Annotated in this window: 58 protein-coding genes (1 of these 58 cut by a window edge); 36 read left to right on the forward strand and 22 right to left on the reverse strand. The window is 67.8% G+C overall.

The window, feature by feature from the left end:
- Positions 1-183: 183 nt before the first annotated feature.
- Together pilU and pilT are read right to left on the reverse strand one after the other, a co-directional pair.
- Positions 184-1,329: a type IV pilus ATPase PilU gene (gene pilU / locus BM060_RS05020; protein ID WP_074977840.1), complete on the reverse strand. Its 1,146-nt coding sequence runs from the start codon at positions 1,327-1,329 to the stop codon at positions 184-186.
- A gap of 104 nt (positions 1,330-1,433) precedes the next feature.
- Entirely contained in the window at positions 1,434-2,468 is a 1,035-nt protein-coding gene (pilT, locus tag BM060_RS05025) for a type IV pilus twitching motility protein PilT (RefSeq protein WP_009615237.1), read from the reverse strand.
- Positions 2,469-2,541: 73 nt separating this feature from the next.
- On the opposite strand from pilT, the gene BM060_RS05030 reads away from it, so the two are divergent.
- From BM060_RS05030 to BM060_RS05090, 13 genes are all read left to right on the forward strand, one after another.
- The gene (locus tag BM060_RS05030) at positions 2,542-3,231 is read left to right on the forward strand and encodes a YggS family pyridoxal phosphate-dependent enzyme (RefSeq protein ID WP_074977842.1); all 690 of its coding nucleotides are present in this window, start codon (positions 2,542-2,544) and stop codon (positions 3,229-3,231) included.
- 16 nt (positions 3,232-3,247) lie between these two features.
- Positions 3,248-4,066, forward strand: coding sequence for a pyrroline-5-carboxylate reductase (proC, locus tag BM060_RS05035; protein WP_074977844.1), 819 nt, complete (start codon positions 3,248-3,250; stop codon positions 4,064-4,066).
- Between the two features lie 10 nt (positions 4,067-4,076).
- Positions 4,077-4,670: a YggT family protein gene (locus tag BM060_RS05040; RefSeq protein ID WP_009615234.1), complete on the forward strand. Its 594-nt coding sequence runs from the start codon at positions 4,077-4,079 to the stop codon at positions 4,668-4,670.
- The gene (locus tag BM060_RS05045) at positions 4,670-4,966 is read left to right on the forward strand and encodes a DUF167 domain-containing protein (protein WP_009615233.1); all 297 of its coding nucleotides are present in this window, start codon (positions 4,670-4,672) and stop codon (positions 4,964-4,966) included. The genes BM060_RS05040 and BM060_RS05045 overlap by 1 nt, the downstream gene beginning before the upstream one ends.
- A 111-nt stretch (positions 4,967-5,077) precedes the next feature.
- Entirely contained in the window at positions 5,078-7,045 is a 1,968-nt protein-coding gene (locus tag BM060_RS05050; RefSeq protein WP_074977848.1) for a dynamin family protein, read from the forward strand.
- An 81-nt stretch (positions 7,046-7,126) separates the two neighbouring features.
- Positions 7,127-8,266, forward strand: a complete 1,140-nt coding sequence (gene metX, locus BM060_RS05055) for a homoserine O-succinyltransferase MetX (protein WP_074977851.1) — start codon at positions 7,127-7,129, stop codon at positions 8,264-8,266.
- A 9-nt stretch (positions 8,267-8,275) separates the two neighbouring features.
- Positions 8,276-8,896 (forward strand): methionine biosynthesis protein MetW, encoded by a 621-nt coding sequence (gene metW, locus BM060_RS05060; protein ID WP_009615228.1) that lies wholly within the window; start codon positions 8,276-8,278, stop codon positions 8,894-8,896.
- Positions 8,897-8,931: 35 nt separating this feature from the next.
- A complete protein-coding gene (locus BM060_RS05065; protein WP_074977854.1) occupies positions 8,932-9,354 on the forward strand; it encodes a DUF4426 domain-containing protein in 423 nt (140 codons plus the stop codon).
- On the forward strand, positions 9,351-9,944 hold the full coding sequence (gene rdgB, locus BM060_RS05070; RefSeq protein WP_074977857.1) for an RdgB/HAM1 family non-canonical purine NTP pyrophosphatase: 594 nt from the start codon (positions 9,351-9,353) through the stop codon (positions 9,942-9,944). Before BM060_RS05065 ends, rdgB begins: the two co-directional genes overlap by 4 nt.
- A gap of 41 nt (positions 9,945-9,985) precedes the next feature.
- On the forward strand, positions 9,986-11,152 hold the full coding sequence (hemW, locus tag BM060_RS05075; RefSeq protein ID WP_074977859.1) for a radical SAM family heme chaperone HemW: 1,167 nt from the start codon (positions 9,986-9,988) through the stop codon (positions 11,150-11,152).
- Between the two features lie 14 nt (positions 11,153-11,166).
- Positions 11,167-12,006, forward strand: coding sequence for a glycosyltransferase (locus BM060_RS05080; RefSeq protein ID WP_074977861.1), 840 nt, complete (start codon positions 11,167-11,169; stop codon positions 12,004-12,006).
- A gap of 60 nt (positions 12,007-12,066) precedes the next feature.
- Positions 12,067-12,390: a DUF3392 domain-containing protein gene (locus BM060_RS05085; RefSeq protein WP_009615221.1), complete on the forward strand. Its 324-nt coding sequence runs from the start codon at positions 12,067-12,069 to the stop codon at positions 12,388-12,390.
- Positions 12,391-12,440: 50 nt separating this feature from the next.
- Entirely contained in the window at positions 12,441-12,695 is a 255-nt protein-coding gene (locus BM060_RS05090; RefSeq protein WP_074977863.1) for a hypothetical protein, read from the forward strand.
- Between the two features lie 423 nt (positions 12,696-13,118).
- On the opposite strand, the gene trmB is transcribed toward BM060_RS05090, so the two are convergent.
- The 4 genes from trmB to BM060_RS05110 all read right to left on the reverse strand — a co-directional run bounded on the left by trmB (position 13,119) and on the right by BM060_RS05110 (position 15,469).
- Entirely contained in the window at positions 13,119-13,790 is a 672-nt protein-coding gene (gene trmB / locus BM060_RS05095; protein ID WP_218022679.1) for a tRNA (guanosine(46)-N7)-methyltransferase TrmB, read from the reverse strand.
- 138 nt (positions 13,791-13,928) lie between these two features.
- Positions 13,929-14,735 carry a thiazole synthase gene (locus BM060_RS05100; RefSeq protein ID WP_009615215.1) on the reverse strand — a complete coding sequence of 269 codons (807 nt, stop codon included), beginning with the start codon at positions 14,733-14,735 and terminating at the stop codon, positions 13,929-13,931.
- A 57-nt stretch (positions 14,736-14,792) separates the two neighbouring features.
- Positions 14,793-14,993, reverse strand: a complete 201-nt coding sequence (gene thiS / locus BM060_RS05105; RefSeq protein WP_074977870.1) for a sulfur carrier protein ThiS — start codon at positions 14,991-14,993, stop codon at positions 14,793-14,795.
- A 101-nt stretch (positions 14,994-15,094) separates the two neighbouring features.
- Positions 15,095-15,469 carry a DUF423 domain-containing protein gene (locus tag BM060_RS05110; RefSeq protein ID WP_074977872.1) on the reverse strand — a complete coding sequence of 125 codons (375 nt, stop codon included), beginning with the start codon at positions 15,467-15,469 and terminating at the stop codon, positions 15,095-15,097.
- 32 nt (positions 15,470-15,501) lie between these two features.
- Here BM060_RS05110 and mtgA point away from each other — a divergent pair, with 32 nt between their 5' ends.
- Positions 15,502-16,227 carry a monofunctional biosynthetic peptidoglycan transglycosylase gene (gene mtgA / locus BM060_RS05115; RefSeq protein ID WP_074977874.1) on the forward strand — a complete coding sequence of 242 codons (726 nt, stop codon included), beginning with the start codon at positions 15,502-15,504 and terminating at the stop codon, positions 16,225-16,227.
- 7 nt (positions 16,228-16,234) lie between these two features.
- Here mtgA and BM060_RS05120 read toward each other — a convergent pair whose 3' ends face one another.
- The 5 genes from BM060_RS05120 to ftsY all read right to left on the reverse strand — a co-directional run bounded on the left by BM060_RS05120 (position 16,235) and on the right by ftsY (position 21,008).
- Complete coding sequence (locus tag BM060_RS05120; RefSeq protein ID WP_043313979.1) at positions 16,235-16,837, reverse strand: hypothetical protein; 603 nt, start codon at positions 16,835-16,837, stop codon at positions 16,235-16,237.
- A gap of 79 nt (positions 16,838-16,916) precedes the next feature.
- A complete protein-coding gene (rpoH, locus tag BM060_RS05125) occupies positions 16,917-17,771 on the reverse strand; it encodes an RNA polymerase sigma factor RpoH (RefSeq protein WP_074977877.1) in 855 nt (284 codons plus the stop codon).
- Positions 17,772-17,884: 113 nt separating this feature from the next.
- Positions 17,885-18,892, reverse strand: a complete 1,008-nt coding sequence (gene ftsX, locus BM060_RS05130) for a permease-like cell division protein FtsX (protein WP_058487700.1) — start codon at positions 18,890-18,892, stop codon at positions 17,885-17,887.
- Positions 18,892-19,563 carry a cell division ATP-binding protein FtsE gene (ftsE, locus tag BM060_RS05135; RefSeq protein ID WP_009615202.1) on the reverse strand — a complete coding sequence of 224 codons (672 nt, stop codon included), beginning with the start codon at positions 19,561-19,563 and terminating at the stop codon, positions 18,892-18,894. Before ftsE ends, ftsX begins: the two co-directional genes overlap by 1 nt.
- Positions 19,560-21,008: a signal recognition particle-docking protein FtsY gene (gene ftsY, locus BM060_RS05140; RefSeq protein WP_074977880.1), complete on the reverse strand. Its 1,449-nt coding sequence runs from the start codon at positions 21,006-21,008 to the stop codon at positions 19,560-19,562. The genes ftsE and ftsY overlap by 4 nt, the downstream gene beginning before the upstream one ends.
- A gap of 150 nt (positions 21,009-21,158) precedes the next feature.
- On the opposite strand from ftsY, the gene BM060_RS05145 reads away from it, so the two are divergent.
- The 6 genes from BM060_RS05145 (at position 21,159) to BM060_RS05170 (ending at position 27,158) form a co-directional block, all read left to right on the forward strand.
- Positions 21,159-22,526 (forward strand): M16 family metallopeptidase, encoded by a 1,368-nt coding sequence (locus BM060_RS05145; protein ID WP_074977882.1) that lies wholly within the window; start codon positions 21,159-21,161, stop codon positions 22,524-22,526.
- Positions 22,523-24,016, forward strand: coding sequence for a M16 family metallopeptidase (locus BM060_RS05150; RefSeq protein WP_074977885.1), 1,494 nt, complete (start codon positions 22,523-22,525; stop codon positions 24,014-24,016). Before BM060_RS05145 ends, BM060_RS05150 begins: the two co-directional genes overlap by 4 nt.
- Entirely contained in the window at positions 24,016-24,627 is a 612-nt protein-coding gene (rsmD, locus tag BM060_RS05155) for a 16S rRNA (guanine(966)-N(2))-methyltransferase RsmD (protein ID WP_074977888.1), read from the forward strand. The genes BM060_RS05150 and rsmD overlap by 1 nt, the downstream gene beginning before the upstream one ends.
- A 29-nt stretch (positions 24,628-24,656) precedes the next feature.
- Positions 24,657-25,661 (forward strand): virulence RhuM family protein/type II toxin-antitoxin system death-on-curing family toxin, encoded by a 1,005-nt coding sequence (locus BM060_RS05160; RefSeq protein WP_074977890.1) that lies wholly within the window; start codon positions 24,657-24,659, stop codon positions 25,659-25,661.
- 11 nt (positions 25,662-25,672) lie between these two features.
- Positions 25,673-26,668 carry a hydrolase gene (locus BM060_RS05165; RefSeq protein WP_074977893.1) on the forward strand — a complete coding sequence of 332 codons (996 nt, stop codon included), beginning with the start codon at positions 25,673-25,675 and terminating at the stop codon, positions 26,666-26,668.
- Positions 26,669-26,747: 79 nt separating this feature from the next.
- Positions 26,748-27,158, forward strand: a complete 411-nt coding sequence (locus BM060_RS05170) for a GNAT family N-acetyltransferase (protein ID WP_074977896.1) — start codon at positions 26,748-26,750, stop codon at positions 27,156-27,158.
- 109 nt (positions 27,159-27,267) lie between these two features.
- On the opposite strand, the gene BM060_RS05175 is transcribed toward BM060_RS05170, so the two are convergent.
- Positions 27,268-27,930, reverse strand: coding sequence for a TetR/AcrR family transcriptional regulator (locus BM060_RS05175; protein WP_074977899.1), 663 nt, complete (start codon positions 27,928-27,930; stop codon positions 27,268-27,270).
- A 242-nt stretch (positions 27,931-28,172) separates the two neighbouring features.
- Here BM060_RS05175 and BM060_RS05180 point away from each other — a divergent pair, with 242 nt between their 5' ends.
- The 6 genes from BM060_RS05180 (at position 28,173) to ggt (ending at position 34,708) form a co-directional block, all read left to right on the forward strand.
- A complete protein-coding gene (locus BM060_RS05180) occupies positions 28,173-29,603 on the forward strand; it encodes a coniferyl aldehyde dehydrogenase (RefSeq protein WP_074977901.1) in 1,431 nt (476 codons plus the stop codon).
- Positions 29,604-29,636: 33 nt separating this feature from the next.
- On the forward strand, positions 29,637-30,182 hold the full coding sequence (locus BM060_RS05185; protein WP_074977903.1) for a twin-arginine translocation pathway signal protein: 546 nt from the start codon (positions 29,637-29,639) through the stop codon (positions 30,180-30,182).
- A 42-nt stretch (positions 30,183-30,224) separates the two neighbouring features.
- Positions 30,225-31,820: a GMC family oxidoreductase gene (locus tag BM060_RS05190; RefSeq protein ID WP_074977906.1), complete on the forward strand. Its 1,596-nt coding sequence runs from the start codon at positions 30,225-30,227 to the stop codon at positions 31,818-31,820.
- 185 nt (positions 31,821-32,005) lie between these two features.
- A complete protein-coding gene (coaD, locus tag BM060_RS05195) occupies positions 32,006-32,485 on the forward strand; it encodes a pantetheine-phosphate adenylyltransferase (protein WP_009615178.1) in 480 nt (159 codons plus the stop codon).
- 123 nt (positions 32,486-32,608) lie between these two features.
- Positions 32,609-32,860: a YfhL family 4Fe-4S dicluster ferredoxin gene (locus tag BM060_RS05200; RefSeq protein WP_009615176.1), complete on the forward strand. Its 252-nt coding sequence runs from the start codon at positions 32,609-32,611 to the stop codon at positions 32,858-32,860.
- Between the two features lie 144 nt (positions 32,861-33,004).
- Positions 33,005-34,708 carry a gamma-glutamyltransferase gene (gene ggt, locus BM060_RS05205; RefSeq protein ID WP_074977909.1) on the forward strand — a complete coding sequence of 568 codons (1,704 nt, stop codon included), beginning with the start codon at positions 33,005-33,007 and terminating at the stop codon, positions 34,706-34,708.
- A 1-nt stretch (position 34,709) separates the two neighbouring features.
- Here ggt and BM060_RS05210 read toward each other — a convergent pair whose 3' ends face one another.
- The 6 genes from BM060_RS05210 to nudE form a co-directional block, all read right to left on the reverse strand.
- Positions 34,710-36,575, reverse strand: coding sequence for a Na/Pi cotransporter family protein (locus tag BM060_RS05210; RefSeq protein WP_074977913.1), 1,866 nt, complete (start codon positions 36,573-36,575; stop codon positions 34,710-34,712).
- A gap of 45 nt (positions 36,576-36,620) precedes the next feature.
- Positions 36,621-36,962 (reverse strand): hypothetical protein, encoded by a 342-nt coding sequence (locus BM060_RS05215; protein WP_043269552.1) that lies wholly within the window; start codon positions 36,960-36,962, stop codon positions 36,621-36,623.
- An 85-nt stretch (positions 36,963-37,047) separates the two neighbouring features.
- A complete protein-coding gene (locus tag BM060_RS05220) occupies positions 37,048-37,626 on the reverse strand; it encodes a lysophospholipid acyltransferase family protein (RefSeq protein ID WP_074977916.1) in 579 nt (192 codons plus the stop codon).
- A 144-nt stretch (positions 37,627-37,770) separates the two neighbouring features.
- Positions 37,771-38,583, reverse strand: coding sequence for a bifunctional DNA-formamidopyrimidine glycosylase/DNA-(apurinic or apyrimidinic site) lyase (mutM, locus tag BM060_RS05225; RefSeq protein WP_043313994.1), 813 nt, complete (start codon positions 38,581-38,583; stop codon positions 37,771-37,773).
- Between the two features lie 463 nt (positions 38,584-39,046).
- Positions 39,047-39,865 (reverse strand): 3'(2'),5'-bisphosphate nucleotidase CysQ, encoded by an 819-nt coding sequence (gene cysQ / locus BM060_RS05230; RefSeq protein WP_074977918.1) that lies wholly within the window; start codon positions 39,863-39,865, stop codon positions 39,047-39,049.
- Positions 39,865-40,431: an ADP compounds hydrolase NudE gene (gene nudE / locus BM060_RS05235; protein ID WP_009615159.1), complete on the reverse strand. Its 567-nt coding sequence runs from the start codon at positions 40,429-40,431 to the stop codon at positions 39,865-39,867. The genes cysQ and nudE overlap by 1 nt, the downstream gene beginning before the upstream one ends.
- A 114-nt stretch (positions 40,432-40,545) precedes the next feature.
- Here nudE and yrfG point away from each other — a divergent pair, with 114 nt between their 5' ends.
- Entirely contained in the window at positions 40,546-41,208 is a 663-nt protein-coding gene (yrfG, locus tag BM060_RS05240) for a GMP/IMP nucleotidase (protein ID WP_074977921.1), read from the forward strand.
- A gap of 187 nt (positions 41,209-41,395) precedes the next feature.
- Here yrfG and lysM read toward each other — a convergent pair whose 3' ends face one another.
- Entirely contained in the window at positions 41,396-41,833 is a 438-nt protein-coding gene (gene lysM / locus BM060_RS05245; protein WP_043269560.1) for a peptidoglycan-binding protein LysM, read from the reverse strand.
- Between the two features lie 242 nt (positions 41,834-42,075).
- Here lysM and fdhD point away from each other — a divergent pair, with 242 nt between their 5' ends.
- From fdhD to BM060_RS05270, 5 genes are all read left to right on the forward strand, one after another.
- Entirely contained in the window at positions 42,076-42,918 is an 843-nt protein-coding gene (gene fdhD / locus BM060_RS05250; protein ID WP_074977923.1) for a formate dehydrogenase accessory sulfurtransferase FdhD, read from the forward strand.
- The gene (locus BM060_RS05255; protein ID WP_074977925.1) at positions 42,915-45,236 is read left to right on the forward strand and encodes an FdhF/YdeP family oxidoreductase; all 2,322 of its coding nucleotides are present in this window, start codon (positions 42,915-42,917) and stop codon (positions 45,234-45,236) included. Before fdhD ends, BM060_RS05255 begins: the two co-directional genes overlap by 4 nt.
- Positions 45,237-45,569: 333 nt before the next feature.
- Positions 45,570-46,058, forward strand: a complete 489-nt coding sequence (locus BM060_RS05260; RefSeq protein WP_074977927.1) for a YMGG-like glycine zipper-containing protein — start codon at positions 45,570-45,572, stop codon at positions 46,056-46,058.
- 111 nt (positions 46,059-46,169) lie between these two features.
- Positions 46,170-46,589: a glycine zipper domain-containing protein gene (locus BM060_RS05265; protein WP_043314000.1), complete on the forward strand. Its 420-nt coding sequence runs from the start codon at positions 46,170-46,172 to the stop codon at positions 46,587-46,589.
- Between the two features lie 208 nt (positions 46,590-46,797).
- Entirely contained in the window at positions 46,798-47,166 is a 369-nt protein-coding gene (locus BM060_RS05270; protein ID WP_245322976.1) for a hypothetical protein, read from the forward strand.
- A 482-nt stretch (positions 47,167-47,648) separates the two neighbouring features.
- On the opposite strand, the gene BM060_RS05275 is transcribed toward BM060_RS05270, so the two are convergent.
- Both BM060_RS05275 and BM060_RS05280 read right to left on the reverse strand, forming a co-directional pair.
- Positions 47,649-48,080, reverse strand: coding sequence for an acyl-CoA thioesterase (locus BM060_RS05275; RefSeq protein WP_074977929.1), 432 nt, complete (start codon positions 48,078-48,080; stop codon positions 47,649-47,651).
- 7 nt (positions 48,081-48,087) lie between these two features.
- Positions 48,088-49,251, reverse strand: coding sequence for an iron-containing alcohol dehydrogenase (locus BM060_RS05280; RefSeq protein WP_074977931.1), 1,164 nt, complete (start codon positions 49,249-49,251; stop codon positions 48,088-48,090).
- 310 nt (positions 49,252-49,561) lie between these two features.
- On the opposite strand from BM060_RS05280, the gene BM060_RS05285 reads away from it, so the two are divergent.
- Positions 49,562-50,383: a class I SAM-dependent methyltransferase gene (locus BM060_RS05285; protein ID WP_083426723.1), complete on the forward strand. Its 822-nt coding sequence runs from the start codon at positions 49,562-49,564 to the stop codon at positions 50,381-50,383.
- Positions 50,384-50,446: 63 nt separating this feature from the next.
- Here the strand turns inward: BM060_RS05285 and BM060_RS05290 are convergent, their stop codons facing one another.
- Positions 50,447-51,241 carry a thymidylate synthase gene (locus BM060_RS05290; RefSeq protein ID WP_074977936.1) on the reverse strand — a complete coding sequence of 265 codons (795 nt, stop codon included), beginning with the start codon at positions 51,239-51,241 and terminating at the stop codon, positions 50,447-50,449.
- 230 nt (positions 51,242-51,471) lie between these two features.
- Between BM060_RS05290 and BM060_RS05295 the strand changes: the two genes are divergently transcribed.
- The 3 genes in view from BM060_RS05295 to BM060_RS05305 are tightly spaced (at most 2 nt apart) and all read left to right on the forward strand, a layout consistent with a single transcriptional unit that may run on beyond the window.
- Positions 51,472-51,972 carry a sugar dehydrogenase complex small subunit gene (locus tag BM060_RS05295; protein WP_074977938.1) on the forward strand — a complete coding sequence of 167 codons (501 nt, stop codon included), beginning with the start codon at positions 51,472-51,474 and terminating at the stop codon, positions 51,970-51,972.
- Positions 51,973-51,974: 2 nt separating this feature from the next.
- Entirely contained in the window at positions 51,975-53,558 is a 1,584-nt protein-coding gene (locus tag BM060_RS05300) for a GMC family oxidoreductase (RefSeq protein ID WP_074977940.1), read from the forward strand.
- Between the two features lie 2 nt (positions 53,559-53,560).
- On the forward strand, positions 53,561-54,019 hold the beginning of the coding sequence (locus tag BM060_RS05305; RefSeq protein WP_074977943.1) for a cytochrome c. It continues 822 nt past the right edge of the window; 459 of the gene's 1,281 nt are visible here — the first part of the coding sequence; it begins with the start codon at positions 53,561-53,563; its stop codon lies off the right edge, out of view.

Raw genomic sequence — 54,019 nt, forward strand, 5'->3', positions numbered from 1 at the left:
GCGGCGCAGAAACACCCAAGCCAAGGCAACTGGGTTATTCCCCTTCGGGCCAGCGCAAGCGCTGTTCGCGATGGAGCCGCGTCCCGCGTTCGCGGGAATGACGAGGGTGGGAGGACGGTGCCTGGCCTACAAGCCACTCAGAACAGCCCCCTCGCCCTCCGAGAGAAAGCTAGGGGGAGCGGCTCAGCGGAAACGACGATTAGGATCGTCGTCACTCAACTCCAGAGTCAGCCCCTGAGTCATGCTCGACAGATGATCCGCATCGGTCTCCGACCCAAGCTTGATCATCAACCGCAGATCGTTGGCCGAATCAGCATAGGCCAGCGCATCCTCATAGGTGATCTCACCCTGGGAATAGAGCTGATACAGCGCCTGGTCGAAGGTCTGCATACCCTGCTCGGTAGAGCGCTTCATCAGCGGCTTCAGCTCATGCACCTCACCCTTGCGGATCAGGTCAGCGGCCAGCGGAGTATTCAGCAGCACCTCGATCACCGCACGGCGGCCCTTGCCGTCCGGGGTCGGCACCAGTTGCTGGGCGACGATGGCCTTGAGGTTCAGCGACAGGTCCATCCAGATCTGCTGGTGCCGGTCGGCCGGGAAGAAGTGGATGATCCGCTCCAGCGCCTGGTTGGCGTTGTTGGCGTGCAGGGTGGCCAGGCACAGGTGGCCGGTCTCGGCGAAGGCCACGGCGTGCTCCATGGTCTCGCGCGAGCGCACCTCGCCGATCATGATCACGTCCGGCGCCTGGCGCAGGGTGTTCTTCAGCGCCACCTCGAAGGTGTCGGTGTCCAGCCCCACTTCGCGCTGGGTGACGATGCAGCCCTGATGCTGGTGGATGTACTCGATCGGGTCCTCGATGGAGATGATGTGCCCGGTGGAGTTCTTGTTGCGGTAGCCGATCATCGCCGCCAGCGAAGTGGACTTGCCGGTGCCGGTGGCGCCGACGAAGATCACCAGCCCACGCTTGGTCATGGCCAGCTTCTTGAGGATCTCCGGCAGCTTGAGGTCCTCGATGGTCGGGATGTTGGTCTCGATGCGGCGCAGCACCATGCCCACCAGGTTGCGCTGGTAGAAGGCGCTGACGCGGAAACGGCCGATGCCGCGGGCGCTGATGGCGAAGTTGCACTCGTGGTGCTCGGCGAAGTCGCGGCGCTGCTGCTCGTTCATCACCGCCAGCACCGTCTCGCGGGTCTGCTCGGGCGACAGCGGGGTCTTGGTCACCGGCAGCACCTTGCCGTTGACCTTCATCGACGGGGGCACGCCAGCGGTGACGAAGAGGTCCGAGGCGCCCTTCTCCACCATCAGCCGCAGAAGCTTCTCGAATTCCATGATCGATCCAACCTGATTCGTTCACGCACTGTGCGATTCGACTGTCATCCAGGCCGCCCGTGCGTGTGCCGTGCCGCCTGGCCGGGCACCAGGCCCGGGGAGAATCAGAAGTTTTCCGGGATCTTCGCCTTTTCCTTGGCCGCGTCGCGGGTCACCAGGCCCTTGGCGACCAGGCCCTTGAGGCACATGTCGAGGGTCTGCATGCCCAGCGCGCCGCCGGTCTGGATGGCCGAGTACATCTGCGCCACCTTGTCCTCGCGGATCAGGTTGCGGATCGCCGGGGTGCCGATCATGATCTCGTGGGCCGCCACCCGGCCGCCGCCGATCTTCTTCAGCAGCGTCTGCGAGATCACCGCCTGCAGCGACTCGGAGAGCATGGAACGGACCATGGCCTTCTCCTCGGCGGGGAACACGTCGACGATACGGTCGATGGTCTTGGCCGCGGAGGTGGTGTGCAGGGTGCCGAACACCAGGTGGCCGGTTTCCGCGGCGGTCAGCGCCAGGCGGATGGTCTCCAGGTCGCGCATCTCGCCGACCAGGATGATGTCCGGGTCCTCACGCAGGGCCGAGCGCAGCGCCTCGTTGAAGCCGAGGGTGTCGCGGTGCACCTCGCGCTGGTTGACCAGGCACTTCTTCGATTCGTGGACGAATTCGATCGGGTCTTCGACGGTGAGGATGTGGCTGTACTTGGTGTTGTTCAGGTAGTCGAGCATCGCCGCAAGCGAGGTGGACTTGCCCGAACCGGTCGGCCCGGTCACCAGCACCAGCCCGCGCGGCACGTCGGAAACCCGCTTGAACACTTCGCCCATGCCCAGGTCCTCCATGGTCAGCACCTTGGAGGGAATGGTCCGGAACACGGCGCCGGCGCCGCGGTTCTGGTTGAAGGCGTTGACGCGGAAACGCGCCACGCCCGGCACTTCGAAGGAGAAGTCGGTTTCCAGGAATTCCTCGAAATCCTTGCGCTGCTTGTCGTTCATGATGTCGTAGATCAGCGCGTGCACCTGCTTGTGCTCCAGCGGCGGCAGGTTGATGCGGCGCACGTCGCCGTCGACGCGGATCATCGGCGGCAGGCCGGCCGAGAGGTGCAGGTCCGAAGCGCCTTGCTTGGCGCTGAAGGCGAGCAACTCGGTAATATCCATGGGACTCCCCAATCCAATGCAAGCAGGTAGAATGCCGCTGAACTTGCAGCAGCCGGGCCTCAGAGCGCAGGTAATGTCCACGATAGCAGAGAATATTGCAAAGGTTCGCGAGCGTATCCGTGAGGCGGAGCAAGCTTGCGGGCGGGCTTCGGGCAGCGTTGCGCTGCTGGCGGTGAGCAAGACCAAGCCCGCCGCCGACATCCGCGAAGCCCATGCCGCCGGCCTCGACGATTTCGGCGAGAACTACCTGCAGGAAGCCCTCGGCAAGCAGGTGGAACTGGCCGATCTGGCGCTCACCTGGCATTTCATCGGCCCCATCCAGTCGAACAAGACGCGGCCCATCGCCGAGCACTTCCACTGGGTGCACTCGGTGGACCGCCTGAAGGTCGCCGAGCGCCTGTCCGCGCAGCGTCCTGCCGACCTGCCGCCACTCAACGTCTGCCTGCAGGTGAACGTCAGCGGCGAGGACAGCAAGTCCGGCTGCGCCCCCGAGGAGCTGCCGGCCCTGGCCCGCGCCGTGGCCGCCCTGCCCAACCTGAAGCTGCGCGGGCTGATGGCCATCCCCGAACCCACCGAGGACATCGCCGCCCAGCGCGCCGCCTTCGCCCGCCTGCGCGAACTCCTGACTGCCCTGAACCTCGGCCTGGACACCCTGTCCATGGGCATGAGCCACGACCTCGAAGCCGCCATCGCCGAAGGCGCCACCTGGGTGCGCATCGGCACCGCGCTGTTCGGCGCGCGCGACTACGGTCCCCATTCTTGATCAAGGAACACAACCCATGAGCAGCACCCGCATCGCTTTCATCGGCGCCGGCAACATGGCCGCCAGCCTGATCGGTGGCCTGCGCGCCCAGGGCGTGCCCGCCAGCCACATCCGCGCCAGCGACCCGGGCGCCGAACAGCGCGCGAAGATCGCCGCCGAGCACGGCATCGAGGTGTTCGAGGACAACGCCAGCGCCATCGCCGGCGCCGACGTGGTGGTCCTGGCGGTCAAGCCGCAGGTCATGAAACAGGTCTGCGAGCCCCTGGCCGCGCTGCTCGAACCGGGCCAGCTGATCGTCTCCATCGCCGCCGGCATTCCCTGCGCCAGCCTGTCGCGCTGGCTGGGCACCGAGCTGCTGGTACGCTGCATGCCCAACACCCCGGCGCTGCTGGGCGAAGGCGCCAGCGGCCTGTACGCCACCGCCCAGGTCAGCCCGGCCCAGCGCCAGCAGGCCGAACAGCTGCTGGGCGCCGTGGGCATCGCCCTGTGGCTGGACGGAGAGAAGCAGATCGACGCCGTCACCGCCGTCTCCGGCAGCGGCCCGGCCTACTTCTTCCTGCTGATGGAAGCCATGACCGCCGCCGGCGAGAAGCTCGGCCTGAGCCCCGAGGTCGCCGCCCGCCTGACCCTGCAGACCGCCCTGGGCGCCGCGCGCATGGCGGTGGCCAGCGACGTCGGCCCGGCCGAACTGCGCCGCCGCGTGACATCGCCCAAGGGCACCACCGAAGCCGCCATCACCTCCTTCCAGGCGAATGGATTCGAAGCACTGGTCGAGCGCGCCCTGGCCGCCGCCGACCACCGTTCCGCCGAACTGGCCGAACAACTGGGGCAATGAGGAGCCTTACATGACCGGACTTTCCACCGCTGCCATCTATGTCATCCAGACACTCGGCAGCCTCTACCTGCTGATCGTCCTGCTGCGCTTCATCCTGCAGCTGGTGCGCGCCGACTTCTACAACCCGCTGAGCCAGTTCATCGTGCGCGCCACCAAGCCGCTGCTGAACCCGCTGCGCCGGGTGATCCCCGGCTTCGGCGGCATCGACCTGGCGTCGCTGGTGCTGGCCATCCTGGTCCAGCTGGTGCTGATGATCGTCACCCTGACGCTGATGGGCTACGGCGTCGGCGGCTACGTCCTGCAACTGCTGGTGTGGTCGGTGATCGCGGTGACCTCGCTGTTCCTCAAGGTGTTCTTCTTCGCCCTGATCATCAGCGTGATCCTCTCCTGGGTCGCCCCGGGCAGCTACAACCCCGGCGCGCAGCTGGTGAACCAGATCTGCGAGCCGCTGCTGGCGCCCTTCCGCAAACTGCTGCCGAACCTCGGCGGGCTGGACATCTCGCCGATCTTCGCCTTCATCGCACTGAAGCTGCTCGACATGCTGGTAATAGGCAACCTGGCAGCCATGACCGGGATGCCGCAAATCCTGAGTCCGTTCATGTAATGAGCTTCTACCGCTGGGACGGCGAGGACCTGATCCTCGATTGCCACCTGCAGCCCAAGGCGAGCCGCGACGAGTTCGCCGGGCTGCACGGCGAACGCCTGAAGATCCGCCTCACCGCCCCGCCGGTGGAAGGCAAGGCCAACGCCCACCTGCTGGCGTTCCTCGGCAAGGCCTTCGGCGTGCCGAAAAGCGCGGTAATACTCGAGAGCGGCGAGCTGAACCGCCAGAAACGCGTGCGCATCCCCCGGCCGACACGGCTGCCGGCCGAGCTGGGGATAACCGCTCGGTCGGCTTGACCGACCTTACATATAGGAATGTGATGAAGGCCAATTGACGCCACCTCGCCGCGCTTCATAATCCAGGCATTCATCTCTCGCGCAGGAAGCGCAAGCCATAGGACCGCCTGGATGAGCATGGAGCGACTCAGTCAGCAGATCGACGCCTACGTCACCTGGAAGCGGGAACTGGTCCGGGACATCATCCGCTATCGCAGCTGGCTGGAGCAGAGCCGGCTGAACAGCGCGGACATAGACGCGCGCCTGGAGCGCGCCCTGCGCCTTCTGCGCCTGGACCACATCACTCTGGCCTTCGTCGGCGAGTTCTCCCGCGGCAAGACCGAGCTGATCAACAGCCTGTTCTTCTCCGAGTACGGCCAGCGCATGCTGCCCTCCCAGGCCGGGCGCACCACCATGTGCCCTACCGAGATCTTCTTCGACCCGCGCTCCGAACGCCCCTACATCCGCCTGCTGCCCATCGAGACGCGGGTGGCCGACGCCAGCATCGCCCGCTTCAAGCAGGTGCCGCGGCACTGGGTGAACATCCCCCTGGACACCTCCGACCCGGCCAACATGGCCCAGGCCTTCGCGCAGACCGCCCGGACCAAGAGCCTGCCGGTGGAACAGGCGATCCAGCTGGGCTTCCTCCCGGACATGCTGGAAGCCGCCGAACGCCCCGGCCACGTGCGCGTGCCGGCCTGGCGCCACGCCCTGGTCAACTTCGACCACCCGCTGCTGCGCCAGGGCCTGCGCATCCTCGACACCCCCGGCCTGAACGCCCTGGGCAGCGAGCCGGAACTGACCCTGTCGATGCTGCCCAGCGCCCAGGCGGTGGTCTTCCTGCTGGCCGCTGACACCGGCGTCACCGCCTCGGACCTGGCGGTCTGGCAGGACCACGTGCGGCACCTGGTGGAAGACGGCCAGTGCACCCTGTACGCGGTGCTGAACAAGGTCGACGTGCTCTGGGACGACCTGGCCGGCGACGCCTTCGTGCACAACGCCATCCAGCGCATCCGCGACACCACCGCGCGGCAGCTGGGCATCCCCCGCGACAGCGTGCTGCCGCTGTCGGCCAAGCAGGCGCTGCTGGCCAAGGTGCGCAACGACGCCGAACTGCTCGCCCGCAGCCAGCTGGAAAGCCTGGAAACCCTGCTCTGCGAGCGCATAGTGGCGGATAAGGAGCGCCTGCTGGAAGGCGCGGTGCTCAGCCAGGTGCTGGCCCTGCTGAACAACAGCCAGCACAGCCTGCGCGCCCGCCTGGAACGCCTGCGCGAACAGCAGGCGCAGCTCGAAGGCCAGCAGCAGGACAGCGGCCAGCTGCTTTTCGAGCTGACCGCGCGGACCAAGGAAGACCACGGCCTGCACCACCGCCGCCTGCTCAACCTGAAGACCAACCAGCGCCTGCTGCGCCGCCAGGGCGAGCTGCTCGGCCAGACCGTGCGCGCCGAACGCCTGGAGCGGCACCTGGCCAAAGTCCACGAGAAGCTGCGCGGCAGCTGGACCACCCTGGGCATCAACCAGGCCATCCTGAACTTCTTCCAGGCCGTGGAGGGCGACCTGCACAGCCTGCAGCACGAGGCCGAACTGGGTAACCGCATGGTCGAGGCCATCTACCAGCGGCACAACCAGGAAAACCCGCTGAACGCCCTGGACGCCCCGCGCTTCGACGTCGCCGGCTACCAGCGCGAACTGGCCCGGCTGCGCGAGCAGGCCGACCGCTTCCGCCTGCAGCTCAAGACCCTGCTCACCGAACAGCGCCTGCTGACGCGGCGCTTCATCGCCACCCTGGCCCAGGAAGTCATCCTCCTGCACCAGCGCGTGCGCGAAGAAGTCGAGCGCTGGGCCACCGACGCCCTGATGCCGCTGATGCAGTACACCCTGGAGAACAAGCAGCTGCTGGAAACCCACATGCTGCGCCTGAAGGCCCTGGCCCAGGAAACCCAGCAGGTACGCCAGCGCGCCCTGCTCATGGCGCGCTACCAGGAAGAGCTGGAAAAACAGCTGGCCGAAGCCTCGGAAATCCTCCGCCTGCTGCGCCGCCCCTCGCCGCTGCAACGCCAGGCCCGCGTGGTCGCCCTGCCCGGCTCGCAGCGCGCCTGAACGCCCGCGGCAGGCCCGGCCTTGCCGCAGGGGGCGGTGCTCTTTAGACTGGCGCCCTCCTTTTATTCATGAGCTGGGTCGATGCCAACAGTCTTCCCCGAAGATTCCGTCGGTCTGGTCTCTCCCCAGACGCTGCACTTCAGCGAACCCCTGGCCCTGGTCAGCGGCAGGACGCTGCCCGAATACCAGCTGGTGATCGAGACCTACGGCGAGCTGAACGCCACGGCGAGCAATGCCGTGCTGATCTGCCATGCGCTTTCCGGCCATCACCACGCCGCCGGCTACAACAGCCCCGACGAGCGCAAGCCGGGTTGGTGGGACAGCTGCATCGGCCCGGGCAAGGCCATCGACACCCGCAAGTTCTTCGTGGTCGCGCTGAACAACCTCGGCGGCTGCAACGGCTCCACCGGCCCCACCAGCCTCGACCCGTCGACCGGGCGCATCTACGGCTCCGATTTCCCGGTGGTCACCGTGGAAGACTGGGTCAACAGCCAGGCGCGCCTGGCCGATCGCCTGGGCATCAATCAGTGGGCCGCGGTGGTCGGCGGCAGCCTGGGCGGCATGCAGGCGCTGCAGTGGACCATCAGCTACCCCGAGCGCGTGCGCCACTGCCTGTGCATCGCCAGCGCGCCCAAGCTCTCGGCGCAGAACATCGCCTTCAACGAAGTGGCGCGCCAGGCCATTCTCTCGGACCCGGAGTTCCTCGGCGGCCACTTCCAGGAACAGGGCGTGATCCCGCGCCACGGCCTGCGCCTGGCGCGCATGGTCGGGCACATCACCTACCTGTCCGATGACGCCATGGGCGAGAAGTTCGGCCGCGACCGCAAGGCCGAGAAGCTCAACTACGACCTCTACAACGTCGAATTCCAGGTCGAGAGCTATCTGCGCTATCAGGGCGAGGAATTCTCCACCCGCTTCGACGCCAACACCTACCTGCTGATGACCAAGGCGCTGGACTACTTCGACCCGGCTTCCGCCCACGATGGCGACCTGGTACGCACCCTGGCCGGGGTCAAGGCGGACTTCTGCCTGATGTCCTTCACCACCGACTGGCGCTTCTCCCCGGCGCGCTCGCGGGAGATCGTCGACGCCCTGATCGCGGCGAAGAAGAACGTCTGCTACCTGGAGATCGACGCACCCCAGGGCCACGACGCCTTCCTCATGCCGATCCCCCGCTACCTCCAGGCCTTCAGCGCCTACATGAACCGCATCAGCGTATAAGGAAGCCCCATGCGCGCCGACCTGGACATCATCCAAGACTGGATCCCCGCCGGCAGCCGGGTGCTCGACCTCGGCTGCGGCGACGGCGAACTGCTCGCCTGGCTGGCCGAACACAAGCAGGTCACCGGCTACGGCCTGGAAATCGACAGCGAAAACATCGCCAAGTGCGTCGAACGCGGCGTGAACGTCATCGAGCAGGACCTGGACAAGGGCCTCGGCAGCTTCGCCAGCAACAGCTTCGACGTGGTGGTCATGACCCAGGCCTTGCAGGCCGTGCACTACCCGGACAGGATCCTCGAAGAGATGCTCCGCGTCGGCCGCACCTGCATCATCACCTTCCCCAACTTCGGCCACTGGCGCTGCCGCTGGTACCTGGCGCGTAACGGCCGCATGCCGGTGTCGGAATTCCTTCCCTACACCTGGTACAACACGCCGAACATCCACTTCTGCACCTTCAAGGACTTCGAGGCGCTGTGCCGCGAGAAGCGCCTGCGGGTGCTCGACCGCCTGGCGGTGGATCGTGACCACCGTCATCGCTGGTCCTGCCGAGTTTGGCCTAATCTGTTGGGTGAAATCGGCATCTACCGGGTCAGCGGTCCAAGCCTGCCGGACCACCGCATCGCCGTCTGAACCGCCCGGGGCCCCGAACCCAGGAGAAGAAAACCATGCGCCGCCTAGCCTCCCTGCTGTTCTGCCTGTTCCTGGCACTGCCGGCCTTCGCCGAGCAGGCCACCACGCTGGGGGACCTCAAGGTCCACTACAGCGTCTACAACTCCAGCTTCCTCCAGCCCAAGGTCGCCGCGGCCGTCGGCGTGGTGCGCAGCAAGGCCCAGGGCGTGATCAACATCGTGCCGCTGGACGCCAGCGGCAAGCCGGCCCAGGTCACCGTCTCCGGCACCGCCAAGAACCTCATGGGCCAGCCGATCCCGCTGACCTTCAAGCGCGTGGTGGAAGAAGGCGCGGTCTACCACATCGCCCAGTTCCCCATCGAAGGCCGTGACACCCTGACCTTCGACATCCAGGTACAGAAAGGCTCCGAAGCCCCGCAAAGCTTCGAGTTCCTCCAGGAAATCTACCCAGACGAATGATCAAGCTCGAACAACTGGTGCTGGCCAGTCACAACGCCGGCAAACTCAAGGAACTCCAGGCCATGCTGGGCGCCCACGTGAAAGTGCGCTCGATCGGCGAGTTCAGCGACGTGGAGCCGGAGGAAACCGGCCTGTCCTTCGTCGAGAACGCCATCCTCAAGGCGCGCAACGCCGCGCGCATCTCCGGGTTGCCGGCGCTGGCCGACGACTCGGGCCTGGCGGTGGACTACCTCGGCGGCGCGCCGGGCATCTACTCCGCGCGCTACGCCGACGGCAAGGGTGACGCGGCGAACAACGCCAAGTTGCTGGACGCCCTGCGCGAAGTGCCGGACGACCAGCGCGGCGCGCAGTTCGTCAGCGTGCTGGCCCTGGTGCGGCATGCCGACGACCCGCTGCCGATCCTCTGCGAAGGCATCTGGGAAGGCAGCATCCTCCACGGGGCCCGCGGCGAGCACGGCTTCGGCTACGATCCGCTGTTCTGGGTGCCGGAAAGCGGCTGCTCCAGCGCCGAACTGCCCCCCGAGCAGAAGAACCGCCTCAGCCACCGCGCCCGCGCCATGGCCCTGCTGAAACAGCGGTTGGGGTTATGAAGGCGGCGGCAAGCCACAAGCCGCAAGCGACAAGTAAAAGCATGGACAGCTTGCAGCTTGAAGCTCGCCGCTTTCAGCTACCGCCGTTGGCGGCCTACATCCATATCCCCTGGTGCGTGCGCAAATGCCCGTACTGCGACTTCAACTCCCACGCCGCCGGCCCGGAGCTGCCCGAGGACGCCTACGTCCAGGCGCTGCTGGCCGACCTGGCGGCTGACCGGCAGCACGTCCACGGCCGCAGGCTGACCTCGATCTTCTTCGGCGGCGGCACGCCCAGCCTGTTCTCCGCCAGTGCCCTGGGGCGCATCCTCGAAGGCCTGGAGCGCGAAGTCGGTTTCGAAAACGACATCGAAATCACCCTGGAGGCCAACCCCGGCACCTTCGAACAGGCCAAGTTCGCCGACTACCGGGCCCTGGGCATCAACCGTCTGTCCATCGGCGTGCAGAGCTTCCAGGCCGACAAGCTCAAGGCCCTGGGGCGCATCCACGATGGCGACGAGGCGGTGCGCGCGGCGGACATGGCGCGCCGCGCCGGCTTCGACAACTTCAATCTCGACCTGATGCACGGCCTGCCCGACCAGAGCGTGGCCGACGCCCTGGCCGACCTGGAGCAGGCCATCGCCCTGGCCCCGACGCATTTGTCCTGGTACCAACTGACCATGGAGCCGAACACGGTGTTCTGGAGCCAGCCGCCGGAACTGCCGGAAGACGACGCCCTCTGGGAAATCCAGGAAGCCGGCCAGGCCCGCCTGGCGCAAGCCGGCTACGTCCAGTACGAGACTTCGGCCTACGCCCGCGACGGCCTGCGCGCCCGGCACAACCTCAACTACTGGACCTTCGGCGACTTCCTCGGCATCGGCGCCGGCGCCCACGCCAAGCTCAGCAGCCCCGAGGGCCGCATCCTGCGTACCTGGAAGACGCGCCTGCCGAAGGACTACCTGAACCCGGCCAAGGCCTTCCAGGCCGGCGAACGGGTGCTGGAAGCGGCCGACCTGCCCTTCGAATTCATGATGAACGCCCTGCGCCTGGTGGACGGCGTCCCGGCGGCACTGTTCGAGCAACGCACCGGCCTGCCCCTGCAAGCCATCGCCGAAGCCTGCCGCGAAGCCCGCGCCCAAGGCCTGCTGGCCGAGGACGACGAGCGCCTGCGGCCGACCGAGCGCGGCCAGCTGTTCCTCAACGACCTGCTGCAGCAGTTCCTGCCCTGAGGCCTGCGCGCGGCATGCGAGCGACCATCGTCCTGGTGATCTACAAGCAGAAGCTCGGCGACTCGGAGAGCTTCCGCAGCCTCATGCAGAACCAGGCCCTGCTGGCCACCCATGACGTCAGCCTGGTCATCCACGACAACAGCCCGACGCCCCAGGCGCTGCCGCCCGGCGAATACTCCATCGCCGTGAACTACAGGCACGACCCGAGCAACCCGGGCCTCGCCGCCGCCTACAACCTGGCGCTGCGCGACGCCTGCGAGCAAGGCCACGACTGGCTGCTGCTGCTCGACCAGGACACCCGACTGCCCGAGGCGTATTTCCACGAGCTGGCGGAGCGGGCGGATGACCTGGCCGCCGATTGCGTCTGCCTGGTGCCGCGGGTCAGCGATGGCCAGCGCCAGGTCTCGCCCATGGACAACAGCCGTGTCCGCGCCAGCGCGGAGGGCATCGAGACCGGCTATCGCAGGCAGCAGATGACCGCGATCAACTCCGGCGCCTGCTGGCGCACCGCCTGGCTGGCCCGGATCGGCGGCTTCAATCCCGCCTTCCCGCTGGATTACCTGGACCACTGGGCCTTCCACCGCGCGCTGTCCGACGGCAAGCAGGTCTACGTCATGGCCGCGGGAATCCGCCAGAACCTCTCGATCAGCAACCGCAACCAGGTGTCCCGGGCCCGCTACGAAAGCATCTACGAGTCGGAGTACCGCTACTACAGCCAGTACCGCCCCGAGCTCTTCGCCAGCTACCGGCGCCACCTGCCGCTGCGCCTGATCAAGCAGCTTCTGCTGTTCCGCGACAAGAAACTGGCCTGGAAGACGTTGCAGCTGCTGCTGCGAAAAACGCCTGGCGGCTGAACCACCCACCCGTCGCTCGGGTAAACTCCCCCGTCGACCGCCCCCGACCAAGGAGCCTGCATGGACTTCGCCCTCGACCTGATCGCCAGCGCCTCCCGCTGGAGCCGCAGCCACCTGTCCGATATCGCCCTGGCGATCATGGCCACCCTGCTGGTGCTGTTCGGCCCGGCGATCAACGCCTGGGTGCAGCAGCGCATCGGCAGCCTCAACTTCGTCTTCCGCACCCTGCTGTTCGTGCTCATCTGCGCCGTGGGCTACGGCCTGGCCATGGTCTTCGTCACCCCCTGGGTGGCCCACGGCCTGAACTACTTCAACAACTACACCCTGGCGCCGGTGCTGCTGTTGCTGTTCTTCATCATCGGCATGATCGCCGACCGCAGCTGACGGGCCTGCTAGTGTTTCCCCAGTAGCCAACGCGCAGCTGGGGAAACGCCATGAAACCGATCAAGCACCTGTACCTGCACTTCATCGACGGCCAGCGCCTGGCGCTGCGCTTCCCGCAACAGAGCGAGGACCCGGTGGAAGTGGCGCAGGGCATCCGCAAACAGCTGGAGTCGCCCTGCCTGAGCATCGAGGTGGACGGCGACCTGCTGCTGATCCCGCGCAACAGCATCAAGTACCTGCAGATCACCCCGGCGCCGTTGAGCCTGCCGGACATCACCGTGGTCGGCGCGGAGCTGATCGACTGATTCCGCTCCTACAGGGGCAGGGGAAACACTGACGTAGGATGGGTTGAGCGAAGCGATACCCATCACCGCGGCCGCATGGGTTTCGCAGGCTCAACCCATCCTACGAAGAGCACCTCGGCGCAGTCGACACACCGCCGCCCCCCGTAGGAGCGGACCTTGTCCGCGATGCCGGCGGTTCCGGTGCGATTCGCGGATGAGATCCGCTCCTACGCCACGCCACCTACGCCATTCCATGCAGGAGCGCGCCCTGCGCGCGAATCGCGGGCAGGGCCCGCTCCTACATTGCAGGCGAGCATGGCTTTTCGTAGGAGCGAGCTTGCTCGCGAATGAGTCCCACAGCGGAGTGTGTTCGCGAGCAAGCTCGCTCCTACGAAGAGCACTACGGCGCGACCTATAAGACAGCGTGCAGGATGTTTCGGCCGCTCAGTCGACGCGCTGGAACTTCAGGTCCCAGACGCCATGGCCCAGGCGCTCGCCGCGGCGTTCAAACTTGGTCACAGGGCGCTCTTCCGGGCGCGGCACGTAGGTGTTGTCCGGGGACAGGTTGCGGTAGCCGGGCGCGGCGTTCATCACTTCCAGCATGTGCTCGGCGTACTGTTCCCAGTCGGTGGCCATGTGCAGGACACCACCGACCTTCAACTTGCTGCGCACCAGCTCCGCCCAGGCCGGCTGGACGATGCGGCGCTTGTGGTGGCGCGCCTTGTGCCAGGGGTCGGGGAAGAACAGCAGCACGCGGTCCAGGCTGGCGTCGGCCACGCAGTCGCGCAGCACTTCCAGGGCGTCGCAGCTGTAGACGCGGATGTTGGTGAGGTTCTGCGTCAACATGCCGTTGAGCAGCGCGCCCACGCCCGGGCGGTGCACTTCGACGCCGATGAAATCCTGGTCCGGCGCCGCGGCGGCCATTTCCAGGGTGGCCTGGCCCATGCCGAAGCCGATCTCGAAGGTGCGCGGGGCCTTGCGCCCGAACACCTGGTCGAAGTCGCGCGGGCCGTCGGCCAGTTCCAGGCCGAAGCGCGGCCAGCCCTGGTCGAGGCCGCGCTGCTGGCCTTCGGTCACGCGCCCGGCGCGCATCACGAAGCTCTTGATGGTGCGCATCGGCCGGTCGGTGGCCTGCTCGGCCTGGGGCTGCTGGGTATCGCTCATGTTCGGACCTTGGAAAAAACGGGGCAGTGAAAGTGACGACGGGCCGGCCCGCGCTTGGCGAACCGGCCCGCTCGGGGCGCCGCGCCGGGATCAGCCGATCAGGCCGCTCATCGGCGAGGAGGCGCTGGCGTACAGTTTGCGCGGCATGCGCCCGGCCAGGTAGGCCAGGCGACCGGCGACGATGGCGTGCTTCATGGCCTCGGCCATCATCACCGGGTTCTGCGCGTGGGCGATGGCGGTGTTCATCAGCACCGCCTCGCAGCCCAACTCCATGGCGATGGTGGCGTCGGAAGCGGTGCCCACGCCGGCGTCGACCAGCACGGGAACGGTGGCTTCCTCGAGGATGATGCGCAGGTTGTAGGGGTTGCAGATGCCCAGGCCGGAGCCGATCAGGCCGGCCAGCGGCATCACCGCGATGCAGCCCATCTCGGCCAGCTGGCGGGCGATGATCGGGTCGTCGCTGGTGTACACCATCACGTCGAAGCCGTCCTTGACCAGCACTTCGGCGGCCTTGAGGGTTTCCACGACGTTGGGGAACAGCGTCTTCTGGTCCGCCAGCACTTCCAGCTTGACCAGGTTGTGGCCGTCCAGCAGCTCGCGGGCCAGGCGGCAGGTGCGCACCGCTTCCACGGCGTCGTAGCAGCCGGCGGTGTTCGGCAGGATGGTATAGCGGTCCGGCGGGATCACGTCGAGCAGGTTGGGCTCGTCGGGGTTCTGGCCGATGTTGGTGCGGCGCACCGCCACGGTGACGATCTGCGCGCCGGAGGCCTCGATGGCGCGGCGCGTCTCGTCGAGATCCTGGTACTTGCCGGTGCCGACCAGCAGGCGCGATTCATAGGTACGCCCGGCGAGGGTGAAAGGCTTGTCGACCGGCAGGGTGGAAGAGGCTTGGCTCATCGGATCTTTCCTCAGCAAAAGCGGGTGGGGCGGGGCCTGAATCGGGGAAGCGACGACCTAGCCGCCGCCGATGGCGTGCACCACCTCCACCTGGTCACCCTCCTTGAGGGCGGTGGCGGCGTGCTGGCTGCGCGGCACTATGTCCAGGTTCAGTTCGACCGCGACGCGGCGCCCGCCCAGTTCCAGGCATTCGAGCAGGTGGGCCACGCTCTGGCCGTCGGGCAGCTCGTAGGGTTCGCCGTTCAACTGGATACGCATGGGCAGCACCGTCGCGATTGGAGGGGGTGGGCATTCTAGCCCGAGAGCCGGCGATGACCAAGGCGCAAGCGGGGCATCGGCCGGCGATTCTGACGTCCGGGTCAGCCCGTCAGCTTCCAGGCCGCCAGGCCCAGGCACAGCCAGCCGGCGAGGAAGCAGACGCCGCCGATAGGGGTGATGGCGCCGAGCACTGGAGTGGAAGTCAGGGTCAGCAGGTAGAGGCTGCCGGAGAAGATCAGGATGCCGGCGACGAAGAACCCGCCGGCGATGCCCACCAGGCGGCCGCCCAGGTGCGCCGAGAGCAGCGCCACGCCGAACAGGGCCAGGGCATGGAGCATCTGGTAGTGCACGCCGGTCTGGAAGATCGCCAGGTAGTCGGAGCTCAGGCGGCTCTTCAGGCCGTGGGCGGCGAAGGCGCCGAGGGCCACGCCGGTGAAGCCGAAGAAGGCAGCGAACAGCAGGAAGGTACGCAACATGGGAAACTCCCCGATAGGTCAGGGCCGTTATAATGACGCGCACTATCGCCCGGGCAAACCCTCGCATGCGCACATTGTTCCGCCGCCTGATCAAGTTCCTCCTCTGGTTCGCCCTGGGCAGCGTGGCCGTGGTCGTCGTCCTGCGCTGGGTGCCGCCGCCGGGCAGCATGCTGATGGTCGAGCGCAAAGTGCAGTCCTGGTTCAACGGCCAGCCCATCGACCTGCAGCGCGACTGGCGCAGCTGGGACTCGATTTCCGACAACCTCAAGGTGGCGGTCATCGCCGGCGAAGACCAGAAGTTCGCCGAGCACCATGGCTTCGACCTGCCGGCCATCGAGCAGGCCCTGGCCCACAACGGCCGTGGCAAGAGCCTCCGCGGCGCCAGCACCATCAGCCAGCAGACCGCCAAGAACCTGTTCCTCTGGTCCGGCCGCAGTTGGCTGCGCAAAGGCCTGGAAGCCTGGTTCACGGTGCTGCTGGAAACTCTCTGGCCGAAGCAGCGCATCCTCGAGGTCTACCTGAACAGCGCCGAGTGGGACGACGGCGTGTTCGGCGCCCAGGCCGCCGCGCGCCACCACTTCGGCGTCGACGCCAGCCGCCTGTCGGCGCAGCAGGCCGCGCAGCTCGCTGCGGTGCTGCCCAACCCGCGCCAGTGGAGCGCCGCGCGCCCCAGCGGCTACGTGCGCCAGCGCGCCGCCTGGATCCGCCAGCAGATGTGGCAGCTCGGCGGCCCCGACTACCTGGAACGCCTGCGCTGAGCCACGCTCAGTGCGCCAGGCTCTCCCGCGGCACCACCTGCAGCCAGACCAGCTCGCCATTGCGGTGCAGCAGCGTCAGGCCGCGCTCGGGATAGATCCAGGCCTCGCCGCCGTCGGTCTGCAAACGCAGGCGCGGCGGGCCGAAGCTGGCCACCAGGCGGCCGACGCTCAGCGTCTGGCTGGGCGCCAGCAGCACCGAGGCCACCGTCTGCCGGCGCAGTTGTTCCAGCATGGCGTCGCTAAGCGGCTGGTCGGGCGCCCCCGGCGCTATGCCCGTGGCCTTCTGCAGGCTGCTGCGCTCCTCGTCGCTCAGCACCAGCTCGGCCTCCATGCGCCAGGGCCCGTCGGGCGTGCCCAGGGTGCCGCGGTAGCTCAGTTGGGCGCCCTGCTGGTCGCGGGTCAGCCACAGCGCGCCCTCCTGCCAGCTGTGCAACTGGCCGAGGTCCAGGGTGCCGTCGGCCAGGGGGCCGAACACCTCGCGCTGCCAGTCCTCCAGCCAGGCCGGCGGCGGCAGCGGCGCCGTGGAGCGCGCCACCCACAGGCCGGCGGCGAAGGCCAGCAGGGCGAAGGCGAGGATCAGCAGGCCATGGGCCGGGCGTAGTCGGGGCATCGGATCTCCGGGCATTCGCGGGCAGAAAAAAACCGCACCCCGAGGGGTGCGGTCTTCAGTCTAGCGGTGCAGCGGGCGCTTACGCCTCGATGCGCCCCTTGAGCTTGTTCATCGCGTTCTTTTCCAACTGACGGATGCGCTCGGCGGACACATTGTACTTGGCCGCCAGGTCGTGCAGCGTCGCCTTCTCCTCGGCCAGCCAGCGCTGCTGGAGGATGTCGCGGCTGCGTTCGTCCAGGCCTTCCAGCGCCTCGTGCAGGCTGGCGGTGGAGCTGTCGCTCCAGTCCGCTTCCTCCAGTTGGCGCGCCGGGTCGTAGCGATGGTCTTCCAGGTAGTGCGCCGGCGACTGGTAGGCGCTTTCGTCGTCGGCGTCGGCCGCCGGGTCGAAGGCCATGTCCTGGCCGCTCAGGCGGCTTTCCATCTCGCGTACTTCCCGAGCTTCCACGCCCAGACTCTCGGCGACGCGTTCGACTTCGTCGTTGCTCAGCCAGGCCAGACGCTTCTTCTGGCTGCGCAGGTTGAAGAACAGCTTGCGCTGCGCCTTGGTGGTGGCGACCTTGACGATCCGCCAGTTGCGCAGGATGAACTCGTGGATTTCCGCCTTGATCCAATGCACGGCGAAGGACACCAGACGCACACCCATTTCCGGGTTGAAGCGTTTCACGGCCTTCATCAGGCCGACGTTGCCCTCCTGGATCAAATCGGCCTGGGCCAGGCCGTACCCGGAATAACTCCGGGCGATGTGCACGACGAAGCGCAGGTGCGCCAGCACCATTTGCCGTGCCGCTTCCAGATCTTGCTGATAGAAGAGGCGTTCGGCCAGTTCGCGCTCCTGCTCCGGCGTCAACAGCGGGATGCTGTTCACCGAGTGCACGTAGGCTTCCAGGTTCGCGCCGGGAGCCAGGGCATAGACAGGTTGCAAAGAAGTGGTCATGCGAATCCTCCGATTCACGAAACTCGCGCAGTGTAGCACTGAGCGATCTGACTGCAAGCGGGTGTAAAAGTTCCTTTACAGCCTTGAAGAAAACCGGGTAAATCAGTCGTTTGTCAGCGCGGCGCCAGCTCCCGCAGGTGCCGCGCCACGGCCAGCCAGGCGCCGATCCAGCCCAGCAGCACCGCGCCTATGGTCAGCGACAGGCCGTCGTTCAAGGGCACGCCGGCCAGGGTGAAATCGCTGCCGTAGAGGCCGGCCAGGTTGACCACCGAGGCGTTCAGCCAGTTCAGCCCGAACTCCAGCAGGGCCCAGGACAGGATGCCGGCGCCCAGGCCGTAGAGCGCGCCCATATAAAGGAAGGGCCGACGCACGTAGCCGTCGGTCCCGCCGACCAGCTTGATCACTTCGATTTCGTTACGGCGGTTTTCGATGTGCAGACGAATGGTATTGCCGATCACCAACAGCAGGGTCAGCACCAGCACCACGGTCAGGCCGAAGACGAAGCGGTCGCCCAGCTTGAGGATCGCCGACAGCCGCTCGACCCACACCAGGTCCAGCTGCGCCTGTTGTACCCCGGGCAGCTCGGCCAGGCGTTGACGCAAGGCATCGAGCTGGTTGCGGTCGACCTGCTTGGGCGTCACCGAGATCACCGCCGGCAGCGGGTTCTCCGGCAGCTCCTTGAGCGCCTCGCCCAGGCCGGACTGTTCCTGCAGCTCCTTGAGCGCGTCCTCGCGGCTGATCAGCTGCGCCTCGATCACGTCGGGCATGCGCTCGATCTGTTCGCGCAGGTCCTGGCCCTGGCTCTCGCTGGTCTTCAGGTCCAGGTACAGGGAAATCTGCGCCGCGCGCTGCCAGGAGCCGCCCAGGCGCTCGACGTTGCCCAGCAGCAGCGACAGGCCCATGGGCAGGCTCAGGGTGATGCCCATCACCAGGCAGGTGAAGAAGCTGCCGAAGGGGTGGCCGAACATCCGCTTGAGGCTGTCCACCAGGCTCGCACGATGGCTTTCGCCGTAGGCACTGAACAGCTGGCCCCAGTCGGTGGATTCCTTCTCCACGCGCTCGCGGCTCTTCTTCGGCTGCGTGCCCTCTTCCGGAGCGTGCGGCAGTTGCTGATCGCTCATCAGGCCTCCTCCTCGCGGTCCGCGATGATCCGCCCGCGCTGCAGGGTGATCATCCGATGGCGCATGCGCGCGATCAGCGCCAGGTCGTGGCTGGCGATCAGCACGGTGGTGCCGAGGCGGTTGATGTCTTCGAACACGCCCATGATCTCCGAGGCCAGGCGCGGGTCGAGGTTGCCGGTGGGTTCGTCGGCGAGCAGCAGGGCCGGGCGATGCACCACCGCGCGGGCGATGCCGACGCGCTGCTGCTGGCCGGTGGAGAGGTCGGACGGCAGGTCCTCGGCCTTTTCCTTGAGGCTCACGCGGTCGAGCGCCGCTTCCACCCGCTGGGCGATCTCCGCCTTGGGCAGGCCGAGGATCTGCAGCGGCAGGGCGACGTTGTCGAACACCGTGCGGTCGTTGAGCAGTTGGTGGTTCTGGAACACCACGCCGATCTGCCGGCGCAGGAAGGGAATCTGCGCGGTGGTGATGCGCGCCAGGTCCTGGCCGCCGAGCAGCAGCTTGCCGGAGGTCGGCCGCTCCATCGCCAGGATCAGCCGCAGCAGGGTGCTCTTGCCGGCGCCGGAGTGGCCGGTGACGAAGAGAATCTCGCCGCGGTGGATGCGGAACGAGGCGTCATGCAGGCCGACGTGGCCGTTGGGATAGCGTTTGCCGACCTGCTCGAAGCGGATCATGCGGTCTCCCGGGTCTCGAACAATGCACGGACGAAAGCGTCGGCCTCGAAGGTGCGCAGATCGTCGATCCCTTCGCCGACACCGATGTAGCGGATCGGCAGGCCGAACTGCTTGGCCAGGGCGAAGATCACCCCGCCCTTGGCGGTGCCGTCCAGTTTGGTCAGGGCCAGGCCGGTGAGTTCCACGGCGTTGTTGAACTGCTTGGCCTGGTTGATGGCGTTCTGCCCGGTGCCGGCGTCGAGCACCAGCAGGACCTCGTGGGGAGCCGTGTCGTCCAGCTTGCCGATGACCCGGCGCACCTTCTTCAGCTCTTCCATCAGGTTGTCCTTGGTGTGCAGGCGCCCGGCGGTGTCGGCGATCAGCACGTCGACGCCACGGGCCTTGGCAGCCTGCACCGCGTCGAAGATCACCGAGGCCGAGTCGGCGCCGGTGTGCTGGGCGATCACCGCGATGTTGTTGCGCTCGCCCCAGACCTGTAGTTGTTCCACGGCGGCGGCGCGGAAGGTGTCGCCGGCGGCCAGCATGACTTTCTTGCCGTCCTGCTGCAGCTTCTTCGCCAGCTTGCCGATGGTGGTGGTCTTGCCCACGCCGTTCACCCCGACCACGAGGATCACGTAGGGCTGCTTGCCGGCCGCGATGGCCAACGGCTGTTCCACCGGGCGCAGCAGGCCGGCCAATTCTTCCTGCAGGGCCTTGTACAGCGCCTCGCTGTCGGCCAGTTCCTTGCGCGCCACGCGCCTGGTCAGGTTCTGCACGATGGCGGTGGTGGCCTCGACGCCGACGTCGGCGGTCAGCAGGCGCGTCTCGATCTCGTCGAGCAGGTCGTCATCGATGGCCTTCTTGCCCAGGAACAGGCTGGCCATGCCCTCGCCGAGGCTGGCGCTGGTCTTCGACAGGCCCTGCTTGAGGCGGGCGAAGAAACCGAGCTTGGCCGCTTCGGATGGAACGGCGGGCTTCTCGATTGCGGCGGGCGCGGGCTCGGTGACCAGCGGCTGCTCAGCGACCGGAGCCGGAGCCGGAGCCGGAGCCGGAGCCGGAGCCGGGACAGGCTCGACCACGGGCGCGGCGAGGGCAACGGGCGCGACTGCCTCGACAGGGGGCTGCGGCTCGGCGGGAATTTGCGGTTCGACCGGGCGGACCGGCTCCAGCGGCTCAGCCGGCAGGCTTTCGGCCTGCGGGGCCGGCGCCGGCGGTTCGACGGGGGCCACGGGCAGCGGCGTGCGCAGCTCGTCGACGGGCACCGGCCGGGGCGCTTCGGCCGCCGGGACCGCTGCGGGTTGCTCAGGCTGCGCTGCCGGGGCTTGCGCCGCCTGCGCAGGGGCCGCCTCGGCTTCGGAGGCTGGCGCTACGGTTTCTTCGGCCTGGGGTTTCTTGCGGAACCAGCTGAACAGGCCTTTCTTCTCCCCGCCCTGCGGGGCCTTCTTGTCGTCGTTGGAACCAAACATGAATGGCTTGCATCTCAAGGGAGCGGCACGGGACGTGGCCGCCCGGAAAACGGATGGGTATCCTAGCATCTCCTCGCCTGCCGGGGTTAGGCGGCTGCCCGACAGTCATCCCCGCCACCCAACGGGCCATCAGCAAGGATCCGTTCGACCATGAAAAACCCTCCACGCCGCACGCTCGGCCTGCTCTGGGGCGTCCTCTGCCTGCCGCTGTTCGCCCTCGCCGCCGAACCCCAGCCGACCCACGAATACGTACTGGACAACGGGCTCAAGCTGGTAGTTCGCGAAGACCACCGCGCCCCGGTGGTGGTCTCCCAGCTCTGGTACAAGATCGGCTCCAGCTACGAGACGCCCGGCCTCACCGGCCTGTCCCACGCCCTGGAGCACATGATGTTCAAGGGCAGCAGCAAGATGGGCCCGGGCGAGGCCTCGCGCGTACTGCGCGACCTCGGCGCCGAGGAGAACGCCTTCACCACCGACGACTACACCGCCTACTACCAGGTGCTGGCCAAGGACCGCCTGCCGGTGGCCTTCGAACTGGAGGCCGACCGCATGGCGCACCTGACGCTGCCGGCCGACCAGTTCAAGAGCGAGATCGAGGTGATCAAGGAAGAACGCCGCCTGCGCACCGAGGACAAGCCCTACGCCCTCGCCTACGAGCGCTTCAAGGCCGCGGCCTACCTGTCCAGCGGCTACCACTCGCCGACCATCGGCTGGATGGCCGACCTGCAGCGCATGACCATCGACGACCTGCGCGCCTGGTACAAGGCCTGGTACGCGCCGAACAACGCCACCCTGGTGGTGGTCGGCGACGTCCAGCCCGAGGAGGTCAAGACCCTGGCCCAGCGCTGGTTCGGCGACATCCCGCGGCGCGAACAGCCGCCGGCGCGCAAGCCGCTGGAAGTGCCCGACCCGGGCGAGCGCCGCCTGACCCTCGAGGTGCGCACCCAGTTGCCCAGCCTGATCATGGGCTTCAACGTGCCCAGCCTGGGCAGCAGCGAGAACCCCCGCGAGGCGCATGCCCTGCGGCTGATCTCCGCGCTGCTCGACGGCGGCTACAGCGCCCGCCTGTCCTCGCGCCTGGAGCGCGGCCAGGAGCTGGTGGCCGGCGCCTCCGCCTCCTACGACGCCTTCGCCCGCGGCGACACCCTGTTCACCCTGAGCGCCACCCCCAACGTGCAGAAGGGCAAGACCCTGGAGCAGGTGGAGAAGGCCCTCTGGCAGCAGCTCGACGAACTCAAGACCACCCCGCCCAGCCAGGAAGAACTGGAGCGCGTGCGCGCCCAGCTGATCGCCGGGCTGGTCTTCGAGCGCGACTCCATCGCCGCCCAGGCCAGCAGCATCGGCCAACTGGAGAGCGTCGGCCTGTCCTGGCGCCTCGCCGACCAGGACCTGGAAGCCATCCGCCAGGTCACGGCCGAAGACATCCAGAAAGCCGCCCGCACCTATTTCGTCCGTTCGCGCCTGACCCTCGCCCAGGTGCTGCCGCAAGCCGATACCGACAAGGAGCCGAGCAAATGAGTGAACGAAATGGCCTGCGCTACGGCCTGCTCGGCCTGGTCGTCCTCCTGCTGATCGCCGGCCTGGCGTTCTGCGTCAGCCGCCCCGCCGGCGGCAGCAACCCCGCCCCGCAGGCGCCGGCCGCCGCAGCGCCCAGCGGCCTGCAGTCGCTGGCCGAGGCCGCCGGCAAGAAGCCCGGCCACCGCCAGTTGGACATCCAGCGCTGGACCACCGCCGAAGGCGCCCGCGTGCTCTTCGTCGAGGCCCATGAGCTACCGATGTTCGACCTGCGCCTGACCTTCGCCGCCGGCAGCAGCCAGGACGGCGACGCCCCGGGCCTGGCCATGCTGACCAACGCCATGCTCAACGAAGGCGTGCCGGGCAAGGACACCAGCGCCATCGCCGCCGGCTTCGAGGACCTGGGCGCCGACTTCATGAACGGCTCCTACCGCGACATGGCGGTGGCCGGCCTGCGCAGCCTGAGCGAGAAGGACAAGCGCGAGGCCGCCGTCGCCCTGTTCGACCAGGTGGTCGGCCAGCCGACCTTCCCCGAGGAAGCCCTGGCGCGCATCAAGAACCAGGTGCTGGCCGGCTTCGAGTACCAGAAGCAGAACCCCGGCAAACAGGCCGGCCTGGAACTGTTCAGGCGCCTCTACGGCGACCACCCCTACGCCCACTCCAGCGACGGCAACGAGCAGTCGGTGCCGAAGATCGGCGTCGCCCAGCTGCGCGCCTTCCACCAGAAGGGCTACGCCGCCGGCAACACGGTGATCGCGCTGGTCGGCGACCTCAGCCGCGCCGAGGCCGAGGCCATCGCCGCCAAGGTCTCCGCTTCGCTGCCCAAGGGTGCGGCGCTGCCGCCGGTGGCCCAGCCGGCCGTGCCCAAGCCGGGCCCCAGCCACATCGAGTTCCCCTCCAAGCAGACCCACCTGCTGCTGGCCCAGCTGGGCATCACCCGCAACGACCCGGACTACCCGGCACTGTATCTGGGCAACCAGATCCTCGGCGGCGGCGGCTTCGGTACCCGCCTGATGGACCAGGTGCGCGAGAAGCGCGGGCTGACCTACGGCGTGTCCTCCGGCTTCACCGGCATGCAGGCGCGCGGGCCTTTCACCATCGGCCTGCAGACCCGCGCCGAACTCAGCGAAGGCACCCTCAAGCTGGTCCAGGACATCGTCCGCGACTACGTGAAGAACGGCCCGACGCAGAAGGAACTGGACGACGCCAAGCGCGAACTGGCCGGCAGCTTCCCGCTGTCCACCGCGAGCAACGCCGACATCGTCGGCCAGCTCGGCGCCATCGGCTTCTACGGCCTGCCCTCGGACTACCTGGAGACCTTCCTGGCCCAGGTCCAGGCGCTGGACGTGGACAAGGTCAAGGCGGCCATGCAACGCCACGTCGACCCGGACGCCTTCGTCATCGTCACCGCCGGCCCCACGGTGCCGCAGAAACCGCTGCCGCCTCCCACCGACAAACCGGCCGAACAGCCCCTCGGCGTTCCGGAGCACTGATGAACAGAAGACCCAAGGCCCCCGCCTCCGCCAACGCCCGCCAGCACGGCGGCCAGGGCCAGCTGCGCATCATCGGCGGGGAGTGGCGCAGCCGCCGCTTCGCCTTCCCCGACGGCCCGGGCCTGCGCCCGACCCCCGACCGGGTGCGCGAGACGCTGTTCAACTGGCTGGCCGCCTACGTCCCCGGCGCCCGCGTACTCGACCCCTTCGCCGGCAGCGGCGCGCTGTTCCTCGAAGCCCTGTCCCGCGGCGCCAGCAGCGGCCTGGCCCTGGACCTGAACCGCGAAGCCGTGGCCGCCCTGCGCGGCCACCTGGCCACGCTCAAGTGCGAGAACGGCGAAGTGCAGCTGCAGGACGCCCTCGCCTACCTGGCCAAGCCGGCCCCGGCGCCGGTGGACCTGGTATTCCTCGATCCGCCCTTCCACCAGGACCTGCTGCAGAACAGCTGCCGCCTGCTGGAGGAAAACGGCTGGCTGGCGGCCGACGCCTGGATCTACACCGAGAGCGAAAGCGCCCCCTCCAGCCTCGGCCTGCCGGCCAACTGGCGGCTGCACCGGGAGAAGCAGGCGGGGAATGTGCATTACGCGCTGTGGCGGCGCAGCAGCCAATAAGCCAAACCACCTGGCGCAAGGAGCAGCCAATGGACGAACCGACGCAGAGCCCCATCGCCATTTATCAGGCGGATGACGGCGGCCAGACCACCGAAGTTCGTCTGGAAGGCGAAAGCGCCTGGCTGACTCAGAGGCAGATGGCAGAGCTGTTCGCCACGACGCCGGAAAACGTGCTGATGCACCTGAGGAACATCTACCGGGAAGGCGAGTTGCAGGAAGAGACAACTACTAAGGATTTCTTAGTAGTTCGCGAGGAAGGCCGGCGAAAGGTGCAGCGCCGGCTCAAGCATTACCACCTCGACGCCATCATCTCCGTCGGCTACCGCGTCAACTCCCGGCAAGGCACACGCTTCCGCATCTGGGCGAGCCAGGTACTCAAGGACTACCTGGTTCAGGGTTACGCACTCAACGAACGCCGCCTTCAAACCCAGCAAGCCCGCATTCGCGAACTGGAGCGGACGCTGACGCTGTTCCAGCAGAACCTCATCGACCAGGCCAGCCTGCCCGAGGCGCGGGGCCTGGTGAGTGTCATCGCCGGCTATGCGCGCACCTTCGTGCTGCTCAACCAGTTCGACAGCGAGCGCCTGCCCGCGGAAGGCTTCGATGAAAGCATCCGCTACGCCATCGAACCCGCCGATGCCCACGCCGCGATCACGGCCCTGAAGACCGACCTGCTGGCCAAGGGCGAGGCAAGCGAGTTGTTCGGCCGCCCCAAGGACGACAGCTTCCTCGGCATTCTCGGCAACGTCACGCAGTCCTTCGCCGGACAATTCCTCTACCCCAGCATCGAGGAGCAGGCTGCGCACCTGCTTTACTTCATCATCAAGAACCATCCGTTCACCGACGGCAACAAGCGTATTGGCGCCTTCCTGTTCATCTGGTTCCTGCAGCGCAACCAGCATCACCTCAAGCACGACGGCGAACTGAAGATCAACGACAACGCCCTGGCCGCCATAGCCCTGCTGGTGGCGCAAAGTGATCCACGACAGAAAGAACTGATGATCCACCTGATCATGAACCTCATCCGCAACTGAGCCGTGCCCGCATGACTCCGCCCTTCCAACCCGCCAGGTGGCTCCCCGGCCCGCATCTGCAGACGCTCTACGGCTCGCTGCTGCGCAAGGCGCCGGTGTTGCAGCGCGAGCGCGAGCGGCTGTGGCTGGAGGACGGCGATTTCCTCGACCTCGACTGGCACGGCCCGCACAGCGCGCGCACGCCGCTGGTGCTGGCCATCCATGGGCTGACCGGATCTTCCGACTCGCACTACATCCGAGGCCTGCAGTTCGCCGTGCAGGCCCGCGGCTGGACCAGCGTGGCGCTGAACTGGCGCGGCTGCTCGGGCGAGCCCAACCTGCTGCCGCGCGGCTACCACTCGGGCATCAGCGAGGACCTCGCGGCGGTCGTCGAGCACCTGCGGCGCATGCGCCCGCTGGCGCCGCTGTACGCGGTGGGCTATTCGCTGGGCGGCAACGTGCTGCTCAAGTACCTCGGCGAGCAGGGCCAGGACTGCCCCTTGCGCGGCGCCGCAGCGGTGTCGGTGCCGTTCCGCCTGGACCGCTGCGCCGACCGCATCGGCATCGGCTTCTCGCGCATCTACCAGGCGCACTTCATGCGCGAACTGGTGGCCTACATGCGCAACAAGCAGCAGAGCTTCGCCCAGCGCGGCGCCCAAGAGCACCTGGCGGCGCTGGAACGCCTGGGACCGCTGGACGGCATGTGCACCTTCTGGGACTTCGACGGCCGCGTCACTGCGCCGCTGCACGGCTTCGCCGACGCCCACGACTACTACAAGCGCGCCTCCAGCCGCTTCTACCTGGGCGGCATCCGCACCCCGACGCTGATCATCCATTCCAGCGACGATCCCTTCATCGACGCCGGCAGCATCCCGCCGGCGGACGAGCTCTCGGCCAGCACCGAACTGGAGCTGCACGAGCACGGCGGCCATGTGGGCTTCATCGGCGGCACGCCGGGGCGGCCGGACTACTATCTGGAAAGGCGCATACCCGACTGGCTGCTGGCCCTGCACGGCAGCGCCGGCTGAAGCCGGCTTGACCGGGATCAGCATCGGCCGGCCAGCGATGGTCCAGGCTGGAAGCGCCAAAGGGCAAGGAGGGGAAGCCATGAGCGAAGCGACCATCCGGATCCACCGCGTCACCTCACTGAACGACGCCCAGTGCGTTGGCATAGCGGCGCTCTACCGCACCGTCGGCTGGGGCCACCCGAACGACGCGGACGAATTGCGCGATCTCTGCGAATCTTCCGGCTACGTGCTGCTGGCCAGCGAGGGCGAGCAGGTGGTCGGCCTGCTCCGCGCCGAGCCGGAGAACGCCCAGACCACCTGGTTGGCGGAGCTGGCCGTGCTGCCTGGCCACCAGGGCCGCGGCATCGGCACTTCGCTGATGCAGCGCCTAATCGCCGACCATCCCGGCGCGCGTCTGTATACAGACGCCACCGATGGGGTGGAGGGGTTCTTCCTCCGGCATGGCCTGGAACTGCGCCAGCCGCTGGTGCCGGGGCCGCGCAAAGATTGATACCGGCGGAGGCCGATTCGGCTTTTCGTAGGAGCGAGCTTGCTCGCTCCTACGAAAAGCCGAACGTTGGACGCCATCCGTGATCACCCCTGTGGATAACTCACACGCCCTACGAAGAACTTTCCGTCAACGGCACATACAGCCTTTCGGCAATCCGCTCCACCGCCGCCTGCGAATCCTCGGCGATGTGCCCGCTCTCCAGCGCCAGCACCTGGTAGATGCCGCGCCGCAGCAGTTCCTCGCTGAGGTCGCCGGTGACCTCCTGGGTGGTGCAGAGGAAGCGCACCCAGGAGGTGAGGATGATCCAGGCGTTGAGGGTCAGGGCTTCCAGCTGGATTTCGTCCATCCGCAATATCCCGGCCTCGACGAAGCCGCGGTAGATGGCCTTGGCGTTCACCAGCGCGCGGCGGGCGAAGGCGCGGTAGGCCGCGGCCAGCTCCGCGTCGCTTTCCAGCAGGTGCTCCAGGTCGCGGTGCAGGAAGCGGTAGCGCCACATGGCCGCCAGCAGCGCCTCCAGGTAGAAGGTCTTGTCCTCGATGGTCAGCCCGCGGCCTTCGGGCAGGCGCAGGAAGTCATCGACGCGCGCCTCGTACTCGGCGAACAGCTCGGCGATGATCGCCTGCTTGTTGCGGAAGTGGTAGTACAGGTTGCCCGGGGACATGCCCAGGTGCGCGGCGATGTGGTTGGTGGTGACGCTGCGCTCGCCCTGGGCGTTGAACAGCGCCAGGCTCTCCTGGACGATGCGGTCGCGGGTCTTGATGCGTGGGGCCATGCGCGGACTCGGAATCACTCTTCTACGGCAAGGGGCAAAGGTACACGGATTGCTACGTGCGATGCAGCCGGCGTAACACTCCGGGCGGCCGCCCAGCTTTTCGTTGGGTGGGCCGCGCGGCGCTGACGCGGCATGCTATTTGACACTTTAGAGTAATTGCTCTAAAAATCCAGCGACAAGCACAACGCGAAGCGCCCCCACCCGGAGCGCTTCCCCCCAGCCGGTCCGCCGAGGAGCCCGCCATGGTCGCCGACATCGCCTACCTGCAGCAGACGCAGCAGGACATCAACCAGCTTCAGAGCCTGTTCGAGCGCCAGCGCCAGGCCTACCGCGCCAACCCACAGCCCAGCGCCGGCCAGCGCCAGCAATGGCTCAAGAGCCTGGCCGACCTGCTGGTGCGCGAGCAGCAGCCGATCATCGAAGCCATTTCCCGCGACTTCAGCAACCGCTCCGCCGACGAGACCCTGCTCGCCGAGATCATGCCCAGCCTGCACGGCGTGCACTACGCGCGCAAACGCGTGGCGCGCTGGATGAAGCCCTCGCGGCGCAGCGTCAGCATGCAGTTCATGCCGGCCTCGGCGAAGGTGGTGTACCAGCCGCTGGGCGTGGCCGGGGTGATAGTGCCGTGGAACTACCCGCTGTTCCTTGCCATCGGCCCGCTGACCGCCGCGCTGGCCGCCGGCAACCGGGTGATGATCAAGATGAGCGAATCCACCCCGGCCACCGCCCAGGTGCTCAAGGAACTGCTGGCCAAGGTCTTCCCCGAAGACCTGGTGGCCGTGGTCCAGGGCGAGGTGGACGTCGGCGTGGCCTTCTCCAAGCTGCCCTTCGACCACCTGCTGTTCACTGGCGCCACCAGCGTCGGCAAGCACGTGATGCGCGCCGCGGCGGAGAACCTCACCCCGGTCACCCTGGAACTGGGTGGCAAGTCGCCGGCGCTGATCTCCGAGAACGTGCCGATGAAGGACGCCGCCGAGCGCATCGCCTTCGGCAAGTCGCTCAACGCCGGGCAGACCTGCGTGGCGCCGGACTACGTGCTGGTGCCGCAGCAGCGCGTCGAGGAGTTCGTCAGCGCCTACCGCGACGTGGTGCAGGGCTTCTTCCCCAGCGTGGAGAACAACCCGGACTACACCGCCATCGTCAACGAACGCCAGCTGGCCCGCCTCAACGGTTACCTGAGCGATGCCGAGGCCAAGGGCGCGCAGGTCATCCGCCTGCTGCCGGAAGCCAGCGGGCGGCGCCTGCCCCAGGCGCTGCTGCTGAACGTCGACGACGACATGAAGGTGATGCAGGACGAGATCTTCGGCCCGCTGCTGCCGGTCGTCCCCTACCAGCGCCTGGACGAGGCCCTGGCCTACATCAACGACCGGCCGCGGCCGCTGGCGCTGTACTACTTCGGCTACGACAAGCGCGAGCAGGAGCACGTGCTGGCGCAGACCCACTCCGGCGGCGTGTGCTTGAACGACACCCTGCTGCACGTCGCCCAGGACGACATGCCCTTCGGCGGCGTCGGCCCCTCCGGCATGGGCCACTACCACGGCCACGAAGGCTTCCTCACCTTCAGCAAGGCCAAGGCGGTGTTCAGCAAGCCGCGCTTCAACGCCGCCCGGGTGATCTACCCGCCCTACGGCAAGGCGCTGCAGAAACTGGTCTATAAGCTGTTCGTCCGCTGAAACCGCGTATTCCACCCAGGTGAAACAACAACAATGACAGACACCTCCCTGAGCGCGCCGGGACTTTCCCGGCGCGGCGTGCTCAAGATCGGCCTGCTCGGCGGCGCCTTCCTGGCCACCGCCGGCGTCACCGCCACCCTCAGCGGCTGCTCGGCCAGCACCCCGGCCAACGGCATGAAGGTCATCCGCGAGTCCGACCTGCCCTTCCTGCGCGCCCTGATCCCGGTGATGCTGGCCGGCGCCGTGCCGGCCGAGCGCATGGCCGAGGCGGTGCAGGCCAGCCTCGCCGGCCTCGACCACACCCTCGACCACCTCTCGCCGGAAATGCTCAAGCTCACCGTGCAGTTGTTCGACGTGCTGGCCCTGCCGGTCACCCGCGGCCCGCTCACCGGCATCTGGGGCAGCTGGGAGAAGGCCAGCGCGGACGACGTGAAGCATTTCCTGGAACGCTGGCAGAACAGCTCCATCGGCCTGCTGAAGATGGGCCACAGCTCGCTGCTGCAGCTGGTGATGATGGCCTGGTACGGGCGCCCGGAATCCTGGGCGCACTGCGGCTACCCCGGGCCGCCGAAGGTCTGAGCCCCGCCACTCCCATAACAAGAATTCCCGAGAGTACCCCTGATGCCCGTACCCGATCTGTTCGCCGAGGGCCTGGCCCGCGGCTGGAAAGTCCACGATGGCTCGCGCCTGGACAACGACCTGACCCTGGAAGCCGACGTGGTCGTCATCGGCTCCGGCGCCGGTGGCGGCACCACCGCGGAAATCCTCAGCGGCGCCGGCTACAAGGTGCTGCTGGTGGAGGAAGGCCCTCTCAAGACCAGCTCCGACTTCAAGATGCAGGAGCCGGAGGCCTACTCCAGCCTGTACCAGGAAGGCATCGGGCGGATGAGCAAGGATGGCGCCATCACCATCCTCCAGGGCCGCGCCGTGGGCGGCACCACCCTGGTCAACTGGACCTCCAGCTTCCGAACCCCCGACGCCACCCTGGAGCACTGGGCCAGGGAACACGGGGTGAAGGGCCACGGCCCGGCGGAAATGGCCCCCTGGTTCGCGAAGATGGAAGAACGCCTGGGCGTGGCGCCCTGGATCATGCCGCCGAACTTCAACAACGACGTGATCCGCCGCGGCTGCGAGAAGCTCGGCTACCACTGGAAGGTCATCCCGCGCAACGTGCGCGGCTGCTGGAACCTCGGCTACTGCGGCATGGGCTGCCCGACCAACGCCAAGCAGTCGATGCTGGTCACCACCATCCCGGCCAGCCTGGACAAGGGCGGCGAGCTGCTGTTCCTGGCCCGCGCCAACCGCCTGTTGCACGACGGCGGCAAGGTCAGCGGCCTGGAATGCCTGGCCATGGACGCGCGCTGCGTGGCGCCCACCGGCCGCAAGATCACCGTCAAGGCGCGCCACTACGTGCTCGCCGGCGGCGGCATCAACAGCCCGGCGGTGCTGCTGCGCTCCAAGGCGCCGGACCCCAACGGCCGCGTCGGCCAACGCACCTTCCTGCACGTGGTGAACTTCAGCGCCGCGCAGTTCGACGAGGTGGTCAACCCCTTCTACGGCGCACCGCAGTCGATCTACTCCGACCACTTCCAGTGGGACGACGGCACCGCCGGGCACATGTCCTACAAGCTGGAAGTGCCGCCGCTGCAGCCGGCCCTGGCGGCCACCCTGCTCGGCCGCTTCGGCATCGACAACGCCCTGCGCATGGAACAGCTGCCGCACACCAACATGATCCTCGCCCTGATGCGCGACGGCTTCCACCCGGATAGCGCAGTGGGCAGCGTGAGCCTGCGCGGCGACGACACCCCGGTGCTCGACTACCACATGACCGACTACACCTGGGACGGCATCCGCCGCGCCTTCCACACCATGGCCGAGGTGCAGTTCGCCGCCGGTGCCAAGGCCGTGCTGCCGCTGCACGCCGACGCCAGCTACGTGAAGACCCCGGCCGAGGCGCGCGCGCTGATCGACGGCCTGAGCCTTGAGCTGTACCGCACCCGCCTGGGCAGCGCCCACGTGATGGGCGGCTGCGCCATGGGCGAGGACCCGCAGCAATCGGTGTGCGACAGCCTCGGCCGCCACCACCAACTGGAGAACCTGTCGATCCACGACGGCTCGCTGTTCCCCACCAGCATCGGCGCCAACCCGCAGCTGTCGGTCTACGGCCTGACCGCGCAGCTGGCCAGCGGCCTCGCCGAGCGCCTGGCCAAGGCCTGAGCTCCGATCCCGGCGCGAAGGCTCTGCCACGGGCCTTGCGCGCCGGCCGGCGGTTTCCGCCGGGGAAAATCCGGTAGTCCGCGCCGGCGGGCACTACCAAGGTCGCTTGGCCCATCCGGGCTGCTGCGTTACCATCCAGCCCCGCCAATGCCCACGCCTGCCCCTTGAACCACCAGGACGCTGCGATGAACCGAGTGCTGTACCCGGGTACCTTCGACCCCATCACCAAAGGCCATGCCGACCTGGTCGAGCGGGCCTCGCGGCTGTTCGACCAGGTGATCATCGCCGTCGCCGCCAGCCCCAAGAAGAACCCCCTGTTCCCCCTGGAGCAACGGGTCGAGCTGGCGCGCCAGGTCACCTCGCACCTGCCCAACGTCGAAGTCGTCGGCTTCTCCACCCTGCTCGCGCACTTCGTCAAGGAACAGAACGCCAATATCCTGCTGCGCGGCCTGCGCGCGGTGTCGGACTTCGAGTACGAGTTCCAGCTGGCCAACATGAACCGCCAGCTCGCCCCGGACGTGGAGAGCATGTTCCTCACCCCGTCGGAGAAGTACTCGTACATCTCCTCGACCCTGGTGCGCGAGATCGCCGCCCTGGGTGGCGACATCACCAAGTTCGTCCATCCCGCGGTGTCCAGCGCCCTGGCCGAGCGCTTCAAGCGCTGACCGGGCGCCGCCAGGGAAGGCGGCAATTGATCCGGCCGGCGTGCAACGCGCACGCCAATGCGGCAAAATTGCAGCATTCCTGTTGCTGACAGCCTGGCCATGGGCCAAGGCCGGAGTTTTTCGATGTCCCTGAAAATCACCGACGATTGCATCAACTGCGACGTCTGCGAACCCGAGTGCCCGAACGGCGCCATCTCCCAGGGCGAGGAGATCTACGTGATCGACCCCAACCTGTGCACCGAGTGCGTCGGCCACTACGACGAGCCGCAGTGCCAGCAGGTCTGCCCGGTGGACTGCATCCCCCTCGACGATGCCCATGTCGAGAGCAAGGACGAGCTGATGCAGAAGTACCTCAAGATCACCGGCAAGGCCTGACCTCGCGGGCTTGACAGGCGGATCGCCGAAATCCCGCGGGGTATTCGGCAACCGCAACGCGGCGGGATTGTCTATCCTCCCAATTCGCTCCCGTGGTTTTTCCCGGATGCCAGTCCGGGGCCACCCGACGATTCGTGAGATGCCATGTCCCTGCTGAACCACAGTTTCCGTTCCCTCGCCCTCGCCTGCGGCCTGTTGCTGCTCGGCGCCGCCAGCGTCCATGCCGCCAGCCAGCCGGTCGCCCAGGCCACCGTGGCCAGCGCCCACCCGGCGGCCACCGTGGCCGGCCTGGAAACCCTCGCCGGCGGCGGCAACGCCTTCGACGCCGCGGTGGCCATCGCCGCCGCCCTGGCGGTGGCCGAACCCTACAGCTCGGGCCTGGGCGGTGGCGGCTTCTTCCTGCTGCGCCAGGCCGGGCCGACGCCCAGCTACCGTTTCATCGACGCCCGCGAGCGCGCGCCTCTGGCCGCCAGCGCGCAGATGTACGTGCGCAACGGCAAGGTGCAGCCGGAACTGTCGCTGAACGGCCCGCTGGCCGCCGCCATCCCCGGCCTGCCCGCGGCCCTGGTGGAACTCACCAGCCGCTTCGGCCGCAAGCCGCTGGCCGACAACCTGGTGCCGGCGATCCGCCTGGCCACCGACGGCGTTTCCGTCGACCGCATCTACATCACCCGCGCCGCCGGCCGCCTGGAAGCCATGCGCAAGGACCGCGAGACCTCGCGCATCTTCCTGCAGCAGGGCAACCTGCCCGAGGAATGGGACCTGCTGCGCCAGCCGGACCTGGCCAACACCCTGTCGCGCCTGGCGCGCTACGGTCGCAGCGGCTTCTATGAAGGCGAAACGGCGGAGCAACTGGTGCAGGGCGTGCGCGCCGCCGGCGGCGTCTGGAGCCTGGAAGACCTGCGCAGCTACCAGGTGGTGGAACGCCAGCCGCTGCGCTACCCGCTGGGCGACGGCCGCGAGCTGGTCAGCGCGCCGCCACCCTCGGCCGGCGGCGTGGCCATCGCCCAGAGCCTGGGCATGCTGGCCCAGCTGCCCTGGCAGAAAGCCGAGCCCATCCAGCGCGTGCACTACGTGGCCGAGGTCCTGCGCCGCGCCTACCACGACCGCAGCATGCTCGGCGACCCGGACCGCATCGCCAACCCGGTGCAGCAACTGCTCGCCCCCGACTACCTCAAGCGCCTGGCCGCCGGCATCGACCCGCGCCGCGCCACGCCCAGCGCGTCCCTGCCGCCGGCGCCGAGCTGGCGCGAAGGCGACCACACCACGCACTTCGTGGTGATCGACGAACAGGGCAACGCGGTGGCCGCCACCCTCTCGGTGAACCTGCCGTTCGGCTCCACCTTCACCCCGCCCGGCACCGGCGTGCTGCTCAACGACGAAATGGACGACTTCGCCGCCGACATCCAGGGCAGCAACGCCTACGGCCTGGCCGGCAGCGCGGCCAACGCCATCGCCCCCGGCAAGCGTCCGCTGTCGAGCATGAGCCCAAGCTTCATCGAAAGCCCCGACGAGCTGGCGGCCTTCGGCACCCCGGGCGGCAGCCGCATCCCCAGCATGGTGCTGCTCGCCATGCTGCAGTACCTGGACGGCCGCTCGGTGCAGAGCTGGGTGGGCGCGCCGCGCTACCACAACCAGTACCTGCCCGACGTGCTGGAGCACGAGCCGCGCACCTTCACCGAAGCGCAGAAAGCCGAGCTGAACGGCCGTGGCTACAGCCTCAAGGAAGTCGCCCCGTCCTACGGCAACCAGCAGGTGCTGCTGTGGCGCAAGAAGACCGGGAACGTGGATGCCGCCAGCGACCCGCGCGGCATCGGCCTGGCCGCCGGGACCACGGTGCACTACTGAGTCAGGGCACCAGCAGCGAAGGCGCCCCGTCGGCATCGCGCTCGGGCAGGGCGCCGTCCAGGCCCTGCTCGACGCGCAGCTGCAGCACGTTGCGCAGGCTCTGCACGATACGGCTGGCGTAACCCAGGTCATTCATCAGCGAGCTGGTCTGGGCGCCGTCCAGCTCGTGGCGGCGCACCGCGGCGAACAGGCGGTTGCGGAAGGCGCCGTCGAACTCCGCGGCCTGTTCGTCGAACAGCGCCAGGCGCGCGGCCCAGGCGCCTTCCGGCAGCTGGCGGGGGTCGAGGGCGCCGATGGCGCGCACCTCGCGCAGCGCGCCCAGCAGGTGGCGGCGCAGCTCCAGATAGCATTCCCGCGCCACCGAAGGCTCGCCCTGCAGCGCCCTCCCCAGGTTCTTCTGCAGGTGCTTGGCGTCCTTAACCGCGTCCACCAGTTGCAGCGCCGCCACCTGGCAGGCCATCCAGAAATGCTGGTGCGCCTCGTCCAGCGGCGTTTCCAGGCGCCCCATGAAGCTCAACAGGTCGCCGTACACGCCCTTGATGTGCTGCTGGTAGAGCGCCTGGGCGTCCATGGCGAAGCGCTCCGGCCCGGCATGCAGGGCGGCCTCGTCCACCTTCGGCTGGTTGAGCAGGTCCACCGGCAGGTAGAGCGCGTGGCAGATCACCTCGATGCTCAGGCGCCCGAGGTGCTGCAGCTCCTGGGTCACCGCGCTGGCGGCGGCGTCCGCCGAGTCCAGGGCGCGCTCGCTGAGGTAGCGCGCATGGGTGCGCTCCGGCAGTTGCACCGCGGTCGCCGGGGCCAGGTCGGTGATCAGCACCGAAGGCTCCTCGACGTCCGGCAGCCAGCGGATCAGCCACTGCGCCAGGCGCGTCTGCAACGGCCAGAACAGCAGCACGCCCATGCCGTTGAACAGGGTGTGGAAAGCCGCCAGCTGGATCAGCAGGTTGTCGCCCAGGCCGACCTGGGCGGTCAGCCAGCGCACCAGCCAGGTCAGCGGCGCCAGCAGGACGAAGGCGAGCACCCCGCTGACCAGATTGAACAGCACATGGGCCAGGGCCAGGCGCTGGCCGTTGCGGTTGCCGCCCAGGGAGCCGACGAAGGCGGTGGTCACGCTGCTGCCAACGTTGGAACCGATGGCGATGGCCAGGCTCTGGCCCAGCTCCAGCTGGCCGCCGGCCAGCGCGGCGAGGGTCAGCATCAGGGTGGCGTGGCTGGACTGCAGCACCACGGTGACCAGGGTGCCGATGCCGACGAACAGCAGGGCGCCCAGCACGCCTTCGGCCTGCAGGCCGGTCATGTCCATGGCGTCGCCGAAGCTGGAGAAACCTTCCTTGATCTGGTCGATGCCGAGGAAGATGAAGGCGATGCCCATGAGGATGCGCCCGGCGGCCTTGCTCTTGGGCCCGTTGAAGCTGGCCAGCACGCCGAACACCAGCAGCGGCAGGGCCAGCGGGCTCAGGCTGAGGTTCTGCCCGGCCAGGGCCAGCAGCCAGATGCCGCTGGTGGCACCGAGGTTGGCGCCGAAGAGGATGGCGATGCCGCTGGCCAGCTGGATCAGCCCGGTGCTGATGAAGGCGATGGTGAGCAGCGATACCAGGGTGCTGGACTGCAGCACGAAGGTGCCGCACAGGCCGAACAGCAGGCTCTTGGACGGCGTCGAGGTGCTGCGTTCGAGCCACAGCTCCAGCTGGCTGCCGGCCAGGTCGCGCAGGCCCTCCTCCAGGCACTGCATGCCGAACAGGAACAGCGCCAGGCCCGCGCCCAGCTGCAGCAGCCCGGCGCTGGACCAGAAGGCGTAGCCGAGCCCGCCCGCCGCCAGCAGCAGGAGCAGCGGGCGCAGGTGCTTCTTCAGTTCGCTACGGGCCATGGCCCCCTCGGGAAGGGCGCGCCGGCGTACCGGCGCGACAGAGGATCAGTCCTGCTTGTAGCCGCTTTCGGTGCAGCCCAGGCAGCGCACGAAGGTGGCCTTGCCCGGGTCCACCACCAGCGCCTGGCCGGCTTCCTTGACGTTGCCGCCCAGGGCGGTGAACGGCAGGCTGACGATGAAGGCCGCGGTGCCGATCACGGTGGCGCCCAGCAGCAGCGGGCGGGCGATGATCAGGTCGCCGAGCATCTTGTAGAACGGCGGCGAATCGGTGCTGTAGATCGGGTCCCCGCTGGAGGTGTTGCTGATCGCGTCGGAGGCCTGGGCGGTAACGGCCGACAGACCGAAGGTCAGGGCCAGAACGACGGCCAGGGCGCGGAACAGGTTCATGGCGTAAATCCTTTTTTATGCTGGGTTGGCAGGCAGACTGCCATTAACTATATCAGCGCGACAGGGCTTGTCAGCGTGATGGCCATCAACCGCCGAGGAAGGCGTACTCCGGCTTCCTCGGCACGAAGGGGCGGTAGAAGGCCAGCATCCGCTGCAGGTCGGCGGCCTCGTCGCCGCTCGGCCGGAACGGCTCGCCGATGACGATGCGGCGGTTGCCGTAGTCCAGCGCCGCCAGTACCACCGGAACATCGGCGCCGCGGGCAATGTGGTAGAAGCCCATCTTCCAGCGCTCGACCTTCTTGCGCGTGCCTTCGGGGGAGATGATCAGGATCATCTCGCGGCTGTCGCGGAAGGCCTGCACCGCCTGCTCCACGGTGTTCAGCTTGAGGTGGCGCTGGATCGGGATGCCGCCCCAGCGCCGCAGCAGGCCGCCGAACGGCCGGCGGAACAGGGTGTGCTTGGCGAACCAGCGGGCGTTCAGGCGCAGCACGAACTTGGCCGCCAGGAACAGCATGAAATCCCAGTTGGAGGTGTGATGCGCGCCTATCACCACGAACTTGTCGAGGGGCGGCAGCGCGCCTTCGATGCGCCAGCCGGCGGCCTTGAGCATGCTGTGGCCGAGCCATTCGGCGAAAGGATTGCGGGGCAGGTAGTTGCCGGACATCGATGGACCTTCTTGTTGTTATGGGGGCAGGGCAGGGTTCGCGAGCAAGCTCGCTCCTACAGGCGGCCGCTCTTCGTAGGAGCGAGGGGGACGCCTAGTTCTTGCTCGCGAACCGCCCAATAGCAATAGCGGAAAAGCGCCCGCTCAGCGTTGGCAGCGCGGACAGTAGACGCTGGCGCGCTGGCCCAGGCGCACCTCGCGCAGGGTACTGCCGCAGACCTTGCAGAACTCCCCGCCGCGGCCGTAGACGAACAGCTCCTGCTGGAAGTAGCCGGGCTGGCCATCGCCGCCGACGAAGTCGCGCAGGGTGGTGCCGCCGCGCTCGATGGCGATGGCCAGGATGCGCTTGATCTCCTCGGCGAGCTTCAGGTAGCGCGCCCGCGAAATGCTCCCGGCCTCGCGGCGCGGGTCGATGCCGGCGGCGAACAGCGCCTCGGTGGCGTAGATGTTGCCCACCCCGACCACCACGGCGTTGTCCATGATGAACGGCTTGACCGCCATGCTGCGCCCGCGGGACAGCTGGTACAGGCGCTCGCCCTCGAAGGCGTCGGTGAGCGGTTCCGGGCCCAGGTGGCGCAGCAGCTCGTGCTCCAGCGGCGCCTGGCTCCAGAGCAGCGCGCCGAAGCGCCGCGGGTCGGTGTAGCGCAGCGCCAGGCCCGACTCCAGCTCGATGTCCACGTGCTCGTGCTTGGCCGGCGCCAGGCCGCACTCCACCAGGCGCAGGCTGCCGGACATGCCCAGGTGGCTGATCAGCGTGCCCGCCTCGGCCTCCAGCAGCAGGTACTTGGCGCGCCGCGTGACCTGCAGGATGCGCTGCCCGGACAGGCGCACGTCCAGGTCCTCGGGCACCGGCCAGCGCAGGCGCCGGTCGCGGACCACCACGCGGCTGACGCGCTGGCCTTCGAGGTAGGGCGCGATGCCCCGGCGGGTGGTTTCGACTTCGGGTAATTCAGGCATGGAAAGTCACGGCGATGATGATCTGTCGGTAGGCGCAAGCTTGCTCGCGAACCACTTCGCTTGCCAGGGGCAGCTGTCTTACCGGCTGCGCCGAGATGCTCTTCGTAGGATGGGTTGAGCCTGCGAAACCCATGCGGTTGCGCTGATGGGTATCGCTTCGCTCAACACCATCCTACGGGTGTTTCCCTTGCAGCCCCGTAGGAGCGGATCTTATCCGCGAATCGCGCCGAGGTGTCCGGCTATCGCGGACAAGGTCCGCTCCTACGGGAAGCACCATGCCTCATGTTGAACTGTAGGAGCGTGCCCTGCCCGCGATTTCGCGCGCAGGGCACGCTCCTACATGGGAATGGCGCGGAGGCGTGGCGTAGGAGCGGATCTTATCCGCGAATCGCGCCGGTGTGTCCGGCTATCGCGGACAAGGTCCGCTCCTACGGGAAGCGATTTCGCGCGCAGGCGCGGGAAATCAATCCAGCGCGCGGGCCAGCTGGATCAGCTCGTCGCGCCAGGCCGCTGCCTTCGGCAGGGCCAGGAAGGAGCCGTTCAGGTAGTCCTCGCGGGCCTCGTAGGTGAAGGCTTCGCCACGCAGGTCCAGCACTTCGCCGCCGGCGCCCTCCAGCACGCCCTGGGCCGCCGCGGTGTCCCACTGCGAGGTGGGCGCCAGGCGCGGGTAGCAGTCGGCCGAGCCTTCGGCCAGCAGGCAGAATTTCAGCGAGCTGCCGATATTGGCCAGCTCCAGGTCGCCGAAGCGCTCGCCCAGGCCGGCCAGCAGGCGCTCCTGGGCCGGGCTGGAGTGGCGCTTGCTGGCCACCACGGTGAAGGCTTCGGCGGGCGCGTTGCGCACGCTGATCGGTTCGACCGCGCCGCTCGCGTCCCGGCGCCAGGCGCCCAGGCCGGCGCCGCCGTAGTAGCAGCGGCCGGTAGCCGGAATGCCGACCACGCCGAACAGCACCTTGCCGTGCTCGATGAGGGCGACGTTGACGGTGAATTCCTCGCTGCCGGCGATGAATTCCTTGGTGCCGTCCAGCGGGTCGACCAGCCACCAGCGCGACCATTGGCGGCGCTCGGCCAGGGCGATGGCGCAATCCTCCTCGGACAGCACCGGCACCTCCGGCACCAGCGCCCGCAGGCCTTCTTCCAGCACGCGGTGGGCGGCCAGGTCGGCGGCGGTCACCGGCGAGGCGTCGGCCTTCTCGTCCACTTTCAGTTCGCTGCGCCAGAACGGCAGTATGACTTCGCCGGCACGCTGCGCCAGCGCCACGACGGATGGAATCAGGTCTTGCATCAGAGCTGCAGCTCCCCACGCTGGATCAGGATGTCGCGCACCAGGTACAGCGCGGCCAGGGCGCGGCCTTCGCTGAAGGCGGCGTTCTGCGCCAGACTGGACAGCTCGCGCAGGTTGATGCGGTCCACCCGCAGCGGCTCGGGTTCGTCGCCCGGCAGGCTTTCGGCGTAGAGGTCGCGGGCCAGCACCACCTGGATGCGCTGGCTCATGTAGCCCGGCGACAGCGACAGCTCGGTGATGTACTCCAACTGCCCGGCGCCGTAGCCGGCTTCTTCCTTCAGCTCGCGGTTGGCCGCGGCCAGCACGTCCTCGCCCGGTTCCACCAGGCCCTTGGGCAGCGACAGCTGGTATTCGTCGACGCCGGCGCAGTATTCCTCCACCAGCACGGCGTGCTCGGCGTCCAGCAGCGCCACCACCATCACCGCGCCATAACCCTGGCCTTTGCCCACCAGGCGCTCGTAGGTCCGCTCGACGCCGTTGGCGAAGCGCAACTGCAGCTCTTCGACTGCGAACAGGCGGCTCTTGGCGACGATCTCGCGGGCGAGCACCTCGGGTTTCTGACGCATGGGACGACTCCTGGGGCGGGTCCGGGTGGGCTATGATACCCGCCTTTTCCGATAATCCGTGCCGATCCTTGCGCCTCGATGGCGACAGGACGGCACTTCGCAACAGGGCAGAACATGCCACGCCTGGACTGGGCCGGGATCGACAGCGTCTTGCTGGACATGGACGGCACCCTTCTCGACCTGCACTTCGACAACCATTTCTGGCTCGAGCACCTGCCGCAGCGCTATGCCGAGCACCACGGCATCAGCCGCGAGCAGGCCGACGCAGAGCTGTTGCCGCTGTTCCGCGACAACGCCGGGCAGCTCAACTGGTATTGCCTGGACTTCTGGAGCCGCGAACTGAAGCTGCCGGTCCGCGACCTCAAGCGCGAGGTCGCGCACCTGATCGCCCTGCGCCCGGACGCCGACACCTTCCTCGCCGCATTGCGCCGCGCCGGCAAGCGCGTGGCGCTGATCACCAACGCGCACCGCGATTCGCTGTCGCTGAAGCTGGAGCGGGTGGAGCTGGCGCCCTGGTTCGACCGCCTGATCAGCTCCCACGACTACGGTTTCCCCAAGGAAGACCAGCAGTTCTGGCAGGCCCTGCGCGCCGACTTCGGCTTCGAGCCGGCGCGCAGCCTGTTCATCGACGACAGCCTGCCGATCCTGCGCAGCGCCCGCGCCTTCGGCGTGGCCCACCTGCTGGCGGTACGCCAGCCGGACAGCCGCCAGGGGGCGAAGGACACGGCGGAATTCGCGGCGGTGGAAGACTACCGCAGCCTGATCGAGGACCTGTAGGAGCGGGCCCTGCCCGCGAATCGCGCGCAAGGCGCGCTCCTACAAGGGAGGCCTGGTGTCAGAGTCTCTGGATCCCCGCGTTCGCGGGGACGACGTCGGAAAATACGAATCTTGATCCCGTCGCTCCCGCGAACGCGGGAGCCCAGAGGCTATCGCGGATAAATCCGCTCCTACGGGTGCTGTAGCCTTACTCCGGAATCCGCAGCACCTGCCCCGGGTAGATCTTGTCCGGGTGGCTGAGCATCGGCTTGTTGGCCTCGAAAATCTTCATGTAGGCATTGGCGTTGCCGTACTCGGCCTTGGCGATGGCGCTCAGGGTGTCGCCCTTCTTCACCGTCACGAAGCGCGCCGCCGGCGCCGCCTGGGGCACGCTGATGCTGTCCTCGACGCCGGCCACGCCCTCGACGTTGCCCAGGGCCAGGAGAATCTTCTCCTTCTCTTCCTGGCTGGCCGCCTCGCCGCTGACGATCACCTTGTCGCCCTCGACGCTGACCTGAATGTTCGGGTTGCCCAGGCCGACCTTGGCCACGTGCTCCTTCAGCGAATCGGCGGCCTGCGCCTTGTCGCCCAGCAGGCCGCCCAGCAGTTTCTCACCGGCTTCCTTAACGAATGACAGAATGCCCATGTCCTTTCTCCTTGCGGTTACGGTTTCCAGCGGCCAGCTCCAGACCGGCCGCGCCGCCAGGAAGTCTAGACGCCACCCGGGGAGACAACGATAGGAGTTGTCCGAAAGCCGGCGGCAACCGACGGAACGCCCCGCCCAGCCTCGTGATAGACGCCATCGATCACGGCATAGGCGCTGCCGATTGGACACCCTCGGCCCCCAGGCTTAGGCTGGGGCCATTATTCGAATACAGTGCCCACCCCATGCCTTGCCAGCCAGATCGCCCGGCGCCCGCGGATGCCGCAGCCGAGGGCGCCTACGCCTATGCCGAACTGGGCAGCGGGCCCGCTTCCGGCAGCGCCGTGCTGGCCGAGGAAGTGGCCCTGGCCATCGCCTACAACGGCCTGAGCCAGGCCGTGATGATGGCCTCGCCCGGCGACCTCGAGGATTTCGTCCGCGGCTTCAGCCTGAGCGCCGGCCTGGTCGAGTCCATCGACGACATCTATGACATCCGCCTGAAGCGCCTCGCCGACGCCATCAGCGTCGACGTGCAGATCACCAACCGCGCCTTCTGGGCGCTCAAGCGCCTGCGCCGGCGCCTGGCCGGCACCAGCGGCTGCGGCCTGTGCGGCGTGGAGGCGCTGGAACAGGCGCTGCCCGAACTGCGCCCACTGGAGCCGGCGCCGCTGCCGCCGGCGGCCCACCTGCAGGGCCTGCGCCAGCGCATCGACCAGGCGCAGAGCCTGGCGCAACGCAGCGGCGCACTGCACGCGGCGCTGTATGTCGACGACACCGGCAGCATCGTCCTGTGCCGCGAGGACATCGGCCGGCACAACGCCCTGGACAAACTGATAGGCGCGCTCAAGCAGCAACGCCTGGACTGCCGCGAGGGCTTCGCGGTGGTCACCAGCCGCTGCAGCCTGGAGCTGATTCAAAAGGCCGTGCGCGCCGGCATCGCCACCCTGGTCAGCCTGTCCGCGCCCAGCGCGCTCACCGTCGAGTGGGCGCGCGCGCACCGGCTGAACCTGGTCCACCTCCCCCACCACAACGCGCCGCGGGTCTACAGCCCGGCGCCGGCCTCCCACCGACACCCGACATCCCGATGAGCCTGCAACCGATCAACCCCCGTTACCAACCCTACAAGGGCCCGGCAGCCGGCTGGGGCGCTCTGATCAGCGTCACGCGCTTCTGGCTGGACAGCAAGCAGCCGTTCAAGAACCTGCGCGCGCTGCTCAAGACCAACCAGAACGGCGGCTTCGACTGCCCCGGCTGCGCCTGGGGCGACTCCCCCGAGGACGGCCGGGTGAAGTTCTGCGAGAACGGCGCCAAGGCGGTGAACTGGGAAGCAACCAAGCGCCGCGTGGACGCCGCCTTCTTCGCCCGCCACAGCGTCAGCGCGCTGCGCGAGCAGAGCGACTACTGGCTGGAGTACCAGGGCCGGCTGACCGAGCCGATGCGCTACGACCGCGCCAGCGACCGCTACGTGCCGGTGAGCTGGGACGAGGCCTTCGCCCTGGTGGCCAAGCACCTGAACAGCCTGGAAAGCCCCGACCAGGCCGAGTTCTACACCTCCGGCCGGGCCAGCAACGAGGCGGCCTTCCTCTACCAGCTGTTCGTCCGCGCCTTCGGCACCAACAACTTCCCGGACTGCTCGAACATGTGCCACGAGGCCAGCGGCGTGGCCCTGGGGCAAAGCGTCGGGGTCGGCAAGGGCACCGTCACCTTCGACGACTTCGAGCACGCCGACGCCATCTTCGTGTTCGGCCAGAACCCCGGCACCAACCACCCGCGCATGCTCGAACCACTGCGCGAGGCGGTGAAGCGCGGCGCCCAGGTGGTGGCCTTCAACCCGCTCAAGGAGCGCGGCCTGGAGCGCTTCCAGCACCCGCAGCACGCCCTGGAGATGCTGACCAACGGCTCCGAGCCGCTGAACACCGCGTTCTTCCGCCCCGCCCTGGGCGGCGACATGGCCGCCGTGCGCGGCATGGCCAAGTTCCTCCTGCAGTGGGAGCGCGAGGCCCAGGCCAAGGGCGAGCCGGCGGTGTTCGACCACGCCTTCATCGCCGAACACACCCATGGCGTCGAGGCCTACCTGGCCGAGCTGGACGCCACCGCCTGGGACGCCATCGAGCGCCAGTCGGGCCTGAGCCTGGCCGAGATCGAGACGGCGGCGACCATGTACCGCCGCGCCGAGCGCGTGATCATGTGCTGGGCCATGGGCCTGACGCAGCACCGCCATTCGGTGCCGACCCTCCAGGAAGTGGTCAACCTGCAGCTGCTGCGCGGCAACATCGGCCGGCCCGGCGCCGGCCTGTGCCCGGTGCGTGGCCACAGCAACGTGCAGGGCGACCGCACCATGGGCATCAACGACCGGCCGCCGGCGGCGCTGCTCGATGCCCTGGAGAAACGCTTCGCCTTCCAGGTGCCGCGGCACAACGGCCACAACACCGTGGAAGCCATCAACGCCATGCTCGAAGGCAAGGCGCGGGCGTTCATCGGCCTGGGCGGCAACTTCGCCCAGGCCACCCCGGACAGCCCGCGCACCCACCGCGCCCTGGCGAGCTGCGCGCTGACCGTGCACATCAGCACCAAGCTCAACCGCAGCCACCTGACCTGCGGCGAAGACGCTCTGATCCTGCCCTGCCTCGGCCGCACCGACGTCGACCGCCAGGCCGGCGGCCCGCAGGCGGTGACCGTGGAAGACTCCTTCAGCATGCTCCACGCCTCCTTTGGCCAGTTGGAGCCGCTTTCGGCGCAGATGCGCTCGGAACCGGCGATCATCGCCGGCATGGCCAAGGCCACCCTGGGCAACCACCCGGTGGACTGGGACGCGCTGATCGCCGACTACGACCGCATCCGCGAGCTGATCGCCGACACCATCCCCGGCTTCGCCGGCTTCAACCAGCGGGTCAAGCACCCGGGCGGCTTCTACCTGGGCAACGCAGCCCGGGAGCGGCGCTGGAACACCGCCAGCGGCCTGGCCAACTTCAGCGCCGCGCCGCTGCCCGAGGACCTGCTGCCGGAGCAGGTGCGGCGCACCGGCGAGCGCCCGCACCTGATCCTCCAGACACTGCGCTCCCACGACCAGTACAACACCACCATCTACGGCCTGGACGACCGCTACCGCGGCGTGCGCGGCCAGCGCGAGGTGGTCTTCGCCAACGAGGCGGACATCCGCCGGCTGGGCTTCGAGCCCGGGCAGAAGGTGGACATGGTTTCCCTGTGGGACGATGGCGTGGAACGGCGGGTCAGCGGCTTCACCCTGCTGGCGTTCGACGTCCCGGAGGGCCAGGCGGCCGCCTACTACCCGGAGACCAACCCGCTGGTGCCGCTGGAAAGCCACGGCGAAGGCAGCTTCACCCCAACCTCGAAGTTCGTCGCGGTGCGCCTGGAAAACGCCCGGGACGACGGCCGCATCTTCTGAGGCTGCTCGGGCGTACGACCTCGAATGGTTGTACGCTCGGGTCATTCATCCGGAAAATTCAACGGGAAAGGGCCGAGGCCGGTCCAAGGAATCGGCTTTCGCCTTTTTCCTCATCGTGTGAAATGCCATCATTGCAACAGCATTTTGTGAGAAAAACACGCGAATTTCATACCCTCGGAATGTCATTCTGACAGCCCGAAATAGAAAAAGTTCTGTTCTTAAATCATATACTTGCGTTTTTTGATGAAAGTCGCGTCACTCGTCGGCAGAGGCTTGTAAGCGCCTTCGTACAACAGCAGCATCGGCGCCAACATCCACACAGAGAACCTCTCTATGAAGTACTCCTCGATGCTCCTGTTGTCTCTTGCGCTGGTCGGTGGTTCCGCCTTCGCGGACGGCGACACCCGTGCCGGCGTCGGTGGCGCCCTGGGCGGGGTATTGGGTACCGTCGTCGGCCAGGCGGTCGGCGGCAGCACCGGCGCAGCCATTGGCGCCGGTGTCGGTGGCGCGGCCGGCGGCGCGGTCGGCGCCCGCCGCGGCAACAAGACCGAAGCGGCCATCGGCGGCGGCCTCGGCGCGGCCGGCGGCCAGGTCATCGGCAACAAGATCGGCGGCAGCACCGGCGGCCTGATCGGCGCGGCCCTGGGCGGCGGCGGCGGTGGCGCCCTGGGCAACCACTATGCCGACAGCAACCGCCACGACGATGACGACGACTACCGCGGCTACCGCCGCGCCCGCTACGACGACCGTCGCCACTGGCATGACAATGGCCGTCATCGCGGCTGGTACAAGCACCATCGCCGCCACAAGCACTGGGATTGACCCAGGGCAGGCGCCCCACGATAAACCCCGCAGCTCAGCCGGACACGCTTGTCCGGCTGTTTTGCGTTCGGAACAATGCTTCCAACTCTCTCCCCTCTCAAAGGTTCGAACATGCGCAAGACTCTCTCGGCCCTGGCCCTCGGCCTGGTCGCCAGCCAGTACGCCCTGGCCGGCGACAACACCAACGCGGCGGTCGGTAGCGGCCTGGGCGGCGCCCTGGGCAACGTCGTCGGCGGCGCTCTGGGCGGCAGCACCGGCGCGGCCATCGGCGCCGGCGTCGGCGGTGCGGCCGGCGGCGCCATGGGCGCCAAGGACGGCAAGAAGACCGAGGCCGCCATCGGCGGTGGCCTGGGCGCGGCCGGCGGCTCGGTGCTGGGCAACAAGGTCGGCGGCTCCACCGGCGCAGCCATCGGCGCCGGCCTGGGCGGCGCTGCCGGCGGCGCGGTGGGCAGCTCGCTGGCCGATGACAAGGATCATCACGACAGCGGCCACAAGCACAAACACAAGCGCCGGCACAAACATCGCGACTGAGCCTTCGGTCGCACAGCAAGACAAAACGCCGTTTCCCCCTAGAGGAAACGGCGTTTTTCATGGCACAGGGCGAACACGCCCGTAGGAGCGAGCTTGCTCGCGAACCCGCCCCGCTCCCGTCATCCCGCAGGAAGAGATGCCGAACAAGCCCCTGCACAGCGCCCGGCTGGTATAGGCTTCCTGGCTCACCGGCGCCAAGGAACAACCCGTGAAAGCCATCGCCGCCTTGCTCCGTCCTGTCCTCTGCCTGCTGGCTTTGCCCTCCGCCCAGGCGGCCAATTGGCAGGTCTGCCGCCTGGAGGTGGAAATCAGCGGCATACGCACACAGCCCTACCCCGGGCTGCGCGCCCGCGTGCTGCAGACCCGGGCGCAGCCGGCCAATGCCGAGTGCCCGCCCCCAGGCCAGTTGATCGAGTTTGAACCGGAGAGCCCCGACTACCAGAGCATGGTGCCGCGCAAGCAATGGCCGAAGCCGGGGCAGCGCATCCGCATGCGCTACCAGTACCTGGACGGCACGTGCAAGAACGACGGCAACCCCAAACCCTGCCGCATCCGCCACTACCCGCTGGGTTGGTAGGGCCTCGGCCCACCGGCATCGTGGTGATGGGTATCGCTTCGCTCAACCCATCCTACGGGGGTGCTCCTTGCAGGCCGCGCCGAGGCGCTCTTCGTAGGAGCGAGCTTGCTCGCGAACAGACTCCGCAGCGGGGCATGTTCGCGAGCAAGCTCGCTCCTACGAAAGGCCGTGTTCACCTGTAACGGGCCGCGTGGCCGTTCCCCTATAGGAGCGCGCCCTGCGCGCGAATCGCGGGCAGGGCCCGCTCCTACAGGTCTTCCGCACGTCACGGAGTTGTCTATTGGGTTCCCGCGTTCGCGGGAATGACGGGGTAAGAATCGTATTTTCCGACGTCATTCCCGCGAACGCGGGACGCGGCTCCATCGCGAACAGCGCTTGCGCTGGCCCGAAGGGGAATAACCCAGAAAACAACGTAGGAGCGGACTCCGTCCGCGATTTCGCGCGCAGGGCGCGCTCCTACAATGTTCCCGGTGGGCCCGAGCTCAACCGACCAGCAGCGCCTGCATCGCCTCGCGCAGGCCGTCAGGAATCGGTACCGGGCGGTTGCCCGCGCGTTCGACGAAGACGTGCACGAAGCGCCCGGCGGCGCAGGCCAGGTCCTCGCCCTGGCGGAACACCGCCAGCTCGTACTGCACCGAGCTGTTGCCCAGCTTGCCGACGCGCAAGCCGACCTCGATGCGCTCGGGGAAGGCCACCGGGGCGAAGTAGTCGCAGCTGGAGCTGACCACGAAGCCGACCACCTCGCCGTCGTGGATGTCCAGCCCGCCCTGTTCGATCAGGTAGGTGTTCACCGCGGTGTCGAAGAAGCCGTAGTAGGTCACGTTGTTCACGTGGCCATAGATGTCGTTGTCGTGCCAGCGCGTGGTGATCGGCTGGAAGTGCCGGTAGTCGGCGCGGCTGGGGTGTTCGCTCATGTCGTCCTCAGTAGGCGGCGCGGTAGATCGCCAGGGCGTCGGCCTCGCCGACCTCGCGCGGGTTGTTGACCAGCAGGCGCTGCTGCTGCATGGCGTCGCTGGCCAGCAGCACCAGCATGTGCTCCGGCACCCCGGCGTCGCGCAGGCGCGAAGGCAGGCCGCAGCGAGGGCTGAGCGCCGCCAGCTCGTCGATGAACTGCCCGACCAGGCCGTCGCGGTCGCCGGGACGCAGGCGCTCGCCGAGCAGCAAGGGCGCCAGTTCCGCGTACAGCGCAGCGGCGGCCGGCGCATTGAAGCGCATCACCTCCGGCAGCACCAGCGCGTTGGACAGGCCATGGGGAATGTGGAAGTGCCCGCCCAGCGGGTAGGCCAAGGCATGCACCGCCGCCACCGGCGCGTTGGCGAAGGCCTGGCCGGCCAGGCAGGCGCCCAGCAGCATGGCCTGGCGCGCCTCGCGGTTGGCGCCGTCGTGCACCACCGCATCGAGGTTCTGCGCCAGCAGGCGCAGGGCCTCGCGGGCCAGCAGGTCGGACAGCGGGTTCTTCTTCAGCTTGCTGGTATAGGCCTCGATGGCGTGGACCATGGCGTCGATGCCGGTGGCCGCGGTCACCGCCGGCGGCAGGCCGAGGGTCAGGTCGGCGTCGAGCAGGGCCAGGTCCGGCAGCAGGTGCGGGCTGACCACGCCGCTCTTGGTGGTGGCGCCAGTGGTGACGATGGCGATGGGGGTGACTTCCGAGCCGGTGCCGGCGGTGGTCGGCACCTGGATCAGCGGCAGCCGCGGGCCGCGGGCATTGCCCACGCCGAACAGCTCCGGCAGCGCCTGGCTGGCCTGCGGGTGGGCCAGCAGGGCGACCAGCTTGGCCACGTCCATGGAGCTGCCGCCGCCAAAGCCGACCACCAGTTGCGCGCCCATCTCCACCGCCTGCATGGCGGCCTGCAGAACCACCGCTTCCGGCGGGTCGGCCAGCACCTGGTCGAACACCTGCACCGCCACCCCGGCGGCGGCGAAGCCCGGCAGCACCCCGTCGAGCAGGCCCAGGCGGGTGATGCCGGGGTCAGTGACGATGAGCACGCGGGTGGCGCCGCGCTCCCGGCAAAGCGCGCCGAGGCGGGCGGCGGAACCGCTCTCGCAAAGAATCTGCGCGGTGGTGGCGAAGCTGAAAGGCTGCATGACGGTCCCCGATCTTGTCGTTGTACTGCGGAAAATCCGTAGGCCACCAAGCGACGGCCAGCCGTTGCAGCATAGCAACGCTCCTCATCAACACGAAATACTATACCGCCAGGCGAAACACTTATTCACCTAGTGAATGGAGTTGCAGAGTGATTAGGGAGGTTCGACTCCGCATCAGCAAGGCGAAGCCCCATCGAATCCAAGATCGATAATCAACTTATGAACAGGGAAAAATAGAAATCTCCTACATGGACCACTTGTAAGATCAGAAACTTTAAAACAACCCAGTCACTTGGAATATATAAGAACCATGGAACATAAAGTCATAATAAACGATTACTCGAATTACACCCCCAAGAGAAGAGAAAGCCTCGCAAGCTCTCGGATCAGAGAGTTGCTTGACAACTACCACCTTGAAAACCAACTGAAGATAGAGAGCACTCTGCAGGGCTTCCTAGAATTCAAGGAACAACTCTGCCAGATAAGAAGGGATTGCATGCCCAACCGACCGCAAGCCCCCAACTGGATAAATGGTTGGCTACCAGGCGCCGATGCCCTTTCGCTATATGGCTATACAGCCATGAAGAACCCTCGCCACTATGTCGAGATCGGTTCAGGCAACTCGACGAAGTTCGTCCGCCAGGCCATCAAGGATCATGACCTGCAAACTAGGATAATTTCGATCGATCCATGCCCGCGAGCCGAGATAGATGCCATTTGCGACGAGGTCGTCAGGGCCCCACTGGAGGACCTGGAGACCGACTTCTTTTCGATACTCGAAGAGGGTGACGTCTTCTTCATCGACAATAGTCATCGGTCATTCCAGAACTCCGATGTGACGGTCTTCTTCACAGAGATACTTCCCACCCTGCGTGCTGGCATAACTATTGGCATACATGACATCTACCTGCCCTTCGACTATCCCAACGAATGGGCGGACCGCTTCTACAACGAACAGTATCTACTGTGCTGCTACTTACTGGGTGGGATGAAAGGACTGGAAATCGAACTGCCCCTGGTTTACCTCTACTACTGCACTGAGAGTATGCAGTTGCTGAACGACCTCTGGACCGACGAGCGAATGGAAGGTGTGGAAAGGCACGGAGCAGCGTTCTGGCTCAGAACGGTCTAGTTTCGCCAAGAGCTCTGACAGAAAGTCCGCAGGCTACGGACGAAATAGCCTGCGGTCGATTTCCTATACGGCGACAGGCGCCTTGATGTGCGGATGGGATTCGTAGCCGACCAATTCGAAGTCCTCGAAGCGGAAGTCGAACAGGTCCTTCACCTCGGGGTTGAGCTTCATGGTCGGCAGCGCCAGCGGCTCGCGGCTCAGCTGCAGGTCGGCCTGCTCCAGGTGGTTGGCGTACAGGTGGCAGTCGCCGCCGGTCCAGATGAAGTCGCCCGGCTGCAGGCCGGCGACCTGGGCGACCATCAGCGTCAACAGGGCGTAGCTGGCGATGTTGAAGGGCACGCCGAGGAAGATGTCCGCCGAGCGCTGGTACAGCTGGCAGCTGAGCTTGCCGTCGGCGACGTAGAACTGGAACAGCGCGTGGCACGGCGGCAGGGCCATCTCGTCGATCAGCGCGGGGTTCCAGGCCGAGACGATCAGGCGGCGCGAGTCCGGATTGCGCTTGAGCATGTCCATCAGATTGGCGATCTGGTCGATGTGGCGGCCGTCCGGCGCCGGCCAGGAGCGCCACTGGTAGCCGTAGACCGGGCCCAGGTCGCCGTTCTCGTCGGCCCATTCGTCCCAGATGGAGACGCCGTTTTCCTTCAGGTAGGCGATGTTGGTCGAACCTTTGAGGAACCACAGCAGCTCGTGGACGATCGACTTCAGGTGGCACTTCTTGGTGGTCACCAGGGGGAAGCCTTCGCCCAGGTCGAAGCGCATCTGGTGGCCGAACACACTGTAGGTGCCGGTGCCGGTACGGTCGCTCTTGAAGGTGCCGTGCTCGCGCACGTGGCGCATCAGGTCGAGGTACTGTTTCATGGAAAACCCGTGTCGTAGAGAGGTCCGCGAGGCACGCCGAAGGTTCGGCGCGGGCGCTTTCGCCCTGCAGAATCGCGAGATGCCGCAATACTAAGGGGCAGGCCCGCGTACCGCCACCCTTGGTTGGAGCGCGCCGACGATAAGCCAGAAGGCCGGGCACGACCCGGCCCGCGATACCGTGATCCCGCCGCGGCCCCGGGCCGCTGCTGCCTGCTGAACGAGAGGTCCGCATGCCAGACCAGCCACGCTTTTCCCTGTCCCGCCGGCGCTTGCTGGCCATGGTCTGCGGCGGCGCCGTGGCCGGCGGCCTGCTGCTGGGCCCAGCGGCCCTGGCCTGGGCCGCGCTGACGCCCCAGGCCGAGGCGGAACTGGCGATCTTCATGACGCTGTCGCAGCGCCTGACCGGGCGCAGCAACCTCGACCCACGCATCGGCCAGCGCCTGTACCTGGCCCTGGCGCAGCGCGACACCGCCCTCGCCCAGAGCCTGGGCGAGCTGCAGGCGCGCCTGGGCGACGGCCCCCAGCGCTGGAGCGAGCGCCAGCAGTGGCTGGCGCGGCAGATGCTCGCCGCCTGGTACCTGGGCTACGTGGGCGAGGACAACCACCCCAGCGTGGTCGCCTACGAAAGCGCACTGATGTTCCGCGCGGTGGACGACGTGCTGCTGCCGCGCAGCTACTGCAGCAACCAGCCGGGCTTCTGGGCCGCGCAACCGGTCGAGCGGGGGGCCTGAGCATGGCCGACACGCAAAGCGCCGACTACGTGGTGGTCGGCTCCGGCGTCGCCGGCGCCCTGGTCGCCCACCAGTTGGCCCTGGCCGGCAAGGACGTGCTGATTCTCGAAGCAGGCCCGCGGCTGTCGCGCTGGGAGATCGTCGAGCGCTTCCGCAACCAGGCCGACAAGTCCGACAACCAGGCGCCCTACCCGTCCATGGCCTACGCGCCGCACCCGCAGTACCACCCGGACAACCACTACCTGGTGCAGAAGGGCGAACACCCCTACGACGTGCAGTACCTGCGGGTGGTCGGCGGCACCACCTGGCACTGGGCGGCCTCGGCCTGGCGCTTCCTGCCCAACGACTTCAAGCTCCAGAGCCTGTACGGCGTCGGCCGCGACTGGCCGTTCGAGTACGCGGAGCTGGAGCCCTGGTACCAGCGCGCCGAAGAGGCCCTCGGCGTCTGGGGCCCGGCCGACGAGGAGCTGGGCTCGCCGCGCAGCCGGGCCTACCCCATGGCGCCGCTGCCGCTGTCGTGGAACGAGCAGCGGGTGAAGGACGTGCTCAACGCCAACGGCTACCGCGTGGTCACCGAGCCGGTGGCGCGCAACAGCCGCCCCTTCGACGGCCGGCCGACCTGCTGCGGCAACAACAACTGCATGCCGATCTGCCCGGTCGGCGCCATGTACAACGGCATCGTCCATGTCGAGAAGGCCGAGGCCGCCGGCGCCCGGCTGCTGGACAACAGCGTGGTGTTCAAGCTGGAGAAGGGCGATGGCGGACGCATAGTCGCCGCCCTCTGCAAGGACCCGCAGGGCGAGGAGACGCGAGTCGAAGGCAAGGTCTTCGTGCTCGCCGCCAATGGCGTGGAAACGCCCAAGCTGATGCTGATGTCCGAAGTCGGCAACGCCTCCGGCATGGTCGGCCGCAACCTCATGGACCACCCCGGCACCGCGGTGCGCTTCTACGCCAGCGAGAAGCTCTGGCCCGGGCGCGGGCCGCAGGAGATGACCTCGATGGTCGGCTTCCGCGACGGCGCCTTCCGCAGCCAGTACGCGGCGAAGAAGATCCACCTGTCGAACCTCTCGCGGGTGGACCAGGTGGCTGCCGAACTGATCCGCCAGGGCCCTCTGCTGCTCGGCCGCGAACTGGAGGCGCAGATCCGCGACCGCGCCGCGCGCTTCGTGCGTTTCGACAGCTTCCACGAAATCCTCCCGCGCCCGGAGAACCGCATCGTGCCCAGCGCCAGCGAGCGCGACGCCCTGGGCATCCCCAAGCCGGAATTCACCTACGCCATGGACGACTACGTGCGCCGCAGCGCGGCGCACACCCGCGAGGTCTACGCCCATGCCGCCAGGCTGCTCGGCGGCAGCGAGGTACAGTTCGAGGACAGCTTCGCCAACAATAACCACATCGCCGGCACCACGCTGATGGGCGACGATCCCGGCGACTCGGTGGTGGACCGCGATTGCCGCAGCCACGACCATCCCAACCTGTTCATCGCCGGCAGCGCAGTGATGCCCACGGTGGGCTCGGTGAACTGCACCCTGAGCCTCGCCGCCCTCGCCCTGCGCCTGGCCGAGCGCCTGAAAGGGGAGGCCTGAGCATGTCCACCCGCCTGCTGGCCGCCCTCCTCCTGCTGCCCTGCCTGGCCCAGGCCGCCCCGGCCCTGGACCCGGCGCCGGCCGAGCTGCTGCAACGCGGCGAATACCTGGCCCGCGCCGGCGACTGCGCCGCCTGCCACACCGCGCCCGGCGGCCAGCCCTTCGCCGGCGGCCTGCCGCTGACCACCCCGCTGGGCGCGGTCTACTCCAGCAACATCACTCCCGATCCGCGCACCGGCATCGGCAGCTACAGCTACGAAGACTTCGCCCGCGCCCTGCGCGAAGGCGTGGCCAGGGGCGGCCTGCACCTCTACCCGGCGATGCCCTACACCGCCTACGCCAAGCTCGGCGACGCGGACATGCAGGCCCTCTACGCCTATTTCCTGCGCGGCGGCGTCGAGGCCGTGGCCCAGGCCAACCGCGACAGCGACATCCCCTGGCCGCTGAACATGCGCTGGCCG

This window comes from Pseudomonas citronellolis (assembly GCF_900112375.1).
GTDB classification, from domain to species: Bacteria; Pseudomonadota; Gammaproteobacteria; order Pseudomonadales; family Pseudomonadaceae; genus Pseudomonas; species Pseudomonas citronellolis.

Excerpts from the sequence above, each read along its gene's own strand:
- pilU (WP_074977840.1), bottom strand. The coding sequence starts at position 1,329 with ATGGAATTCGAGAAGCTTCTGCGGCTGATGGTGGAGAAGGGCGCCTCG.
- pilT (WP_009615237.1), bottom strand. The coding sequence starts at position 2,468 with ATGGATATTACCGAGTTGCTCGCCTTCAGCGCCAAGCAAGGCGCTTCG.
- BM060_RS05030 (WP_074977842.1), top strand. The coding sequence starts at position 2,542 with ATGTCCACGATAGCAGAGAATATTGCAAAGGTTCGCGAGCGTATCCGT.
- proC (WP_074977844.1), top strand. The coding sequence starts at position 3,248 with ATGAGCAGCACCCGCATCGCTTTCATCGGCGCCGGCAACATGGCCGCC.
- BM060_RS05040 (WP_009615234.1), top strand. The coding sequence starts at position 4,077 with ATGACCGGACTTTCCACCGCTGCCATCTATGTCATCCAGACACTCGGC.
- BM060_RS05045 (WP_009615233.1), top strand. The coding sequence starts at position 4,670 with ATGAGCTTCTACCGCTGGGACGGCGAGGACCTGATCCTCGATTGCCAC.
- BM060_RS05050 (WP_074977848.1), top strand. The coding sequence starts at position 5,078 with ATGAGCATGGAGCGACTCAGTCAGCAGATCGACGCCTACGTCACCTGG.
- metX (WP_074977851.1), top strand. The coding sequence starts at position 7,127 with ATGCCAACAGTCTTCCCCGAAGATTCCGTCGGTCTGGTCTCTCCCCAG.
- metW (WP_009615228.1), top strand. The coding sequence starts at position 8,276 with ATGCGCGCCGACCTGGACATCATCCAAGACTGGATCCCCGCCGGCAGC.
- BM060_RS05065 (WP_074977854.1), top strand. The coding sequence starts at position 8,932 with ATGCGCCGCCTAGCCTCCCTGCTGTTCTGCCTGTTCCTGGCACTGCCG.
- rdgB (WP_074977857.1), top strand. The coding sequence starts at position 9,351 with ATGATCAAGCTCGAACAACTGGTGCTGGCCAGTCACAACGCCGGCAAA.
- hemW (WP_074977859.1), top strand. The coding sequence starts at position 9,986 with ATGGACAGCTTGCAGCTTGAAGCTCGCCGCTTTCAGCTACCGCCGTTG.
- BM060_RS05080 (WP_074977861.1), top strand. The coding sequence starts at position 11,167 with ATGCGAGCGACCATCGTCCTGGTGATCTACAAGCAGAAGCTCGGCGAC.
- BM060_RS05085 (WP_009615221.1), top strand. The coding sequence starts at position 12,067 with ATGGACTTCGCCCTCGACCTGATCGCCAGCGCCTCCCGCTGGAGCCGC.
- BM060_RS05090 (WP_074977863.1), top strand. The coding sequence starts at position 12,441 with ATGAAACCGATCAAGCACCTGTACCTGCACTTCATCGACGGCCAGCGC.
- trmB (WP_218022679.1), bottom strand. The coding sequence starts at position 13,790 with ATGCGCACCATCAAGAGCTTCGTGATGCGCGCCGGGCGCGTGACCGAA.
- BM060_RS05100 (WP_009615215.1), bottom strand. The coding sequence starts at position 14,735 with ATGAGCCAAGCCTCTTCCACCCTGCCGGTCGACAAGCCTTTCACCCTC.
- thiS (WP_074977870.1), bottom strand. The coding sequence starts at position 14,993 with ATGCGTATCCAGTTGAACGGCGAACCCTACGAGCTGCCCGACGGCCAG.
- BM060_RS05110 (WP_074977872.1), bottom strand. The coding sequence starts at position 15,469 with ATGTTGCGTACCTTCCTGCTGTTCGCTGCCTTCTTCGGCTTCACCGGC.
- mtgA (WP_074977874.1), top strand. The coding sequence starts at position 15,502 with ATGACGCGCACTATCGCCCGGGCAAACCCTCGCATGCGCACATTGTTC.
- BM060_RS05120 (WP_043313979.1), bottom strand. The coding sequence starts at position 16,837 with ATGCCCCGACTACGCCCGGCCCATGGCCTGCTGATCCTCGCCTTCGCC.
- rpoH (WP_074977877.1), bottom strand. The coding sequence starts at position 17,771 with ATGACCACTTCTTTGCAACCTGTCTATGCCCTGGCTCCCGGCGCGAAC.
- ftsX (WP_058487700.1), bottom strand. The coding sequence starts at position 18,892 with ATGAGCGATCAGCAACTGCCGCACGCTCCGGAAGAGGGCACGCAGCCG.
- ftsE (WP_009615202.1), bottom strand. The coding sequence starts at position 19,563 with ATGATCCGCTTCGAGCAGGTCGGCAAACGCTATCCCAACGGCCACGTC.
- ftsY (WP_074977880.1), bottom strand. The coding sequence starts at position 21,008 with ATGTTTGGTTCCAACGACGACAAGAAGGCCCCGCAGGGCGGGGAGAAG.
- BM060_RS05145 (WP_074977882.1), top strand. The coding sequence starts at position 21,159 with ATGAAAAACCCTCCACGCCGCACGCTCGGCCTGCTCTGGGGCGTCCTC.
- BM060_RS05150 (WP_074977885.1), top strand. The coding sequence starts at position 22,523 with ATGAGTGAACGAAATGGCCTGCGCTACGGCCTGCTCGGCCTGGTCGTC.
- rsmD (WP_074977888.1), top strand. The coding sequence starts at position 24,016 with ATGAACAGAAGACCCAAGGCCCCCGCCTCCGCCAACGCCCGCCAGCAC.
- BM060_RS05160 (WP_074977890.1), top strand. The coding sequence starts at position 24,657 with ATGGACGAACCGACGCAGAGCCCCATCGCCATTTATCAGGCGGATGAC.
- BM060_RS05165 (WP_074977893.1), top strand. The coding sequence starts at position 25,673 with ATGACTCCGCCCTTCCAACCCGCCAGGTGGCTCCCCGGCCCGCATCTG.
- BM060_RS05170 (WP_074977896.1), top strand. The coding sequence starts at position 26,748 with ATGAGCGAAGCGACCATCCGGATCCACCGCGTCACCTCACTGAACGAC.
- BM060_RS05175 (WP_074977899.1), bottom strand. The coding sequence starts at position 27,930 with ATGGCCCCACGCATCAAGACCCGCGACCGCATCGTCCAGGAGAGCCTG.
- BM060_RS05180 (WP_074977901.1), top strand. The coding sequence starts at position 28,173 with ATGGTCGCCGACATCGCCTACCTGCAGCAGACGCAGCAGGACATCAAC.
- BM060_RS05185 (WP_074977903.1), top strand. The coding sequence starts at position 29,637 with ATGACAGACACCTCCCTGAGCGCGCCGGGACTTTCCCGGCGCGGCGTG.
- BM060_RS05190 (WP_074977906.1), top strand. The coding sequence starts at position 30,225 with ATGCCCGTACCCGATCTGTTCGCCGAGGGCCTGGCCCGCGGCTGGAAA.
- coaD (WP_009615178.1), top strand. The coding sequence starts at position 32,006 with ATGAACCGAGTGCTGTACCCGGGTACCTTCGACCCCATCACCAAAGGC.
- BM060_RS05200 (WP_009615176.1), top strand. The coding sequence starts at position 32,609 with ATGTCCCTGAAAATCACCGACGATTGCATCAACTGCGACGTCTGCGAA.
- ggt (WP_074977909.1), top strand. The coding sequence starts at position 33,005 with ATGTCCCTGCTGAACCACAGTTTCCGTTCCCTCGCCCTCGCCTGCGGC.
- BM060_RS05210 (WP_074977913.1), bottom strand. The coding sequence starts at position 36,575 with ATGGCCCGTAGCGAACTGAAGAAGCACCTGCGCCCGCTGCTCCTGCTG.
- BM060_RS05215 (WP_043269552.1), bottom strand. The coding sequence starts at position 36,962 with ATGAACCTGTTCCGCGCCCTGGCCGTCGTTCTGGCCCTGACCTTCGGT.
- BM060_RS05220 (WP_074977916.1), bottom strand. The coding sequence starts at position 37,626 with ATGTCCGGCAACTACCTGCCCCGCAATCCTTTCGCCGAATGGCTCGGC.
- mutM (WP_043313994.1), bottom strand. The coding sequence starts at position 38,583 with ATGCCTGAATTACCCGAAGTCGAAACCACCCGCCGGGGCATCGCGCCC.
- cysQ (WP_074977918.1), bottom strand. The coding sequence starts at position 39,865 with ATGCAAGACCTGATTCCATCCGTCGTGGCGCTGGCGCAGCGTGCCGGC.
- nudE (WP_009615159.1), bottom strand. The coding sequence starts at position 40,431 with ATGCGTCAGAAACCCGAGGTGCTCGCCCGCGAGATCGTCGCCAAGAGC.
- yrfG (WP_074977921.1), top strand. The coding sequence starts at position 40,546 with ATGCCACGCCTGGACTGGGCCGGGATCGACAGCGTCTTGCTGGACATG.
- lysM (WP_043269560.1), bottom strand. The coding sequence starts at position 41,833 with ATGGGCATTCTGTCATTCGTTAAGGAAGCCGGTGAGAAACTGCTGGGC.
- fdhD (WP_074977923.1), top strand. The coding sequence starts at position 42,076 with ATGCCTTGCCAGCCAGATCGCCCGGCGCCCGCGGATGCCGCAGCCGAG.
- BM060_RS05255 (WP_074977925.1), top strand. The coding sequence starts at position 42,915 with ATGAGCCTGCAACCGATCAACCCCCGTTACCAACCCTACAAGGGCCCG.
- BM060_RS05260 (WP_074977927.1), top strand. The coding sequence starts at position 45,570 with ATGAAGTACTCCTCGATGCTCCTGTTGTCTCTTGCGCTGGTCGGTGGT.
- BM060_RS05265 (WP_043314000.1), top strand. The coding sequence starts at position 46,170 with ATGCGCAAGACTCTCTCGGCCCTGGCCCTCGGCCTGGTCGCCAGCCAG.
- BM060_RS05275 (WP_074977929.1), bottom strand. The coding sequence starts at position 48,080 with ATGAGCGAACACCCCAGCCGCGCCGACTACCGGCACTTCCAGCCGATC.
- BM060_RS05280 (WP_074977931.1), bottom strand. The coding sequence starts at position 49,251 with ATGCAGCCTTTCAGCTTCGCCACCACCGCGCAGATTCTTTGCGAGAGC.
- BM060_RS05285 (WP_083426723.1), top strand. The coding sequence starts at position 49,562 with ATGGAACATAAAGTCATAATAAACGATTACTCGAATTACACCCCCAAG.
- BM060_RS05290 (WP_074977936.1), bottom strand. The coding sequence starts at position 51,241 with ATGAAACAGTACCTCGACCTGATGCGCCACGTGCGCGAGCACGGCACC.
- BM060_RS05295 (WP_074977938.1), top strand. The coding sequence starts at position 51,472 with ATGCCAGACCAGCCACGCTTTTCCCTGTCCCGCCGGCGCTTGCTGGCC.
- BM060_RS05300 (WP_074977940.1), top strand. The coding sequence starts at position 51,975 with ATGGCCGACACGCAAAGCGCCGACTACGTGGTGGTCGGCTCCGGCGTC.